Consider the following 44,613-nt stretch of genomic DNA (forward strand, 5'->3'; position numbering starts at 1 on the left):
CCCGCCGCCGGGCGGCCCGGCGACGGGGAGCCGGTCGCGCTCGCCGGACAGCCGGGACCGCGCCCCCTGGCCGGCCCGGCGGACGCCGACGCCAACGCCGACGCCAACGCCGACGCCGACGCCGACGCCCAGCTCCGCCTCGGCGTCACCCTCGCCCTGGCCTGCTGGGACGGCCTGCTCACCGGGATCGTCGCCCCCACCGGCGAGACGCACCTCGAAGGCGCGTTCGGTCGCTGGAACGTCGCCGCAGACCTGGCCGGGGCCGGCCCGGCCATCGCGATCAACTCGGCGGGCGTGACGGTCGCCGGCGGCGGCCCGGCGGTGAAGTTCTCCGCCGAGGTCGCCCGGATCGCGCCGAAGGACGAGCCCGGCTGGGTCATCGGCGCGCCCGACGGCACCCACCTGGCCATCGGGCAGCTCGTGCTGCGCGGCCGGGCGGCGCTGGGCACCGGCCGCGACGACATCGAGCTGATGCTCGCCGCCGGCCGCGCCGAACTGGTGGTCAAGGCCGGCGACGGCGACGGGCTGCTGGCCCGGCTCCTGCCGGCCGACGGCCTGCGGTTCGGCTTCGACCTCGGCCTCGGCTGGTCACTGCGGACCGGCCTGCACCTGTCCGGGGCCGCCGCGCTGACCGCCGAGTACCCGATGCACCTCTCGCTGAGCGGCGTACACCTGGAGGGGCTGCGGGTCGCGCTCGCGGCCAGCACGCACACCGCCAGCGTCGGCCTGACCGTCACCACCACGGTCCGGGCCGAGATCGGTCCGCTGCACGCGGTCGTGGAGAACATCGGCATCCGCGCCGACCTGACCTTCCCGCCCGCGTTGCCGGCCGGCACCGGCAACCTCGGCGGCGCCGACCTGGTGCCCCGCTTCAAGGCCCCGGACGGGGTGGGGCTGCGGATCGACAACGGCTTCGTCAACGGCGGCGGCTACCTGTTCATCGACGAGCCGCGCGGCATGTACGCCGGGGCGCTCCAGTTGGGCATCGCCGCCAAGGACGGGCTGTCGCCGATGCGGGGCTTCCTGCTCCAGGCCACCGCGATCCTCAACACCCGCAACCCGGACGGCAGCCGACTGGCCGAGGCCGACGGGGAGCACACCTTCTCGATGCTCGTCGTCGGGACCTTCCAGTGGTACCCGGGGCTGATGCTGTTCTGGGGCATCTCGATCACCGGCCTGGGCCTGGTGGTCGGGCACAACCGGCGCAGCAACCCCGAGGAGGTCCGCAACGCCGCCCGCGCCGGAACCCTGGACTCGCTGCTGTTCCCCGAGGACGCGGTGGGCCGCGCCCCGGCGGTGATCGCCACGCTCAGCCGGATCTTCCCGGTCGACCCCACCGGCACCGTGCTCGGCGCGATGGTCCGGCTGAACTTCCTCTCCGGGCAGATCGTCGCGGACCTGGCCGTGCTGGTCGAGTTCCCCGACCCGGTCCGGGTGCTGCTGCTCGGCAAGCTGGTCATCGACTTCCGGCCGGCCGGTCGGCTCCGGCTGGACTCGGCCGGCATCGTCGACGTCGCCCGCAAGGAGATCAGCCTCGACGCGGCCCTGATCGACTCCAACCTGTTCGGCCAGCCGGTCTCCGGCGAGATGGCCCTGCGGGCCCGGTGGGGCGGGGACAAGTCGTTCGCCCTGTCGATCGGCGGGTTCCATCCGAGGTTCTGCCCGCCGGCCGGTTTCCCGTCGCTCAAGCGGTTCGAGATCAAGCTGCTGAAGCTGGGCAAGGGGATCAAGCTCAACGCGTACCTGGCGGTCACCAGCAACACCGCCCAGTTCGGCGCCGAACTGCTGATGCGCTTCGAGGCGGCCGGGTTCGTCCTCGACGGCCGGGCCTGGCTGGACGTGCTGTTCCAGTTCAAGCCGTTCTGGTTCACCGCCGAGATCGGCGCGTACGTCGCCCTGACCTACGACGGCACCGAACTGCTGGTCATCCGGCTGTTCATCGGGGTGAGCGGCCCCGGCCCCTGGCGGGCCTGGGGCGAGGCGCGCATCAAGTTCCTGTGGTGGGAGGTGTCGGCCAAGCTCGACTGGACCGACGGGAAGAAGACCGACCAGCCCGAGCCCACCTACGTGGAGGCTGCAGACCTGCTCCGGCCGGCCCTGTCCACCCCGGACGCCTGGGAGATCCGGGCCGCCGCCGTCGGGGCGGAACCGGTGGCCCTGCGGGCGGTCGAGGACACCGGGGGAGCGCTGCTGCTCTCCCCGGGGGCCACCCTCGGCGTACGCCAGAACGTCCTTCCCCTCGACGTCGAGTTGCAGCGGATCGGCACCTCCCGACTCCGCGGACCGAACCGGTTCACCCTCACCGAGGTCAGCGCCGGCACCGGCGACGACACGGTGCGCGGCACCCTCGGCGCGCCTATCCTCGACGACTTCGCCCCCGGCCAGTTCCGCGACCTGACCCCCGAGCAGCGGGTGCTCACCCCCGGCTTCGAACGGCTGGAGGCCGGCCGCGAGGTGGCCCTGCCGGACGGTACCGCCCTGCCGGCGGACGGCAGCACCGTGTTCGCCGGGCTCGACGGCGACGGCGCCTACGACCGGGTGATCATCGACGACCCCGACGACGCCGGCCGGGAGATGCCGGCGGCGGCGCACACGCTGTCGGCCGCCGACGCCGTACCGGGCGGGCTGCTGGCCCTGTTCGCCGCCACCGGCCCGGCCGCCAACGCCCGCGCCCGCACCAGCGGGGCGGCCCGGTTCACCGGCGCGGGCCTCGGCCTGCGCGACGCCGGACCGTCCTGGCTGGCCGGCCGGGGCACCCCGCACCCCGCCGCCCGACGGGCCCGTCAGGCCCCCGCCCGGGTACGTCCACCGGTGACCGTCCTGCCCACCGCGACCCAGGCCGCCGAGGTGGCCCCCGGGGGCGACCGCGGCCGGCTGATCCGCCGGGCCGGCGTCCACGTGCCCGAACCGACCATCGTCCTGCCCGAACCCGAGAAGGTGTCCTGACATGGGTGGCCTCCGCTTCCTGCCCTGGGTACGCGACGGCGTCGCCCGGCTCGTCTCCGAACCCGACCCGCTCACCGGGCCGCTGCCGGCCACCCGGTCCGAGGTGACGCTCTCGGTGACCGCGCGCGGTACCGGCCCCGCCGGGGTCGACCCGGTGGACGTCGTCGGCACCACCGTCGCGCTGCTGCACGGACCCGGCGACGTGACCGGCCTCGACGGCCAGCAGATCATCCGCAGCCACCCGGCGGCGGGCGCGGACAACGTCGACGGGACGCTGTTCGCGGCCGTCGAGTTCGACCGGCCCGACCTGCCCTGGCTATACACCCCGGCGAAGCCCGACCCGCAGGGCCGGCTGCGGCCCTGGCTGGTGCTCGTCGTCGTCCCGGTGGGCCCGCAGGGCCGGCTGGAGACGTCGGCGGGGCAACCGCTGGCCCGGCTGGGCACCATCGTCGGGCAGCTGCCCGACCTCGTCGAGTCCTGGGCCTGGGCGCACGCCCAGGTGCTGGTCGTCACGGAGAACGAGGACGTCGCCGACGTCATCGCCGAAGCACCGGAGCGCACCCTGTCCCGGCTGGTCTGCCCCCGGCGGCTGGACCCGGACACCGACTACCTGGCCGCCGTCGTGCCGGCCTTCGACGCCGGCGTGCGCGCCGGGCTGGGCCTGCCGCTCGACGACGGCCCGCTGGTGCCGGCCTGGGGCCCCGGCTCCCCGGCGACCGATCCGCAGGCCCCGATCGTCCTGCCGGTCTACCACCACTGGACCTTCCGCACCGGCCCGGACGGCGACTTCGAGTCGCGGGGCCGGCGGCTGCGCGGCCGGGCCCTGCCGGCGGACGTCGGCCGGCAGCCGGTGGACGTCGGCGCCGCCGGCGGCGGGCTGCCGGACCTTGAGCCCGCCGGCGTGGAAGGCCGCTCCGTGCTGGCCTTCGAGGGCGCGCTCGCCTCGCCCGCGATGACCCCCACCGTCTGGCAGCCGGCCGCCGCCGGGCCCTGGCAGGCCCGGATGACCGAGCTGCTGGCGCACGTCGAGGACTGGTTCACCCCACCGCTGTACGGCGAGATCCACAGCAGGCAGGGGCAGGTGCCACCGCCGGGGAGCGAGCCGCGGTGGCTGGCCGGGCTGAACCTCGACCCGCGCTACCGGGCGGCGGCGGCGCTGGGCACCCGGGTGATCCAGAAACACCAGGAGGACCTGGCCGCCGCCGCCTGGCAGCGGGCCGCCGAGCTGCGCGAGGTCAACGAGCAACTGCTGCGCGGGCAGGCCGCCCGGGACAGCGCCGCCGCCCTGTTCGCGAAGCGGGTGGACCCGGCCGCGCCGGGGACCGCCCTCGGTGACGACCAGCTCGTCGCGCTGGCCCGGCCGGTGCACGACCTGGTCGCGGCCCCGGCCGCGACCGGGCTCACCGGTGCCGGCGCCGTGCCGGTCGAGTCGTTGGAGGAGCTGCTCGACGGCAACGCCGGCGCCCGGGCGGCCACCAGCGCGCCGTTCCGCCGGTTGGCCCGCCCGCGCGGCCCGCTGGCCCGCCGGTTGCGCCCCGCCGCGCCGTCGTCGTCGGCGCTGCTACGGCTGGCCGGCGGCGCGAGCCCGGTGCCGCCGGCCCGGATCCCGGCCGGCGGCGTCGTCTTCGACACCCTGGTCCCGCCCGGGCAGGGCATCGCCCGGCTGACCCGGGCCGCCATCGAGGCTGCCGGCCGGAACCCGTGGTGGCACACCGCTGCCACCTGGGCCCCGGCGGCCTGGGCTCCGGCCGCGGCGGACGATCCGGTCACCACGCTGGCCAGCAACGGCGGCGACCTGCTCGGCCCGGACCGGTTCTTCGTCGCCGCCGCCGACGGCCGGTTGTTCGAACGCCGCCGGCTCGACGGCGTCTGGACCTGGCGGGACCACGGCGCCCCGGCCGGTACCCAGGTCGTCACCTCCGGCGCCACCGTGGCCCCCGACCGGGTGTACGTGCGTACCCGCGACAGCCGGCTCTACGAGCGCCGCTACGACGGCGACCGCTGGGTGTGGACGGACTGCGGCAGCCCACCCGGCGGCACGGCGAGCCGGCCCACCGCCCGCGGCACCGACGTCTTCATGCTCGGCCCGAGCGGTGACCTGTACCGCTTCGGCACCGTGGCCCGGACCTGGGCGTCGCTGGGCCGCCCGCAGCTCGCCACCGGAGAGCGGTTGTGGGGCTCGCCGCGCCCGACCCCGGCCGGCGTGTTCGTGGCCACCACCGCCCAGCGGCTGTTCGTCCACAACGGGCAGTGGAGCCTGGTCGCCGACGGTCCCGGCCAGCCGCCGCCGATCTGGGGCTCCCCGGCGGCCTACCACACCTTCAGCCATCCCCGGGCCGACGGCTTCGGCTACCTCACCCCGACCGGCGAACTGGTCACCCGGGTGCCCGGCTGGGGCGGGTTCCTCAACCACGGCCGGGTCTCCTTCCGCGCGCCGCTGCCGCAGAACCTGCGGATCGTCTCGCTGGGCCAGCAGACCGTGGCCAGCGGCCACGACGAGGAGCCGGAGCTGCTCGTCCTGGCCCACCCCGACGCCGACCCGGCAGACCTGCGGCTGTACGGCCGCTACCAGTGGCGCAACGACGAGACCGGGGTCTACTCCTGGTACTGGGAGGAGATCGGCCGGCCGGCCAACGGGATCGCGGCGCACCGGCCCGGCCCGGTCACCGGTGACGACCGCGACGGCGAGGTCTTCGTCCGGACCGCCGACGGACGGCTGGCCGCGTACTCCTGGGGCAACCGGGGCGGCGGATGGGTCGACCACGGCACCCCGGCCGATCCCCGGGGCGCCGGCCCGGACACCGCCCCGGCCCCGGCCCACATCCGCTTCGCGCCCCGGGTCGGCCTGCTCTCCTCGCTGCTGGTGTCGTACACGGTCGACGAGGGGACCGGCAGCCGGATCCGCTCGCAGGCCGCCCACCACCTGGGCGAGGACGGCGTGCTGCGGGAGAACACCCTCACCGCGGCGGCGGCCGGCCCGTTCACCGGCGTGCCCGCGGTGGCCACCGCGGTCACCGCCGCGCCGCTCACCGGCGGCCGTCCGTCGCAGCTGTTCGCGGTGGCGGTCCTGGCCGGCAACGTGGCCGGCACCCGGCGACTGGCCTACTGGGTGGGCAGCGGGATCGACGCCGACGGCGCCGCTGCCGGCGGCTGGGCCGGCCCGTACGACCTGCCCGACCCGGTCAGCGGGTACGCCGGCGCGCTCGGCGTCACCGTCGCCGACCTGGACGGCGACGGGTCACCCGAACTCGTCGTCGCTTACGCCGTCGACGGCCCCGACGCCGCCGCGAACCGGGTGTACTACCGGGTTGGCTGGGGACTGGACGCAGCCGGCCGGGTCACCCGGGGCTGGACCGACTCGCTGCCCACCCCGTACACCTTCAAGGCGATCCGCTCAGTCAGCGTCGACGTGGTCGACATGACCGGCGACCAGGTGCCGGACCTGCTGGTCTTCGTGGCCGGCGAGAACACCGCCGGGCAGAAGGTGGCCCGGTACTTCACCGGCCGGGGCGTCAACCGGCGCGGCCGGATCGCCGACGCCGGGTGGACCAGCCCGCTGCCGGTCGGCGGCGAGGCGGAGGTGGCCGCGGGCGTCGCCGCGGGGGTCGCGGTCGTCGACGTCAGCGGCACCCGCCGGCCCGACCTGGTGGTGGCGCACCGCTCCCGGGTGGGTGTGCTCACCACCAGGGTCGGCTTCGACCTGGACCCGGCCGGCGTGCCGGTGATCTGGAGCCCGCCGCAGGACATCCCCGGGGCGGCGGACGCGGCGGCCGGGCGCGGGTGCGGCCTGCTCGTCGCCGACCTGCGTACCGACCTGGTGACCGCCCGCGCCACGATGGGCGACCGGTTCATGGCCGCCGCCGCGAACCACCAGGACCGGCTGGCCCCGGCCCAGGCGTTGGCCGTCGACCCGAAGCCGCCGACGGTGCCGCTCGGCCCGGCGGCCGGCGCGGTACGTGCCACGCTCCGCCCGGAGACCGCGGTCGCCGGCGAGGTGCTGGCCGGCCTGAGCGTCGGCGGTGAACTCCTGGTCGACGCGTTGCCGGACACCGGGGACCCGCTGCGCCGGCTGCTCGCCGGGATCACCTTCGACGTGCCCAGCTACGAACTGCTGCGCGGGCTGTCCCAGGAGCACGTGGTGCCGAACCTGCCGGCGGTGGCGCCGGAGACGATGACCGCGCTGGCCGCCAACCCCAGGTTCATCGAGGCGTTCCTGGTCGGGCTCAACCACGAGATGAGCCGGGAGATGCTGTGGCGGGGATTACCCGCCGACCCCCGGCAGACCTGGTTCCGGCAGTTCTGGGACGTACGCGGCGCGGTGTCGGCCGGCGCTCCGTTGACCGACATACCGCCGCTGACCGACGCGGCCTGGCTCACCGGCCCGCTCGGCGGCCACCTGACGGCGGTCGGCGCCCCCGGCGAGCAGTCCCTGGTCCTCGTCATCCGGGGCGAGGTGCTGCGCCGCTTCCCGTCCACCGTGGTCACCATGCGCCGCGCCCGCTGGACCGGGCCGCAGCGGCGGGAACCGACCGGGGTGGACCTGCCGCCGATCTTCAACGCCTGGCTCTCCCCGGACCTGCTGCTGTTCGGCTTCCCACACACCGCCGAGCAGGCCCGCGGCGCGGCCGAAGAGGCGCTCGGCGATCCCGGCTACTTCTTCGTCCTGCGGGAGCAGCCCACCGCGCCCCGGTTCGGCCTGGACGCCGAGCCGGACGACTGGCCGGAGTCGGCCCCGCCCGACACCCCCGCCTGGGCCGGCGAGCACTGGGACGACCTGCACTGGGGCCACCTGCCCGGTGGAGCGCGGTTCCTCTCCCCGTACGCGCCGGGATTCCCGGGCACGGCGGTGGACGGCGCGGTGTTCGGCCGCAACGCCGCCGACATGGCCCGGGTGGCGCTGCAACGGCCCGTCATGCTCGCCCGCCACGCCAGTGACCTGCTGCTCACGCCGGAGACCCAACCATGACCGTCACCCCCCGCCGCTCAGCCGGCACCACCTCCGCCGCCCCGGCCGGCCCAACGCCGCTGTCCGACGCGCTCACCGGTACCCCGTGGACGCTGTCCACCGGGTACCCGGTGGCGCTGCTGCCGGTCCGGCTGGAGACCCGGTTCGCCGGCGCCACCCTGCGGATCAGGGTCTACCCCGACCAGATTCACATCGACGGCCACGAGCCCCGGCTGACCGACGACGAGGTGGCGGCCGGCCGGGCGTACTGGCTCGGCCCGACCGCCGACGGCGACCCGGCGTCGACCGGCGTCGCCGGCCCGGCCGACGCCCCGCCCGGCGCGGAGGCCTGGACCGAGCTGGTCCGACGGTTCGGGGCGACCCGGGCCGGCTGGATCGCCCGGGTGATGGAGCCCGACCCGGCCACCGGCCTGTTGCCCGATCCGCTGCGCCGGCCGGCGCCGTGGTGCGAACCGGCCCGGGTCCGGCTGCTGCCGACCCGCTGGTACGCGGTGGGCCGCACGACCGGCAACACGCTGTTCACCGGCGTCTCCGGGCCGGTCACCCGCGACCTGGCCGCCGGGCCGACCCCGGTGCCGCCCGGCAGCCCGGCGACCGGGACACCGGTCGGTGCGGGCGCCGCCGAGTCGCCCCCGGTCGACGAGGGCATGCGCTGGATGGTCGACTACCCGGCCGCGGTGGCCGCCGGAATGGCCTTCGCCGTCGACGTACCCACCGACGGTGCCGGCCGGCCCCAACCGGTGGACCGCCTGCTGGTCTTCGGCGTCGACACCGACACTCCGCCGGACATCTCCGCGGCGCGGCTGGACCGGCTGCTTGAGGCCCACGCCGCCACCGGCGGGCTGGCCTTCCTGCCGCCGGGCACCCCGACCAACAACACCGAGACGGTCACCGTGGCCGAACGCCCCCCGGTCGCCCCCGTCACCGGCACGGACGCGGTACCCGGTGGCACCGGGCCGCAGGTCGAGAACGCCGCCGCCCTGGTCGGTCGGGCCCTGGCCGTGCCGCTCAGCGCCGAACCGCTCAGCGCCGAACCGCTCAGCGCCGAACCGCTCAGCGCCGTGCCGGCCGGGTCGACCCCGGCCGTGGGCGCACCGCCCCAGCCGGACGTCGAGGACCTGGCGACCGTCCGCCGCCGGGCGGTACGCCCCGACGCGCCGACCGCGCTGGCCCGCGCCGCCGCGGCCGACCGGGACGAACGCCGGCTGGCCCGACTGGTCCGCCGGGCCCTCTGGCCGGCCGGGCCGGGCAGCATGCTGCGGCACCTGCTGCCGGTGGCCACCCCGGCCGAGCAGCGCAAGCTGCGCGCCCACTTCGTCGAGCACCTGCACCCGGAGGGGCCGTTGCCCACCCTGCGGATCGGCGCGCAGCCCTACGGGCTGCTGCCGGTGGCGGCGCTGCGCGGCTGGCAGCCGGCCAGCCCCGCCGAGGCCCGCGCGGTCACCGTGCTGCGCAACCTCTGGCAGCAGGTCTGGCTGGCCGCCCCGGCGCCCCGGATCCGGCCCGGGCTGGCCGACCCCGAGCAGACCATGGTGGAGATCCTGGCCACCGACGCCCGGGTGCTGGAGGTCCGTGCCCGCAGCATGCTCGGCAACGAGTACGTGAGCTGGCTGTGGCGGTTCGCCCGGCTCGACCTCGGCCCGGGCTGGCGGCAGCAGGTCGTCGAACCCGGCCGGGCGCTGCTGGCCGCGCTCGGCCTGGGCGGGCCGGTCGACCCCCGGTTGTCCCTGGCGGTCTTCGCCAAGGGCGCCTTCGCGCTGGGCACCCCGCTGGTGGCCGCACCCGGTCAGGACCGCGCCGCCCGGATCCGCGCGTACCTCAACGGGCTCGCCGCCGTGGGCCTGCGCGGCGACCAGATCCCGGCGGCACCCGCCTCGGCGGGGCCGGTGCCGCTGTTCCACCGGCTGCTGCGGGCGGCGCTGATCGCCGAGCACTCCGCCGCCGCGGACCTGCTCGCCGAGGCCGCAGGGCTGCCGGCCGCCGCGGAGATCCCCGAGCCGGAGCTGATCGACATCCGGCCGGGCGAGATCACCCCGACGCTGCGCCGACGGCTGGCGGTCACCGTGCCTGGCACCGGCGGCAGGAGCGTGGGCGGGTACCTCGCCGCCGCGGCCGGGGACGACGACACCCGGCACCGACTGGCAACCGCCGACCTGCGTGAACTGCGCGACGCGCTGACCGACCTGGCGACCGGGCTGGCCCCCACCGGGGACGTCCCGGCCGCCCTCGACCCGGACGACCTGGACCGGTACGTCGCCGGGACGCTCGGGCTCACCGCACACCGACTGGACGCCTGGATCACCTCGCTGGCCAGCACCCGGCTGGACCGGCTGGCCGCCACCCGCCCGGCCGGGACGCCCGACGGGGTGCACGTGGGCGCGTACGGCTGGCTCACCGACCTGCACCCGGCGCCGCCGCCCACGCTGGTCGACCGGCCCGCCCACGTACCGGACACCGCCGCGCCCCCGCAGCTCGTGGCGGCCCCGGCCGGCGCCGGCCACGTACACGCCCCGTCGCCGGCGCAGGCGGTCACCGCCGCCGTGCTGCGCAGCGCGTGGCGCTCGCACGGCGGCGGCGACGACAACCCCGTCGCGGTCGACCTCTCCTCGCGCCGGGTCCGGCTGGCCGGGCAGCTCCTCGCCGGCATGCGCGACGGGCAGGCGCTGGGCGAACTGCTCGGCTACCGCTTCGAACGCGGCCTGCACGATCACCCGGGCGGCCCGCTCGACCAGTACATCCCGCTGTTCCGCCGGCTGGCCCCGGTCCGCGCGCACCGGGTCGACCCGAACGGGGACGGCCCGCCGGACATCGTCGGCACCGTCGCGTCCACCGCCGTCGCCGACGGGTTGGAGCTGCACCGGCTGCACCGGGCCGGCGCGCTCGCCACCGAGCTGGCGAAGCTGCCCGGCGGCGCCCGGATCGCCGTCGGTGAGGTGCTCGCCGAGCTGGCCGACAATGCCGACGCGGTGGCCGACGCCCTGCTCGCCGAGGGCGTGCACCAGCTCGCCGTGGGCGACATGGACCGCGCCGCCGCGGCGGTGGACGTCGCCTCCGGTGCGGCCACCACCCCGCCCGAGCTGCACTTCACCCGCACCCCGGCCAGCGGGGTGAGCGTCACCCACCGGGTCGCCGTGCTGTTCAACCTCGACGGCCGGTTCGCCGGCCGGCGCTCGGACTGGCCGGCCGGCCAGTCCGAGCAGCCCCGGATCATCGGTGCCGCGGTCGACGCGCTGACCGCCGCGCTGCTGCCGCCCGCCAACCGGGTGTGCTGGCGGGCGCGCTGGCACGCGCCGGACGGTGTCGTCGTCACCGACCACGTCGAGGGCAGCCTGGACCGCCTCCAGGCGGCGGCGGTGGACCACCTCGCCGGGCCGCCGCATCCGGGGACCCCGGCCGGCACCGACCTGGACCGACGGATCGAACTGGTCGCCTGGAGCCGCCTCGCGCCGTCCCAGGTGACCCCCGAGTGGCGGTTGGAACTCGACTACGACCGGGCGCCCGGCTGGCCGGCCTCCCGGGTCAGCCTGGCCGAGTTCCTCGCCGCGGTCGCGGCGCTGCGCGACCTGTTCGGCCGGGGCCGGCAACTGCTCGCCGCCGACCTGGGCACCGACTCCGACGCGCCGGCGCAGGTCGACGGCGTCACCCGGCACCAGGCCACCGAGCTGTGGCAGCTCGCCCTCGACACCGCCACCGGGCTGCACGCCGCCGGCAGCCCGGACGACCCGGGCTGGAACGAGACCACCGTGCACACCCTGCTGCGGACGGCCGCCGGCTTCGGGATCGTCGGGGTGTTCCCGCCGCTGCCGGGGACCGGCGCCGCCGCCGCGGCGGAGGCCGCCCGGTCCGCCGGGGACGAGCTGGCCCGCCGGGTCGCCGCGCACTGCCGGCTGGTGGCCGAGGCGCGCGGACGCACCCCGTGCCCGGTGGGCGGCTGCGTCTGCGACCCGGAGACCGACTTCGACACCCCGACCGCGCCGCCGGCGGACCGGCGCGAGCTGCACGTCGCCCGGATCCGGGCGCTGCTCGGCGCCGACATGCCGGTGCTGTCGGCCAGCCGGGCCCCCGACCCGGTCGCGCTGACGACCGCGCTCGCCGCCAGCGACGCCCTCCAGGGCGGCTCGCCCCACCCGGTACGGCGCTGGCTGGCCCGCTACGGCCGGGTCCGCCCTGCGGTGGGCCGGTTGCAGGAGGTGCTGACCTACGCCGACGCGCTCGGCGCGGGCGGGGTCGTGCGGGTGCCGGCGCGGGTCCGGGTCGCCCAGCTGCCGTATCAGGCCGGCGACCGGTGGGTGGGTGAGGCCGCGCCGCGGGCGGACAGCCAGCCGACCTCGCTGGTCCTGGTCAGCCTCGGCGACCTCGACCTCACCCAGCCGGTGCACGGCCTGCTCGTCGACGAGTGGACCGAGGTGGTGCCGGCGGCCACGACGCGGACCGGGCTGACCTTCGAGTACGACGCGCCGGCCGCCGCCGCCGGCCAGGCGGTGCTGCTGGCGGTCAGCGCCGACGGCGCCGCGACCTGGCAGCCGGCGGGGCTCGCCCAGGCCGTCGAGGAGACCCTCGACCTGGCCGTCGCCCGGGTCACCGACCTCGACTCGCTCGGTGCCGGCGGGCAGTACCTGCCCGCGTTCTACCTGCCGACCAACGTCGCCGAGGCGGCGACCACCACCGACTTCGTACCGGACGCGGCACCCGTCGCGCCGGGTGAGCAGGAGGGCCGATGAGCCACCTCGTGCACGACAACCAGGTGGCGCCGGCCGCCGGCCCGGACGCGCCGCAGGACCCGCCGGCGTCGGTGACCACCTGGACCCGGCTGGAGCCGCGTACCCGGCGCGGCGACCTGAGCCCGGCGCTGGAGGCGCGCATCGCCGACCCGCTGTGGCTGCTCGCCCGGCAGTGGCAGCTCGGCGAGTTCACCGGCGAGGACGCCGGCTCGCCGGTGGTCGCCCGGGTGCACGCCGAGGTGACCCCGTTCACCCGGTACCGCCCGGGGGCCGCCTCGGGCAGCACCATCGGGCTGCCGTCCGGCATCCCGCTGGAGGCACTCGTCGAGCGGGAGGGCGCGGCCACCGCCGACGACCTGCGCCTCTCGGCGGAGACCGGCCAGCAGTTCCTGCGGCTGCTGGCCGAGGCCGGCGCCGGCGAGCTGGGCCCGGCGGTCGCCGGCCGCTACCGGATCCCCGCGGTGCCCCCGGACGCCCCGTCGGCGGCCGACGCGGGCACGGTCGGCTACCTGCGGGTGGTCGCCGGCCGGGTGCCGCACGGCGACCTGCTGCTGCGCGCCTGCGCGGCCGGGACGGTCGAGGACGACCTGCCGGTGCCGCCGGCGCTGGCCGGCGCGCTGCGTACCGCGATCACCGGCTGGCTGGCCTGGCTCGGGGTGCCGCCCCGCCCGCCCGGCCCGCCCGGGGGGTACCTGTTGCAGCTACCGGCGGTCATCGCGCCGGGGGTCGACCCCCGGCCGGACACGCCACCGTGGCCACCGGACGACTTCCACCCGCTGATCAGCGCGGCCGGGCTGGAGGGCACCGCCTGGCAGCGGGAGCGGATGGAGTACGAGTTCGCCGTCGGCGCCGCCGGATCGGCCGGTGAGCTGGTGCTCACCGCCCGGGAGTACGACGGTGACCGGCTGGACTGGTACCACTTCGACCACGCGCCGCTCGACACCCTGCAGGCGCAACCGGCCAGCCAGGAACTGGTCCGGATCACCCTGCCCACCCCGGTGGGCTACGCCGGGATGCCGGCCACCCGGTTCTGGGAGATGGAGGACTCCCGGATCAACCTGGGCCAGGTCGGGGCGGGTGCCGGGGACCTGGCCCGGATGTTCCTGCTCGAGTACGGCCTGGTCTACGCCAACGACCACTTCATCGTCCCGCTGGAGCTGCCGGTCGGCTCGGCCACCCGGGTCCGGTCGCTGATCGTCACGGACACGTTCGGCACCCGGACCCTGGTGCCGGCCGCCCCCGGGGGGCGGGGCTGGGCCTTGTTCCGGCCGTCCGGCGCCGTCACCGACGGGCCCGCCGACGTGCTCGTCCTGCCCGCGACGGCGGCCGCCACCCTGGACTCCGAGCCGGTCGAGGAGGTCCGGTTCGGCCGGGACGAGATGGCCAACCTGGTCTGGGCGATCGAGCGTACGGTGACCGGCGCGACCGGCCGGGCGATCGACCGCAGCGCGCAGGTCGCCCGGTCCGCCGTACCGGCCCGCCCGCCGGTGCCCGACCCGCCGCCGGTCGACCCGGCGACCGGCCGTCCCGTGGTCGTGCCCGAGCTGTCCTACGCCTTCGCCACCACCGTGCCGGAGAACTGGGTGCCGCTCGTGCCCACCCCGCCGGCCGGCGACCCGACCGCGGTGCGGCTGCGGCGGGTGCCGATCCAGCAGCCGACCCGCGACGGGCCGCCGGTCCCCGTGCTCGGGCACAGCCGGGTGCTCGACTGGCGGCCCGGCCCCGGCGGCGCCGGGGTGGTCGAACTGGCCGTGCCCGAGGAGGAGATCGGCCGCGCCGGGGTCCGGGTGCTGCGCCGGTGGCAGTTGGCCCGTGGCGTGGACGGCTCGGTGCACCTGTGGCTCGGCCGCTCCCGGCACGCCACCGGCGGCGACATCTCCAGCGGCCTGCGCTACGACGCCGTGGAGCCCCGATGAGCCCTGCCGCCCCGCCCGTATCCACCGATTTCGAAACCGCGCGGAGAAACCGATGACGATCAACTGGAAGAACGACGTGCCGCTGCCGATGGCCCGGCCCCGGTACTACGACCACCAGTACCTGCGGGCCGCCGACCTGACCCAGGCGGTGGACTACCTGCTGTCCCGCCAGCACCTCACCGCCCGGCTGCGGCAGCCGGTCGGCGTGGTGAGCGGGCTGGAGCTCACCGCGACCGGGGGCGACGTCACGGTCGCCGAGGGCGCGGCGGTCGACGCCGACGGGCTGCTCATCGTGGTGCCCGCCGGCCGCCGGGTGAGCCCGCCCGGCGACGGCACGTTCCACGTCACCCTGCGCTACTCCGAGACGCTGACCGACCGGCGCGACGAGGGCGGGGTGGCCGCCGAGACCCGGTGGACCGAGGAGGGCCGGGTGGAGCTGACCACCGCCCCGCCGGCCGACCCGGGGCGCGCGATCGTGCTCGGCCGGGTGGTCCGCAGCCAGGGCGTGGTGACCGTGCAGGCCACCGGTCGGCTGGTCGCCGGCCTGCGGGTGCCGGCCGGGGCGATCGTGCCGTCCGTCGGCAACTCGCCGCAGGCCGGCATCCAGTTCCCCGCCAACGCCGGGGGCGGGGTCGGCGACGAGGCGTTCATCCGCTACTGGGCGGCGGTCGGCGAGAACACCGTCCTGCGGATCGGCAACAACAACGACCCCGACGACGCGATCACCTTCCACCAGGCCGGCGCGGACCGGCTGCGGATCAGCCAGAGCATGCTGCACCTGGGCAGCCTCGACGGCACCGCCGTGCAGGCCGACCAGGTGGTTGCCAGCCTCGGCTTCTGGGGGCCCGGCGTCCAGCACGGGCAGCTCTCCTTCCGGGCCGGCCGCGGCTTCGAACTGGTCGACTCCAGCACGGTCACCCCCTCGTTGGGCTACCCGCTGCACAGCCGCGAGTACGCGGACCTGGAGGTGCGCGAACTGCGGGCCGCCCGGGTGCGCGGACGCGGCGGGCTGAACCTGCTCAGCGACGGCCAGGTGGCGGTCCGGGCCGGCGCCGGGCTGTTCGTGGTCAAGGAGGCCGGTTCCAGCGGGAACCTGACCGTGCAGGGGGCGCTCGGGGTGGGCGGGAACGTCAACCTCCCCGCCTCGGGATATCTCGCCGGGGCCGGCCGGCTGCACCTGAGCGGCCCGGAGCGGCTGTTCCTGCTCAACACCCAGGGCGTGTACGTCGGGCACGGCGGCAGCTCTGAGCCGGACGCGGGCTGCCTGTGGGTGGAGAAGCGGGGCCTGTTCGGCGGTGACCTGCAGGTCAACGGCCGACTCGGGGTGAAGACGAGCCCGAACTCGATTCCCGACTGGAGCGGCGGGGGCGTCAGCACCTTCGACCTGTTCGTCTCCGGGGCGATGTATGCCGGGCCGGTCGGCGGCCCGTACCCGATCTCGCTGGAGGCCGCCAGCGGCAAGATCGTCGGCCGGACCAAGCAGTTCGTCATCGACCACCCGCTCGACGACCCGGCCGATCCGGACCGCCGGCTGCTGGTGCACGCCGCACTGGAGGGCCCCGAGAACGGCGTCTACTACCGGGGCGAGGGTCGGCTCGTCGACGGGGCCGCCACCGTCGACCTGCCCGAGTACTTCGAGGCGTTGACCCGGCTGGAGGGCCGCACCGTCCAGCTCACCCCGGTCTTCGACGACGACGAGCCGGTTTCGGCGCTGGCGGCGTCCCGGGTCACCGCCGGCGAGTTCCGGGTCCGCACCGTCGACGGGTCGAAGGCGTCGCACGCCTTCTTCTGGCAGGTCTCGGCGGTCCGCGCGGATCTCGACCCGTTGGTGGCCGAGGTTCCCGCCGCCGCGCCGCACACCGTCAGGCCCGCCCCGGCCGCCACCGATCCGACGCCCGATCCGGCGTCGGCGACCCCCACCGCCGCGTGACGACCCCACCGGCGATCAGCAGAGAGGAGCACGAGGTGGACGCGGTGATCGAACAGGTCGACGTCGACCGGACCCCGGAGGACGACGATCCGGGCAGCCGGATCGGGGAGGCGGTCGAGTACGACCTCTTCGCCGCCGAGGAGGAGCCGTCGCCGGAGGCACCCGGGCTCGTGGCGTACCACCTGGCGCCGACGCTGCGGCTGTTGCGCGACGAGATCGACCGGCGCTGGCCGCACCGGGACCGCGCCTCGGACGGTTGGATCGGCGACGCCGCCCACCAGGCCGGCACCTCCGACCACAACCCGGACGCGGACGACCGCTCGGTCAACGCGCTCGACGTCGACCGGGACGGCATCGACCCGGCGTTGGTGATCCGCAAGTGCATCGCGCACCCGTCCACCCAGTACGTGATCTTCAACCGGACGATCTGGAGCCGGACGCGGGGCTTCACCCCGGCCCGGTACACGGGCAGCAACCCGCACGACAAGCACCTGCACGTCAGCGTCAGCCACACCCCGTCGGCGGAGCGGAGCGACCGGAGCTGGGGGATCGTCACCGCGCCCGTGCCGAAGCTCGGTGACCGGGTGCTGCGGCGTGGCAGCCGGGGCAGCGACGTGCGCGAGTTGCAGACCGTCGCCGGCCGGCTGGGCGCCAGGCTGGCCGTCGACGGGGACTTCGGGGTCGCCACCGAGGCGTGGGTGCGTACCTTCCAGCAGGCCCGGAAGCTGGCGGTGGACGGCGTCGTCGGCCCGTGGACGGTCGCCGCGCTGCGCGAGGCCACCACGCCGGCCGCGCCGACGCCGACCGGGCGGGTGCCCGGCTCACGCACCCTGCGCCGGGGGACGAACGGCGACGACGTGGCCTTCGTCCAGCGGTTCGTGGGGGAGCGGCGGTGCGGCCGGGCGACCGGTGCCTTCGACGCGCGGACGGAGGCCGGCGTGCGGTGGTACCAGGGGATGCGCGGAATCACGGTCGACGGGGTCGTCGGCCCGCAGACCTGGCGGCAGATGCAGGTCAGGGTCGGCTACTGACCCTGGGAACGGGTACGGCGGTCACCCGGGACCGCCGTACCCGTTCCCGCCGGTCACGTCGCCGCGATTTCGTCGTTTGCCAGAACGGCAAATTTACTTGTCGGATCGGCGGGGCCCGCGGAACGGTTGGCCCAGACGAGCGGAGGGGACGCACATGGCGGACGAGACGTACGACGTGGTGGTGGTCGGTGGGGGCGCAGCCGGGTTGAGCGGGGCCCTGGCGCTGGTACGGGCGCGACGGTCGGTGCTGGTGGTGGACGCCGGACAGCCGCGCAACGCGCCCGCCGGGCACGTGCACAACTACCTGACCCGGGAGGGCACGCCGCCGGCCGATCTGGTGGCCGCCGGGCGTGCCGAGGTGACCCGGTACGGCGGCGAGGTCGTCGCCGGTCGGGCCGAGACCGCGTCGCGGGACGGTGACGGGTTCGTCGTGACGCTGGACGGCGGGCGCGGCGTGCGGGCGCGGCGGCTGCTGGTGACGACCGGGCTCGTGGACGAGCTGCCCGACGTGCCGGGGGTGGCCGAGCGGTGGGGGCGCGACGTGCTGCACTGCCCGTACTGCCACGGGTGGGAGGTCCGGGACCGGCGCCTCGGTGTCCTGGCCACCGGCCCGACGGCCGCACACCAGGCGGACCTGTGGCGGCAGTGGAGCCCGCACGTGATGCTGCTGCTGCACGGTACGACGCCCGGCGCCGAGGAGACCGAGCGGCTCGCGGCGCGTGGGATCACCGTCGTGGACGGCCCGGTCGCGGGGCTGGAGGTGGCCGGCGACACGCTGACCGGGGTGCGGCTGGCCTCGGGCGAGGTGGTCGAGCTGGACGCGCTGGTCGTCGCGCCCCGGTTCACCGCCCGCGCGGGCGTGCTGGAGTCGCTCGGCCTGAAGCCGGCCGACGTGGAGTTCGGTGGGCAGGTCATCGGCAGCCAGGTCCCCGCCGACCCGACCGGGGCCACCGCCGTGCCCGGCGTGTGGGTGGCGGGCAACGTGGCCGACGTACGCGCCCAGGTGATCACGGCCGCCGCGGCGGGTCTGGCCGCCGGCGCGGCGATCAACGCCGACCTCGTCGCCGAGGAGACCCGGGACGCGGTGGCCGCCTACCGGCACCAGGCGGACACGATGTTCGAGGAGGCCGCCTGGGAGGAGCGGTACCGGTCCCGAGCGGCGGTGTGGAGCGGACGCCCGAACCCGCAGCTCGTCGCGGACGCCGCCGAGCTGCCGCCGGGCCGGGCGCTCGACGTCGGCTGCGGCGAGGGAGCCGACGCCGTCTGGCTGGCCGAACGGGGCTGGCGGGTCACGGCGGTCGACATCTCCGCCACCGCCCTGGAGCGGGCCGCCGCCCATGCCGCGACCGCTGGTCCGCAGGTCGCCGGCCGCATCGGGTGGACGCGCGCGGACCTGCGCGACCAGCCGCCCGCCGAGGGCGCGTACGACCTGGTGTCGTCGCAGTTCATGCACCTGCCGGGCGAGGCGCGGCGGGAGCTGTTCGCCCGGCTGGCCGCCGCGGTGGCCCCCGGGGGAACCCTGCTGATCGTCGGGCACCACCCGTTCGACCTGCGCACCACCGCCCGCAGGATGCACTTCCCCGAGATGATGTTCACCGGCGAGGAGGTCGCGTCCTCGCTCGACCCGACTAGGTGGCAGGTGCTGGCCGCCGAGGCCCGGCCACGCGTCGCGGTCGACCCCGAGGGACGCGACATCACCGTCCACGACGCCGTCCTGGTGGCGCGCCGCCGAGCCTGACCGGCCCCGGCGGTCGCTGTTCGAGCCGGTGAGCCGGCGTGCCGGTCGGTGCCCGCAGCAGCCGCCCGGCCTCGACGGTCTCCCGCCGTGGGCGCGGGGAGGAGAATCGGTCTCGGCCCATCGGAGAGGGCTTCCAGGCGTGGGGGTGGGCTGTGCCCCTCGCGTCGTGGAGCCGGGGAGAGGTGATCGGTGTGTCGGGTGGAACGGTCGCGGCGGTGGCAGTCGGCATACCCGTGCTCTTCGCCGCGGTGCTGCTGTCGATCATCACGGTGCTGGGGCGTCGCGCGAGGGCGGGGCGGCGGGCGGGCCGGTACACGTCACGGCGGGGCAACTCGTCGGACAACAGCTCGTCGACCATGGGCGGTGGCTGAGGCAGGGGGCTGCCGGCCCCGGCGGGTGCTCAGCGGGCGAGGCGCGGGTACAGGTCGCGCAGCAGGGCCACCTCCGAGAGGTGGTGGATCGCCTCCCGGTTGATGTGCAGCACGAGCGTGGCCATCGGATAGTCGGCGAACGGCCCTTCGGCCGGGCCGCACAGCCGGTCCAGCCCGTCGCGGCCCAGGCCGCGTACGCCGTCGCTCCAGTGGGCGTACGCCTCGTCGAGCTGCCGCAGCGCCTCGGCGGCCGTGCCGGCGTACCCGAAGGTGTGGTAGTCGACCGGCGGGCCGGCGAAGTGGGCGGCGTTGCGTCGGCCGAACACCCCGACGATGATGTGACCGAGCCGCCAGGCGATCGTGGTGACCGGCGGCGGCTCGGGCTCGGGGAAGGCGTAGTCCATCAGGTGTTCGCCCTGCCCGACCGCCATCGGCGCCGGGCTCTGCCCGCGCCGCCGCACGCCCCAGCCGCCCGGTGCCGGTTCCCAGTGGTATTCGGCGTCGGTCAGCCCGTCGAGGCGAGCCCGTGCCTGCTGACGCCAGTGCCAGTCGAGTTGGTCGAGCAACTCGTGATTCCAGTCGACGCCCATGTCCGGCACGCTACCCGCAGGAACCGACAGCCGTGTTGACCGGCCGAAATAGGATCGAAGCTCGTCATCTCGCGAGGAGGGCTGTCGATGGGCCGGACGCTGCGGGTGGGCATCCCGATTCTTCTGCTGGCCGCCGTCGGCTGGTGTGCCTCGTACGCCACCACCGTCCTCGTGTGGGAGGTGCGCAAACTGGTGCCCTGGCTGGTGGCGCCGGCCCTGGTGGCCCTGCTCGCCGGGGCGCCGTTCCTGGTGCGACTGCTCACCACCGGCTCCGCCGCCGCGGGACCACGCCCGCGGCGGCCGGCGGGATCGTGGTCCTCGGCTGGCTGGGCGCCGCCGTCGGGCTGGCGCTGGGGGCGTTCTGGCTGGCCTACGGCGAGTACCTCCAGGACCGGGCGTACGTGAGCACCATGCGGGTCGTGACCGATCCGGTCCCGGAGCTGACCGCGCGTGCGCCGTACGTGGTCGGCCAGGCACAGGCGGCGCCCAACCTGGGCGACGTCACCGGCGAGATCACCGACGTCAGCTACCTGCCCGACTCCGACCGGTTCGCCGTCCTGGTCGAGCGGCGCGGCTGGTTGACCGGTTACGAGGTCGGCCTGGTGCAGGAGGTGCCGCTCGGCGGCAACAGCCGGGCGCAGCAGCGGTGCCAGTTCGACGTGTCGACCGCCGACGCGCGGATCGGCGGCTGGTTCACCCACAACCTGGGCCGGAAGATCTCCGCCGAGCGGCGCTGGGCCCGGTTCTCCGCCGACGACGCGTACGTGCACTGCCGGGGCGACACCCCGGTCGTGGTGGTGCCGCTGAAGCGCCAGACCGGAGTCCTGGTGGTGACCGAGCGGCCGGCCGGCGTGGCGCTGTACGACGGCCGGACCGGGAAGGTCACGATCACCGACGACACGACGAAGGTGCCCGGACCGTCCTACCCGATCAGCCTGGCCGCGGAGCAGCGGGAGGGCACCGCCGCCGTCGGCGGCTTCGCCGACTGGTGGTTCGAGCGCAGCGGCTGGGACGCCTCCGAGGACGGCGCGAACGAGGGCAACGAGTCGGAGTTCACCCTGCGCCACCGCGACGGCAGCGGAGGCAGCGCGTACGTCACCCCGCTCACCCCGCAGGGCGAGGCCAGTTCGGTGGTGGCGGTGTCGACGGTGCCGACCCGGCACTCCGGCGGCGGGCTCGCCCCGCTGACCGTGCACCGGCTCAGCCCGACCTGGTCGTCGCCCCAGGCGATCGTCGCCCTGATCAAGGCGGAGTACCGGGACGTCTGCTGCTGGAACGACGACCAGGTGTTCGAGGTGGTGCCGACCGGCGGCAGCACCTGGACCGCCACGCTCGGCAGTGCGCAGAGCATCCGGTACCGGGTGGAGGGGCGGGGCCAGGTCAACGGGCGGGAGGCGACCTGCCTGAAGAGCGCCGACGGTGCCCTGGTCCGGTGCGCGTACGCCGCCCCCGGCTCGCCCGAGGAGCAGGAACTGCAACGTCGGGAGCGGCAGAAGCAGCAGGACGAGGCGGCGAACGGTGGCCCCGACCTGAAGGACCTGGCCACGTACACCGACGAGCGGTTGGCCGAGCTGAACCGACGGATCTCCGAGGAGGTCAACCGCCGCCTCAAGGAGCGGTAGCGGTGGTTCCCGGCCCGGCGGCAAGGTCGGGGCATTGATATTTCCATGCGTGTACATATAGGAATGCCTCTGCCGTGGTTGATCAGCCACGCTCGGGAGAGGAAAGCACATGGGAGTCGCGAGAAGAAGTCTCATCCGTGGCGCGGTGGCCCTGACCGGCCTGTCCGCCGGGGGGCTCCTGTTGCCAGGTCGGGCCTACGCCGGCCCGGCGATCCACAACCCCTTCGGGGGGTACCCGATCACCAACGGGTGGCAGGATCACCTCAACCGGGGCTCCCGGGGCGGCATCGACTTCGGGATGCGCGTGGGCACACCGCTGCCCGCGTGCGGGGCGGGCACGGTCACCAACACGCCCTTCAACGGCGGCGGCGGACACACGGTCACCATCAGCCATTCCGAGGGCTACCGCAGTCAGTATCTCCACCTGTCCCAGTTCGCACTGGCCAACGGGACGTACGTTCCGGCCGGCGCGGTCGTCGGGTTGTCCGGCGGCGCCGCGGGCGCGCCCGGATCGGGCAGCTCGACCGGGCCGCACCTGCACTGGCACATGATCAACCCTGCCGGGGCCTATCTCAATCCGCTGGCCTACATCGCGCAGAACCCGCCGGTGGACGCCGGCGGCCCGATGTTCCACCAGATCCGCGTCGCCAGCGGGGCCTGGACCGGATTCCAGCCGCTCAACGGTTACCAGACCCCCGCGCACGGCAGCGCCAAGGACATGGCGGTGGCCGGCCTTTCCAACGGCACGGCGCAGATGCTGATCGTCGGCCTGGACGACGGCGTCTACCACCGCGTCCGCAACGCCAACGGCACCTGGAGCGAGTTCCAGCCGCTCAACGGCGTCGGCACCACCGGCACCGCGCGGGGGAAGCGGGTGGCCATCGCCGGCCTGCCCGACGGCTCGGCCCAGGTCGTGATCGTCGGCGCCGACGACACGGTCTACCACCGCATCCGCCACGCCGACGGGAACTGGACCGCATTCGGCAGGCTCAACGGTTTCGGCACCCCGAGCCCGGCCGGTGCCAGGGACGTCGCCATCTCGGGGCAGCCCGACGGCACCGCGCAGGTGGTCATCGTCGGCCTGGACAACGGCATCTACCACCGCGTCCGCAACGCCAACGGCACCTGGAGCGAGTTCCAGCCGCTCGACGGCAACGGCACCGGCACGACGGCGCTCGGCAGCGCCGTGGCCGTCGCGGGCCTGCCCGACGGGTCGTCGCAGGTCGTCATCGCGGGCTCCAACGGCTACCTGCACCACCGCATCCGGTCCGCCAACGGCACCTGGAGCCCGTTCCAGCCGCTCAACGGCGTCGGCACCAGCAGCCCGGCGGTGGCCAAGGACGTCACCGTCGCCGGGCTGCCGGACGGCACCTCGCAGGTGGTCATCGTCGGCGCGGACGACGCCATCTACCACCGGGTGCGTGGCACCGGCGGTTCCTGGACAGCGTTCAACAGCCTGCCGGGCGTCGGAACCCCGACGCCGGCCAGGGGCAGCCGGGTCTCGCTCGCCGGCCTCCCCGACAACTCCACCCAGTTGGGGCTCGTGGGCCGATGACCAGGGTCCGAAGCCGGACGCGTTCGCGCCGAGCCTAGGGCTTCGGGCCGGTCGAACGGCCGCCGTCCATCGCCGGCTCCCCGACGGCCGGGGCGGGGCCTCCCGTCGCCGCCCGGCCGCCACCGGCGTTGTCCGGCCGCCCCGGTGGGGGACGCCGACGCGTCCGGGCCAGCGCCAGCACGACCGGCGCGGCGGCCAGGGCCAGCAGGCCCCAGGGTTGGCGGGCCGCCTCGACGGTGAAGGCGAGCGGCCGGCCGGGCGGTTCGATCCGGCCGTGCAGCTCGTGCCGGCCGACGGTGGCGACGTCCATCGGGACCCGGAGCCGGTACTGCCGGGTCTGCCCGGCCGCGATCGTGCCGAGCGCCGGGGCGTCGACCACCCCATGGACCCGCCCGGGGCGGCCGAACAGCAACGTGAACGGGGGGTCGACCACGTCGACGGGGCCGGCGTTGCGCAGGGTGAGGTCCACGGTCAGGTCCCCGGGGAGGCCGAACCAGCCGGCCATCCCGGAGCGGTCGGCGGCGCGCAGGCCGACGACGACCAGCTCCGGCGTGCCGGCCGGGGCCGGGGCGGGGCGCGCGGTCACGCCGGTCAGCGGCAGGGCGACGGTGGCGCGGGCGGAGCCGGTGGGTGTGCGGGCCCTCAGCACGCAGGGGCAGGCGACCGGCGGGGCGGCGAGCACCACCGGCAGGGTCGCCGCCCCCGAGGGCGGCACGTGCCCGTCGCTGGCGTGGCTGGCCGCGCAGTCGAGCGCGCCGCGCCGGCCGGCGTTGCCGCAGACCTCGATCTGCACGGTGCCGGCCGGCCAACCGCGCAGGGCCACCAGGACCTGCTGACCGGCCCGGAGCGTGCCGGCCGGAACGGCGAGCCCCGGCACCGCCGACGGCGTGCCGGCCGGTGCGGGCGCGGGGGTGGGCACCGGGGCGGCCAGCGCCAGCAGCGCGACGCCGATCAGCGGTAGCGGGGTCACGGCGTGTCGGTCGCGGGGCCGGTGGCGGGCCGGGCCGCCGGTAACCGACCGCCGGCCGGCTGACCCGGGTCCGCCACCGTGGCCACGGCCGGTCCGCCGGCGGAGACTGCCCGCGCGGCGGCGGCGACGCGGCGGCGCCAACGGGCGGCGAGCCAGCCGGCCAGCACGGCCAGCCCGGCGAGCAGCAGCCACGGCGGGGCCCAGGTGGTCGCGGTGCGCAGCACCGGCGGCAGCGCGGTGTCCACGGTGGTCGGTGCGAGGTCCACCTCGGCGGTCAGCCGCAGCGCCGGCGGCACGCCGGTGACCCGCTCGGTGACGGTGAAGACCGCGCCGGGCAGCAGTTCGGGCAGGTCGACGGGGGCGGTACGGGCCAGCCGCCAGCCGAGCGGACCGTCGAGGGTAACCGTGCCGGTCCCGCCGAGGCGTACGTTGCCGGTGTTGCGCAGCCGGTAGCTGACGACGGCATCGCCCCCGCCGGCCGGGTTGACCGGGTTGTCGTAGCTGACGCGTACCGACTCGATCGTGGCGGCGGGGCGCACCTCGCCGGCGACCCGGAGGTAGACCCGCGCGGCCAACCGCTGGTCCACCCGGACCTGCTGCCCGTCGGCGGTGGTGCGGGCCTGCGCGATGGCGGCGATCACCCCGCCCGCATGGTCGCCGGGGGTGGCGTTGGCGGGCACGCTCAGCCGGAACGGCAGGTCGGCCCGCTTGCCGGGCGGCACCGTCCAGCTCCGCCGCTCGAAGCTGATCCAGGAGCCGACGTCGGTGGCCGCCCGGTCCGCCGGCAGCAGGGCGAACGCGCCGTCGGCGGTGGTGTACGCGTCGGTGCCGTACACCTGGAAGGTCAGCGGCCGGTTGCTGAGGTTGCTGACGCCGACATGGTCGGTGAGGGTGCTGCCGGGGGCCAGGTCGTAGACGAAGTAGTTACGTCCGGTAGGGCCCTTCGGCCCGGACGGCTGGACCGCCCATCGGGTGGCGGCGGGTCCGGGAGCCGGCGACGCCGGCCCGGCGCGGCCCGGCGCGGGCGCGGTGCCGGCCGGCGACGGCGTGGACGCGGCGGCCGGCGTGGGGGCGGCGGCCGGCGGCGGCGTGGCGGCGGCCGGCGGCGCGAGCGCCGCCGTGAGCAGCACGGCGGCGAGTGCGGCGCCGGTCCGGGACAGGAGGGTGACGAGGGACATGCCGGGCTCCGGAGGGGGTGGACGCGGTGGGCCGGACGGCCGGTGGGGCGGGACGGGGAACGTCCCGCCCCACCGGTGACCCGGTCCCGACCTAGGAGAGGGTCAGGGTGAGGGTCGTCGTGTAGTCGCCCGCCGCGGCGGACGCCGGCACGCCCAGGTTGAGCTGGGCGCCGCAGGCGAAGGTGCCGCCGCTGGCCCCGGTGGGCGAGGTGCACAGTGCCCGGGCCGCCCCGAGGCCGGCGCCCGGGGCCGCGACCGCGCCCGGCGTGACGGTGCCGACGGTGCCCCCGAGCGGGTCGTCGACCGCGACCGCGCTCGGCGTCCAGCCGAGGTTGTCCGCGGCGATGACTCCGCCGGTGGCGGAGGTGAAGTCGGACACCTCACCGACCAGGCTCCAGCCGGCGTTGGTGCCCCGCAGGTCCGCCACGGTGGCGTCGTGCAGGTCACCGCTGGCCACCTGACCGTTGGTCACGGCCGGCAGCGCGACGGCGGAACCGGCCACGCTCAGGGTCAGCGGGCCGCCCGTCACGGTGGCGGTGATCCGCTGCTGGGCGTCGCCGCCGGTGCCGGCCCGGGTGAAGGTGACCGGGGCGAAGGTGTCCTGGCTGCGGTCGGTCGAGCCGTGCGCGGCGAAGGTGACCACGTAGCACTGCACCGCCAGGCAGTCGACCTGCTTGCCGGTGCTGTCGGTGTAGGCCGCGCTGATCGGCAGCGTGGTGCGGAAGGTGCCGTCGGCGTTGAGCTTGTCCCGCGACGCCGTCGGCTCGTTCGCCGCGCTCACCCACTTGGTCACCTGGAACACGCCGGCGTTCAGCCAGTGCTGGTCGACCTTCGGGCCGAACGAGACGTAGAAGCCGGCCCCCCGGTTGGCCGCCGGGTCGAAGCCGGAGCCCTCGACCGTGATCGTCGCCCCGGCCGGGTCGAGCCCGCTGGACGGGGTGACCGACACGGCCGGACCCGCCGGCCCGGTGCCACCGGTGGTGGCGGTGAACGACACCGGGTCGAGCGCGTCGCCGGCGGCGTAGAAGCCGTTGAACGCCGATGCGCCCGCGCTGGTCAGCGTCGCCGCGAGGCCGGTGCCGGTCACCGCGCCCGCGCCGCCGCCGGGGTTGCCGCCGTTCACGGCGAGGGTGGCGATGGTCGCCTGCCGCACCGAGACCGGTTCGGCCGCCGTCGTGACCAGGTCCACGTCCGCCTTCAGGGCGGCGGTGCCGCCGGAGACGTCGACGGTCGGGTTGGCCAGGGTGATTTTGAAGAAGTGCCCGGGGTACGAGAAGACCACGGTGCCGCCGTACCGGGCGCTGGTGGCGCCGGTGGCGGAGTCGTGGGTGCCCCCCGTCGACGGGAAGGTGAACGTCCCGTCGGCGTTGACGGTGGCCCCGTTGCTCACCGCGATCGGCGGGCTGCCGTTGCCGCCCGAGACGTAGGTGCGGAACGTCTGCTTGAAGCCCCAGGTCAGGCTGCCGCCGGTGATGTCGGCCTCGGCTGCCGAGGCGGGGCCGGCGCCCGCGAGTGCGGCCGACAGGCCCAGGGTGGCGACCGCCGCCCAACGTATCGACCGCCGCCAGGCGTGACCGGCTGTGGATCGGACCATGCTGATTTCCTCTCTCGATCCGTTACGGACGGTGATTAAGGTTAGGCAAACCTAATTCTGCCGCCATCCGCGATCGAGTCAAGATCCGAAACCGAACAACCCCTTGTGAGCAGCGGGTTCGTGACTTAGGTTAGGCAAACCTAATTCCGGTCGGCTGGTCGATGCCGTCCCCTGTCGCGTGAGGAGTCCGATGCGAGCACGGCGCCACGCCATCCTGGCCACCGCCCTGATCACTCTGGGTGTCGCCGCCGCTCCGGCTCCCGCGCGGGCGGGCACCGGCCGCGGCGCGGGCGGTCAGACGCTCACCGTCACCCCGAGCACCGGGCTGGGCAGCTCGGGCGCGACCGTGACCGTCTCCGGCCGTGGGTACGACGTCACCAAGGGCATCTACGTGGCGTTCTGTGTGGACAACGGGGCCGGCGCGGTGCCCAGCCCGTGCGGCGGGGGCGCCGACACCACCGGCGAGCTCGGGGCGTCCCACTGGATCTCGTCGAACCCGCCCTCCTACGGCGAAGGGCTGGCCGTACCCTACGGCGCGGGCGGAACGTTCCGGGCCACCCTCCGGGTCACCCCCACCATCGGCACCGTCGACTGCGCCACCCGCCGGTGCGCGGTCATCACCCGCGCCGATCACACCCGCGCCGCCGACCGGTCCCAGGACGTCCGGGTGCCGGTGACCTTCGCCCGCGCCGCCGCCTCCAAGCCGGCCACCCCGCGCCCGGTGCCGACCGGCGCCGCAGCCCCGGGCCGGACCGCGTCGGGCACCACCGGTGCTCCCACCGCCCCGCCGGCCACCGCGGCCGGTCGGACCGGTCCCACCACCCCTGCCGGTGCCCCGGTTGCCGGAACCCCCGCCGCCGACGGTGCCCCCGGGGCCGGGGCCGGCGCGACCGAGCTGGCGGTCAGCCGGGTCAGCGCGGCCTCGGGTGTCGGCCGGGGGTGGGTCCCCGGGCTGCTGATCCTCGTGTCGGCGGCCACGGCGTTGCTGGTCCTGCGCCGGTGGCGCCGCCGGAAAGCGGCCCGGTGACCACCCCCGCCGGGCGGCGCCGGACCGCCCCGCCAGCCGCCCGCCGTCCCTGCCTGCCCGCGGTGCTGGCGCTGCTCGTCGGGGCCGTCGCCGCCTGCTCCACGCCCAGCACCAACGCCGCCCCGGCGGACCCGGCGGCCTGCGGGCCGGTCACCGCCACCATCGACAGCACCGACGTCACCGCGCTGCGGCCCGCGCCGACGCCTGCCCTCCCGGCCACCGTCACCTCCGCCGACGGCGTCGCCGTCACCGTCACCGATGCCGGCCGGATCCTGCCGGTGAACCTCTCCGGGTCGATCGCCGAGACCGTGTTCGCCCTCGGCCTCGGCGGCAACGTCATCGGGCGTGACACCTCGAGCACCTTCCCGTCCGCCGCGCATCTGCCGGTGGTGACCCCGGCCGGGCACGACCTGTCCGCCGAGGCGGTGCTCGCCCTCAACCCGAGCGTGATCCTCGCCGACGACACCATCGGGCCGCCGGAGGCGCTTCGTCAGCTCCGCGCCTCCGGCATCCCCGTCGTCATGGTCGAGGCCGAGCAGACCCTCGCCGCCGTACCGGGGCACATCCGCGCGGTGGCGGCGGCCCTCGGCGTCGCGGCGGCCGGCGAACAGCTCGTGGCCCGTGTCGAGGGCGAGATCGCCGCCGCCCGCCGCGCCGCGCCGCGGGGCAGTGCCCCCCGGATCGCCTTCCTCTACCTGCGCGGCACCGCCGGTGTCTACCTGATCGGCGGCCGGGGAGCCGGCTCGGACGCGATGATCGAGGCGATCGGCGGGGTGGACGCCGGCAGCGCCGCCGGCCTGACCAAGTTCCGCCCGCTGACCAGCGAGGGCCTGATCAACGCGGCACCGGACGTGATCCTGGTGATGAGCGCCGGCCTCGCCTCCGTCGGTGGCGTCGAGGGCCTGCTGAAGCTCCCCGGGGTCGCGCAGACCCCGGCCGGCGCGGCCCGCCGGATCGTCGACATGGACGACGGCGTCCTGCTCACCTTCGGCACCCGATCCGGGCCGGCCGTGCAGGCCCTGGCCTCGGCCGTGTACTCCTGCGGGAAGCCGTCGTGACCGGCGTCGACGCCACTGCCCGACGCCCGGCGGGCCCCGTCTCGGGCCGCCGGGGCGGGCGCGGGCCGGCGCTCCTCGCCGGGCTCGGTGCCGCCCTGGTGCTGGTCGTCCTCGTCGCGGCGGGCCGGGGGCAGGTCCAGGTCTCCCCGGCCGAGGTGCTCGGCTCCGTCCTGCACCGGCTCGGCCTGGACGTCGGCACCCCGCCGGCCAACCCCCAGGGCGAGAACGCACTGTGGATCGTCCGCTTCCCCCGGGTGGTGCTGGCCGCCGTGGTCGGTGCCGCGCTCGGCTGCGCGGGCGCCGTCATGCAGGGCGTGTTCGGAAACCCGCTGGCCGAACCCGGCGTGATCGGGGTGTCCGCCGGGGCGGCGGTCGGGGCGGCCCTGGCCATCGTCACCGGCGTCACCGTCCTGGGTGGCTGGACGGTGCCCGCCGCCGCCTTCGCCGGCGGGCTGGCCACCACGTACGCCGTCTACCTGCTGGCCCGCTCCGGCGGCCGGACCGAGGTGGTGACCCTGGTGCTGACCGGCGTGGCGGTCAACGCGGTGGCCGGGGCGGTGATCGGCCTGCTCATGTTCGTCGGCGACGAGGCCGGGGTGCAGGCCATCGCCTTCTGGAACCTGGGCAGCCTCGCCCCGGCGAACTGGTCGGCGGTCGCCCTGGCCACGCCCTGCCTGGTGGTCGGGCTCAGCGTCGCGTACGCCGACGCCGGCCGGCTCGACCTGCTCGCCCTCGGCGAGTCCGCCGCCCGACACCTCGGGGTCGACGTCGAGCGGCTGCGGATCCGGATGATCGTGGTGACCGCGCTGCTCGGCGCGGCGGCCGTGGCCTTCACCGGCATCATCAGCTTCATCGGCCTGGTGGTGCCGCACCTGGTCCGCATGGTCGCCGGCCCGGGACACCGGGTGCTGCTGCCGGCCAGCGCGCTCGGCGGGGCGATCGTGGTGATCGTGGCCGACCTCGCCGCCCGCACCCTGGTCGACCACCAGGAACTCCCGCTCGGGGTGCTCACCGCGGTAGTCGGCGGGCCGGCGTTCTTCTGGCTGCTGCGCCGCACCCGGGGCCGGGCCGGAGGTTGGGGATGAGCCCGTTCGCAGGCGGGGCGGCGCGCGGCAGGCCGCGCCGCTGGTCGGCGCCCCGCGTGCCGGTACCGGTGCCGGCCGGTGCCACCCGCGTCCGGGTCACCGGCCTGCGCGTGGCCCGCGCCGGGCGGCCGGTGCTCGACGGGGTCGACCTGCGGGTCCGTGCCGGCGAGGTGCACGCCCTGGTCGGGCCGAACGGCGCGGGCAAGTCCACTCTGCTGGCCGCCGTCAGTGGCGATCTGCCGGCCGCAGCGGGCACCATCGAGATCGACAGGCTGCCGCTGGCCGGCTGGTCCCCGGTGGAGCTGGCGATGCGCCGGGCCGTGCTGCCCCAGCGCAGCACGCTGAGCTTTCCGTTCACGGTCGACGAGGTGGTGAGGATGGGACGGGCGCCCTGGGCGGGCAGGCCCGAACAGCGGCGGGACGACGAAATCGTCGCCGAAGCCCTGCGGCGGTGCGACGTGGCCGGGTTCGCCGCCCGGCCGTACCCGTCGCTGTCCGGCGGCGAGCAGGCGCGCGTCGCGCTGGCCCGGGCGCTGGTGCAGCAGGCCGTCGTGCTGCTGCTCGACGAGCCGACCGCCGCCCTCGACCTGCGCCACCAGGAGCTGGTCCTGCGGATCGCCCGTGACCGGGCGCGAGCCGGCGACGCCGTGGTGGCCGTGCTGCACGACCTGGCCCTGGCCGGCGCGTACGCGGACACCGTTACCCTGCTCGCCGACGGCCGGGTGCGGGCCGTGGGCCCGCCGGCCGAGGTGTTCACCGCCCCGCTGCTCAGCGAGGTCTACCGGCACGACATCGAGGTCGTGCCGCACCCGCGTACCCGACTGCCGCTGATCGTCCCCCGACGCCGGCCACCGGCGCGACCCCCCGTCACCCTGGAGGAGAGATGAGTACGACCAGCATCCCGTTCTCGGCGCAACTGCGTGCCACCGGCCGGGAGGCCCACCAGGCCGCCGAGTCCCAGCGGTACGTCACCGCCCTGGTGGCCGGCGACCTGGACCGGTCCGGATACACCGCGATGGTGGTCCAGCACCACGTGATCTACGAGGCGCTGGAGCACGCCGCCGAGGCGATGCGCCACCACCCGTTCGCCGGCCCGTTCGTCGACGACGCGCTGACCCGGCTGCCCGCCCTCGCCGCGGACCTTGAGTTCCTGCTCGGGCCCGACTGGCGCGGACGGGTCGACCCGGACCCGGCGACCGTCTCCTACGCCGAGCGCATCGGCGAGGTCTGCGCCGCCTCGCCGGAACGGTTCGTGGCCCACCACTACACCCGCTACCTCGGCGACCTCTCCGGCGGTCTGCACATCGGTCGGTCGCTCGCCCGGAACCACGGCCTGACGGGGGAGGCCGGCGCGGCGTTCTACCGGTTCGACCGGATTCCCGATCCCCGGGCGTACAAGGACGCCTACCGGGCCAGGCTGGACGCCCTCCCGCTCGACGAGGCGGGGCGGGCCACCCTGCTGACGGAGGTGCTCGTGGCGTACCGGCACAACACCGAGGTCCTCGCCGGCCTGTCCCGGTTCGTGCCGGGCGGCGACACGGCGGCGGCGGCGTGAGCGCCCCGTTCCCCCCGGAGGTGGTCGCCGCCGTCAGCCGGCACATGAACGACGACCACGCCGGGGACTCGCTGCTCATCTGTCGGGCGCTCGGCGGGCAGCCGGCCGCCACCCGGGCCCGGGTGACCGGGCTGGACGTCGACGGGATGGAGTTCGCCGTCACCGTGCACGACATCGAGGTTCCGGTGCGCGTCCCGTTCGCCCACCGGCTGACCGAGCGCGTCCAGATCCGGCAGGAGGTGGTACGGATGTACCAGGAGGCGTGCCAGCGGCTCGGGCTCCCGCCGCGTCCGGCCGGCTGACCCCGCCGTGGCGGGCCACCTGGTCCGCCCGGTGTCCCGCTGCCCGCGACGACGCTGAGTGTGCCGCCATCGGTGTCGGTGGCGGGGCACCACGTCGGCGTTATCATCGCCCTTCCACATGGAGGGCTGATGTTTGCTCCGCTGCGGTACGCCGCGTTCCGTCACCTGGCTGCCGGTCGGCTGGTCAACATGCTGGGCAACGCGATCGCTCCCGTCGCGCTGGCCTTCGCCGTGCTCGATCTGACCGGCTCGGTGCGCGACCTGGGCCTGGTGGTCGGCGCACGGTCGCTGATGAACGTGCTGTTCGTGCTCTTCGGCGGGGTGCTGGCCGACCGGATCCCGCGTCGGCTGGTGCTGGTCGGATCCAATGTGCTCGGTGCGCTCACCCAGGCGGTGGTGGCCGCCCTGGTGCTGACCGGCACGGCGACGATCCCGTTGCTGCTGGTGCTCGGTGCGGCCAACGGCGTCGTGAGCGCGCTGGCTCAGCCGGCGTCGGCCGCCGCGACGCCGCAGACCGTGCCGCCGGAGCTGATCCAGCCGGCGAACGCGCTCATCCGGCTTGGCATGAACGCCGGCATGATCGGCGGGGCGGCCCTGGGTGGCCTGCTGGTCGCCGCCGCCGGGCCCGGCTGGGGCCTCGCCGTCGACGCGCTCACCTTCGCCCTCGCGGCGGTCGCCTTCGCCGGTGTCCGGGTGGCCGCCACCCGGTCGACGAGCACCGGCACGAGCATCCTGGCCGACCTGCGGGAGGGCTGGAGCGAGTTCACCGCGCGGACCTGGGTCTGGGTGGTGGTGCTCGGCTTCATGGTCCTCAACGCGGCGCTGGCCGGCGGGGTGAACGTGCTCGGCCCGGCCGTCGCCGACGAGACGATCGGGCGCGGTGCCTGGGGCGTGGTGCTGGCGGCGCAGACCGTCGGGATGGTCGTGGGTGGGCTGATCGCCCTGCGGATCCGGGCGCGCCGGCTGCTGCTGCTCGGGGTGGCCTGCATGTTCGCCGAGTCGTTCCTGCTGTTGGGGCTGGCCCTGGCGCCGACCGTCGCCGTGCTGGTGGTGGCCGGGGTGGCGGTCGGGATCGCCGTCGAGCAGTTCGCGGTGGCCTGGGAGACCTCGATCGCGCAGCACATTCCCGCCGAGCGGCTGGCCCGGGTCTACTCGTACGACATGTTGGGGTCCTTCGTCGCCATTCCACTGGGTCAGGTGGCGGTGGGGCCGGTCGCCGGGGCGATCGGCACCCGCGAGACGCTGCTGATCCTCGCGGCGCTGGTGGTGCTTTCCGTCGTCGGCATGTTGGCCAGCCGGGACGTCCGCCGGCTGCGGACGGTGGCCTCCGCGCCCGCGCCCGATGCAATGCCGGCCGGGCGATCCGACGGCGGACCGGGGGACCCCCCTGTCACCGTGCCCGCCGAACCGGCCGGCCGAGCCTGACCCGGCTCCGGTGGCGTGGGCGACGATGCCGGGAGAGGTGCCTGCCCCGCGTCCGGCGGGCGTCAGCCGCCGACCGTTGCCCCGGAAGCCGGCTCACGGCAGGCGGCGGGGGGACTGGCCGGGTGCACGACGGTCCTCCGCCACGAGTGACTGCACCCGGCGGATGGTCGCGCCTGGTGCCATGATCACTTCCCGCCACCGCTCCAGCGTCATGGTCAGGTCCCACACCGTGCTCCGAAGTTCCTGGAGTTCACGCTGGGATGCGGTCAGCTGCTCCCGGACGGTCAGCGCCTCGGCCTCCAGCTCGGCGACCCGCGCCCGCAGCGGCTGCACCAGGGCCAGCGCCGCATCGGTCAGTGCTCCGGCCGTCTCGGCCTTCAGCTTCCGCCGCTGCACGGTCACCGTGGCCAGCACGGCAAGCCCGCCGGCGCCCCCGAGCATCCCGAGCATGGAGATCATCAACTGGGCCCAGTACGGGGTGTCCGGGTTCGATGCGGCGATCATGTCTGCACCTTCGAGCACGGATCAGATTGCGGGTGGTGCATCCGGATCAGCCAGCGCAGCGATCCCACGATCTCGGCCGAACGCAGCCACGATCCGAGCGCCACCGCCCCGACGAACGACGCCGCCACCACCGCCTGGTCTCCGGCGACCACCAGGACGGCGATCACGTACATCGCGGCGATCGCGCCCAGCGCCAGCACCGCGGAGAGCTCGATGCCGAGCCCGGTGCTGAGCTGCCCCGGCCAGAACATGCCGAGCAGGCCCGCGGCGCCGACCACGATCAGGCCGAACTCCCACAGGACCCGGACCGGGTCGGGCATGGCCACCTCCAGCGAATGCGGCCGGATGCCACCAACGGCCATCAGGAGGCCACACACGGGCGTGGTGGCGAGGACCGCGAACTCGTACACCCGGTTGCTCGTCCGATCCCGCAAGCTCCCCATTGCACACTCCCTTCCCAGGTGCGGCCCCGTCGACGCACGGACAACCGATGATCTTCGAAGGTGGCACCGCGCGACGACGCTGCCGCCGCGGTGTCGGGACATGACGCCGGGGAAAAGCCCCGGGTGCGCCTGCTCGCATCACCCTCCGTGCCGCGGGTCATGTCGCGCGGCCTGGCTGCGGTCCCGAACCACATGAATCAACCATATGCGCAGGTCAGAAGCCCGTTGGCGGCCTGGACAGGGGACTGGATCACCGCAGCGCTCAGGGGGCCGCGTGTCAGAATGTCGACAGTTGTTTGCGTAGTCCGCAGTGCCCGCTTTTGCCCGCGTTTCCGCTGGTGGGGTCGTCGGCGGCGCCGGCTGCCTCCGGGGCCGTCGTCCGCCGGGATCCGGCCGCAGCGGGGGCCCATGTCAGGGTTCCCGTCGGCCTACCATCACCGGATGCGGATGCGGATGCGGATGCGGATGCGGATGCGGATCGCGTTGGGTCTGGCCGTGGGCGTCCTCGCCGGCCCGGTCGCCGTGCTCGGCGTCCACGTCCTCCATCCCCGGGACGAGGACGGGTACCTGGCCTACCTCAAGCAGTACGGCGACCTGAGCAGCGACGCCCCGGTGCCGGTGCTGCCGCCCGCGGGCGACCTGATCGCTGAGGGCGACGCCGCCTGCTCCTGGATGCGTGAGCAACCGCACGCGCTCTGGCGGGCCGATCCGCAGTACCACTTCCAGGCCGTCCTCGAACGCTATCTGCGGCACGTCGCCGACCACCCGCTGAACTGGGGCGACGCCGTCCCCAATCACTTTTCGGTGACGGCCGCCGCGTGGGCGTACCTCTGTCCGGCCGATTGGGAGCTGCGTCAGCCCCGCCGCCGCCCTTTCGCGCCACCGTCGGACTGACCGGTCCGGCCGGACGAGCGTCGTCCCCGTACGGATGGATGCGGGGCCGGCCACGTGGGGCGGGCCCCGCATCCATCTGCTCTTCCGACGCTGGTCCGGGTGCCGGCGTAGGCTCTCCGGCCCGGTCAGCCCTCGATGTCCCGCGGGTCGCGGCTACGCGGGTACGTGTTCTTCTCCCCGATCGTGCCGTCCTGCTTCTTGATCACGTGCTCGACGCCGCGGTCCGCCGCCATCTCGCGCCCCCGGGCCTGCGCGTCGTCCTTGGTGTCATGGGTGCTGCTGGCCTGCTGGTTGCCCTCGGCGCGGGTCTTCCACTGCCCGTCCTCTTGGTACGTGTCGATGTCGCCCTTGACCATTGCCGACTCCCGTCTGTCCGTCGCGTGCACTCGTGCTGCCACCACCTACTTGCCGGAAACACCCCTGGCCAAACAACCGGCCAGGCATCTCCCCGTGGTGCCGGCGGTGCCCACCCGGCGTCGGCGGGAACGCCGACCGTCCGGACCGGACAGAGCGCAGGAGAGAGAATGACCGTATTTAAATACGGCGATGTTATGGTTTCGGGGGCCGCTGAGTGGCAATGTCTGAACCGGAGCCACGCCGACATTTGGCGCACCGGCGCACCTTGACAGACGGATGGGACGTGTTCATGACCGAAGACGAGTGCGGCAGAGCGGTGCTGGTATTCACGTACAACAGCGCCGGTCTGTTCAACCCGTTGCTCAGTATCGTGGGCGAGCTGAAGGCCCGAGGTATCGAAAAGGTCTGGTTCGCGTCGACCGAGGATCGCCGGGCGGACGTCGAGGCGCTTGCCGGCCCGGGTGAGGTCACTTTCGTCTCGCTCGGCGAGGCCCTCCCGCAGTCGTCACCGGAAACCTGGGACGACGCGACATATCAGGCCCTGACCAGCGGCGACCGGGCGGTCAGGTTCGTCCGATACATCGACGTCTGCACCGATTACGACCACATACAGCAGCTCTACCTGCGCTGCCTGGAGGTCATCGACGACGTCGGGCCGGCGGTGGCCGTGGTGGACAGCCAGGCAAGTTGGGCGATGGACGCGGCGCAGACCCGGCAGGTGCCCTTCATGGTGAGCATCTCGACGCCGCCGTCCAATTTCCTCCAGGAGCTGTTGCCACCCCGTTATCCCGCCCCGTTCTCCGGGCTGCCGCAGCGGATGACGCCCCAGCAGCAGGCGGCCAACGCCAACTTCCGGAGCAGGATGGTGCGGGCGTTCGTGGAGCCGGACCGGCTACGGCGGAACATCGTCGCCATGGCCCGTCGCAAGGAAGCCGGTCTTCGTAATCCGGAGATGCGACCGGCGCTCTACCTCGGGGATGCCGTGGCGCTCATGTCGTACACGGTCTTCGGCTTCGAGTACCCGTTCGAGACCGCTCCGGCGACCCTGCGGATGCTCGGTCCGGTGGTGCCCAGGGAATTGCCGCCGGTCGAGCAGGACGACGAGCTGAACCGCTGGCTGGACGACCATCCGTCAGTGGTCTACGTCGGGTTCGGCACCATCATGCGACCGTCCGAGGCGCAGGTGAGGGCGGTCGTCGAGGTCGCGGAGCGGCTCGGGCCGGAGCACGCCGTGCTCTGGAAGCTGTCCGCCGAACACCAGCGCCTCCTTCCGTCGGCGGCACGGTTGCCGGGCAACCTTCGGGTGGAGGAGTGGCTGCCCTCCCAGCTCCGGGTGCTGGCCCACCCGCACGTGCGGGTCTTCTTCAACCACGGTGCCGCCAACGCCATCCACGAGGCCATCTACTTCGCGACACCGCAGCTGATGATGCCGTTCTGGCTGGACTGTCCCGATGGCGCGGTGCGCGCGGTCGACAGCGGGTTCGCGCTGGCCGTCGAGCTGACCGACCCCCTGGACGTCGAGGACATCCTTGCCAAGCTCAAGAGACTGCTGAGCGAGGACTCGTTCCGGGAACGGGCGGAGCTGTTCAGCCAGCGGATGCGGCAGGCCGGTGGGGTCACCGTCGCCGCCGACCTCGTGCTGCGACACCGCGACGAGGCGGCGGCCCACCGTACCGCCCCGGCGGCGGTCGGCTGAGGTGTCCCCGCCGCCGCCGTGCGGCAGCACCACGGCGGCGGGCGTGACGCCGTCGCGCAGCCGGCGGACGAACTCGTCGGTGCCCGGCGGCTCCCATCCGCCGACGGCCGGCCGCGGAGGGTGGCACCGGGATGTCCCTTCCACGGTCGGCTGCCCGTGTCGGTCGCCGGTCAGTCCTCCCGGTAGGTGGCCAGGTCGAAGTCGGCGTAGCCGCCGTCGCCGCCGAGATCCTGCACCCACAGGCCGAGGAACGCCCCGGTGAAACCCCAGGCCGCCGGCTCCCCGTCGATGATCAGCGCGGCGTGTTCGTCGGACAGGATCGTGGCGTCGAGGTCCACCGGAAGCTGCCGCCAGCCGGTGCCCAGGTCGTAGCAGAAGCGCACGACGGGCCCGTCGAACACCGCCCGCAGCCCGACCCGGTCGACGCCGGTGGCGTCGACCGTCAGCCCGGGGTACGGGGTGCGCCGCCCGCTGTCGGAGCTGAGCAGCTCCAGCACGGTCCGGCCGTCGTCGGCGCGGGTCAGGTAGAGGTGGTGCCAGTTGAGGGTGTTGTAGTAGGCGGTGATCCCGGCCAACTGGCGATGGTCGAGCGGATCGAACTCGACCACGGTCTCCAGGGAGCACCGCGCCGCGCCGACGCGCCGCGCGACCAGGCTGGGGGTCTGCCGGCCCACCGGCGACTGCCCGCCGTGGATCCGCAGGTGGGACGGGCGGGTCCGCAGGTCCACCCAGTCGGCGGCGGCGGGCCTGCGCAACGTCGACCACCCCGGGCGGAGCTGCGCGGCGTCGAAGTGGTCGGTGGCGGTGTCGGTCGGCCACGGGTGCGTGGGCAGGTCGGGCGCCGGGACCTCGTCCGCCGGCATGCCCCCGGGGACGCGGGGCCAGCCCCCCGGGGCCCACTCGACCCGCTGGATCGCGGTCTCCCGGCCCAGCACGCAGTTGCCCAGCGGGGTGTAGGGGCGACCGACCAGGTGCGCCAGGTACCAGTCGCCGTTCGGGGTGCGGACCAGGCTGCCGTGGCCGGCCTTCTGCAACCGCAGGTCGGGCCGGCCCACGGAGGTCAGCAGCGGCCCGGCCGGGTCCACCTCGTACGGCCCGAACAGCTCACGGGACCGGGCCACCGTGACCTGGTGCTCCCAGCTCGTGCCCCCCTCGGCGGTGACCAGCCAGTACCAGCCGTCGTGGCGGTACAGGTGCGGGCCCTCGGTGAGCCCGACCGAGGTGCCGGTGAACAGCAGGCGGGGACGGCCGACGAGGCGTCGCGCCGCCCGGTCGTAGCGCTGGATCTCGATGCCGGCGAAGCGGTCGCGCCCGGGTCGCCAGTCCGCGCTCATGCTCAGCAGCCAGCTGGAGCCGTCGTCGTCGTGGAACAGCGAGGCGTCGAAACCGCGCCCGTGCAGTGCCACCGGATCCGACCAGGGGCCCGCGATGTCGGGCGCGGTGACCAGGTAGTTCTGCGGGTCCCAGTAGCCGCTGGCGAAGCTGGCCACGTCGCTGTAGACGAGGTGGAACTCGCCGTCGTGGTGGGACAGGTCGGGCGCCCACACCCCGTTGGAGTCGCCGCAGCCGCGCAGGTCGAGCAGGCGGCGCTCGGTGATGATCCCACCCAGTGCCCGCCAGTGCACGAGGTCGCGGGAGTGGTGCACGCGGACCCCCGGATACCACTCGAACGTCGAGGTGGCCAGGTAGTAGTCGTCGTCGACCCGCAGGATCGACGGGTCCGGGTGGAACCCGGCGAGGACGGGGTTGCGGATCGACCGGGCAGCGGTCGCCACGTCAGCGGTCTCGGTCGACACGTCGGCTCCTCTGGTGCGGCTCTCGGTTAACTTCCGGATGCTCGACCCGGAATCTCGGTGCATGCCGACCACGGTAGCCGTTTCTGTCGAGAGAGGACATACCCCTTGACCCTGGTGGATGCTACGTCGTAGCGTGCCGGCCATCGATCGGTATTACCGGTCGAGGCACCGAAAGTTCCGGAGATCCACGTTCGACACCTGCCGGCTGGATCGGCATCCGAGCACCTCGTGAGTCCCCGAAGGGATGGACCATGACCGCGCACCTCTCCCGCAGAACGCTGCTCGGCCTCGTCGGCGCCGGCGCCGGCGCCTACCTGCTCACCGGCTGCGGCGACGGGGAGTCCGGCGACCCGGACGCTCCGCAGGCCGTCAACTGGTGGCACATCCAGAACACCGAGCCGATGCTGCCGGTGTGGGCGGCGATGGCCCAGGAGTACCAGGGCGCACACCCCAACGTCACCGTCGAGGTCCAGCCGCTGGAGAACGAGGCGTTCAAGGCCAAGCTGACCACCGCCACCCAGGCCGGGTCCCCGCCCGACCTGTTCCAGTCCTGGGGCGGGGGCGTACTCAAGCAGCAGGTGGACGCGGGCCTGGTCAAGGACCTAACCGACGACGTGCGGCCCTGGATCGGCGGCCTGCTGCCCGCCGCTGTGCAGCCGTTCACCGTGGACGGCAAGATCTACGGCGTCCCGTTCGACGTCGGCATGGTCGGCTTCTGGTACAACAAGGACCTCTTCGCCGCCGCCGGCGTCACCGCCGCACCCACCACCTGGGCCGGGGTGCTCGACGCGGTGCGCAGGCTCAAGGCCGCCGGGACCGTCCCGATCGCGCTGGCCGGCAAGGAGAAGTGGCCGGCCCACTACTACTGGGCGTACCTGGCGATGCGCATCGGCGGGCTCGGCGCCCTGCAACAGGCCGCCAAGGACAACAACTTCGACACCCCCGACTTCGTCGCTGCCGGCGACCGGCTCAAGGAACTGGTCGACCTGCAACCGTTCCAGAAGGGCTTCCTCGGCGCGGACTACAGCTCACCGGACGGGCAGGCCGCCACCATGGGCAACGGTCGCGCGGCCATGGAACTGATGGGCCAGTGGGCCCCGTCGGTGCAGGCCTCGGCCTCCACCGGCAAGAAGGGCCTCGGCGACAAGCTCGGCTTCTTCCCGTTCCCCGCCGTCGACGGCGGCAAGGGCTCCGCCTCGGAGGCGTTCGGCGGCGGCAACGGCTTCGCCGTCGGCAAGGACGCCCCCGCCGCGACCGTCGACTTCCTCAAGACCCTGCTCACCGCCGACAACCAGCGCAGGGCCGCCAGGACCGGCGCGGTGCTGCCGACGTTGAGGGACGCCACCGACGCCATCTCCGACCCCAACAACAAGGTCGTCGCGGCGAGCCTGGCCGGCGCCACCGGCTTCCAGCTCTACCTCGACCAGGCGTACCCGCCCGCAGTCGGCCAGCAGGTCAACGACAGCGTCGCCGAGCTGATCGCCGGCTCCAAGACGCCCGCGCAGATCGTCAAGGACATCACCACGGTGGCGAAGAGCCAGTAGCCATGGCCACCACCCGCCCACCTGTTGCCGGTCGCCAGAACGGAGTGGAGCACCCATGACCAGGCCGACGACCGTGCCGCACACGTGGCACGGCGACAAGGCGACCGACCCGTCACCGGGGCCGGGCGCCACGCGGCGGCGCGGTCGCCGGCACCGGCCGGGCCGCCGTGGCGTCCTCGCCGCCTTCCTGAGCCCGTCCCTGGCGCTCTTCCTGCTGCTGGTCATCGCCCCGATCGTGGTGGCCGGCTACGCCAGCCTCTACAAGTGGAACGGCTTCGGGCTGCCGGAGAACTACGTCGGGCTGGACAACTACACCCGCGCCTTCGGTGACCCGACCTTCCGCGGTGACCTGTGGCGCGGGCTCGCGCTGATCGTGCTGTCGCTGGTGGCCCAGCTGCCCGCCGCGCTGGGCCTGGCCATGCTCCTCAACCAGCCGTTGCGGGGTCGCAGCGTCTACCGGCTGGTCTTCTTCGCCCCGTACGTGCTCTCCGAGGTCACCACCGCGGTCCTGTTCACCCTCGTCTTCTCGCCCAACCGGGGGCTGGGCGAGGCGATCTCGCGGTGGCTGGGCGCCGACGCCGGAGCGATCTTCGCCGACCCGGACACCGTGCTGGTCGCCGTCTTCATGGTCGTCTCCTGGAAGTACTTCGGCCTGTACATGATGCTCTTCCTGGCCGCCCGGCAGGGCATCCCCAAGGAACTGTCCGAGGCGGCCATTACCGACGGCGCCAGCTCCTGGCAGGCCTTCCGGCACGTCACCCTGCCCCTGCTCGGACCGACGATCCGGATCAGTGTGTTCCTGTCGGTCATCGGCACCATCCAGCTGTTCGACATGGTCTGGGTGCTCACCGGCGGCGGCCCGATCCATTCCTCGGAGACCATGGCGGTGACGATGTACCAGTACGGCTTCCGCCGTTTCGAGGTCGGCTACGCCAGCGCGATCAGCATCGTCATGTTCGTCCTGAGCCTCGTCTTCGCCCTCTTCTACCAGCGCGTCGTCATGCGCCGCGACACCGAGGGCGCGATCACCACGCAAGGAGTCCAGCGATGACCGGCCCGGCGAACCCGGCCCTGCGGGCCCGCCGCCTCGCACTGCACCTCGTCTGCGTCGCCGTCGGCGCGCTCATCGTCGTACCGGTCTGGTTCGGGGTGCTCGGCGGGTTCAAGGACAACGGGCAGCTCTCCACCAACCCGCTCGGCTGGCCCGACCCTTGGGTGACCGGGAACTACACCGGCATCCTCGCGTCCGGCGTGTTCTGGCGACAGCTCGGCAACAGTGTCCTCATCGCCGTGACCAGCGCCGTCGTCGTCGTCGGCGCGGCGGCGCTGGCCTCGTTCGTCTTCGCGCGCTTCGCCTTCCGGGGCCGGGAACTGCTGTTCACCCTGTTCGCGGTCGGGCTGATGTTCCCCTTCGCGGTGGCGATCCTGCCGCTGTTCGTCCTGCTGCGCGGCCTGGGCCTGCTGGACAACCCGCTCGGGGTGATCCTGCCCCAGGCCGCGTTCGGGCTGCCGGTCACCATCATCATCCTGCGCCAGTTCTTCCGCACCATCCCCGGTGAGGTCGAGGAGGCCGCGATCCTCGACGGGTGCACCCCCTTCGGGTTCTTCTGGCGGATCCTGCTGCCGATGGCCCGGCCCGCCCTGGCCACCGTGTCGGTGCTGGCCATCGTGACCAGTTGGAACAACTTCATGCTTCCGCTGGTCGTGTTCACCGACCAGAGCTGGTGGACCCTTCCCGTCGGGGTCCAGGCCTTCCAGGGCCAGTACGCCGACGACACCGCCCGGGTGCTCGCGTACGTGGTGCTGTCGATGCTGCCGGCGCTGGGTTTCTACGCCGTGGCCGAACGCCAGCTCATCGGCGGCCTGGCCGGCAGCGTGAAGGGGTGAGGCACACCCGCTGCGGTAGCCTTCTGCGACCGTAGGCTCCCCGAGGCGAAAGGGTGGACCGTGGGCCCCGACAACAGCCGGAACGTCACCATCGCGATGATCGCGCGCCTGGCCGGCGTCTCCGTGCCCACCGTCTCCCGGGTCATCAACGGCCGCTCCGACGTGGCCCCCCAGACCCGGGAACGCGTCGAGGAACTGCTCACCCGGCACGGCTACCGCCGCCGCTCGCCGAGCAGGCGGCCCAGTGCCGCCCTGATCGACCTGGTCTTCAACGACCTCGACAGCCCGTGGGCGGTGGAAATCATCCGAGGGGTGGAGGACGTCGCGCACAGCAGCGGAGCCGGCACCGTCGTCTCGGCCATCCACCGGCGCACCTCCTCGGCCAAGCAGTGGCTCGACAACATGCGTGCCCGTTCCACCGAAGGGGTCATCTTCGTGACCTCGATGGTCGCGCCGCCGTTGCAGGCCGAGCTGCGCCGGCTCAACGTTCCGGTGGTCATCGTCGACCCCGCGGGGGTGGCCCCGCAGGAGGCACCCACCATCGGCGCCACCAACTGGGCGGGCAGCCTCGGCGCGAACCAGTACCTGCTCGGCCTCGGTCACCGCCGCATCGGCTTCATCACCGGCCCGCCGCAGCTGATGTGCAGCCGCGCGCGGACGGACGGCTACCGGGCGGCGCTCGACGGGGCCGGCGTCGCCGTCGACGACGTGCTGATCCGTGCCGGCAACTTCTACCACGAGTCCGGCTACGCCGCCGGCACGCAACTGCTGGCGCTGCCCGACCCGCCGACCGCCATCTTCGCCTCCAGCGACCAGATGGCGCTCGGCGTCTACGAGGCGGTCCGCAAACGCGGCCTACGGGTGCCCGACGACATCAGCGTGGTCGGCTTCGACGACCTGCCCGAGGTCCGGTGGTGCTCCCCGCCGCTGACCACGGTCCGCCAACCGCTGGCCGAGATGGGCATGCTGGCCGCGCGCACCGTGCTGCGGCTGGCCCAGGGCGAGAAGATCGAGAGCCCCCGGCTCGAACTCGCCACCGAACTCGTCGTCCGCGACAGCACCGCACCACCCCGTCAGCGATGACGCCCGGCCACCCGACCAGCCCCCGCGCCCGCCGCAACCGACTCCTCCGCGTCGGCCTCGTGCTCGGCGCGGTCGGAGCCGTCGTCGCCGTCGCCGCGGTCGTCGTCCCGCTGCTGCTGCCGCCGGGCCCGCGCCCGTCCTTCCAGCTCCCCGTCGCGTGCGGCGAGACCTGGCAGCTCGGCACCTACCCGGGCCACGACGACTACGACGTCGACCTGTTCCCCACCGAGGGCGAGGCGTGGGGCCGGCCGGTGCTCGCGTCCGACGCCGGCACGGTCACCGAGGCGGGGATCAACGGGTCCCTCGGCGGGCGCACCCCTGACGACCCGGACGGCCCGCGCGGCCGGGGCGGCGGCTACTGGGTGAAGATCGACCACGGCGGCAAGTGGGAGACGCAGTACCTCCACCTGCTCGAACCGCCGCTGGTCCGGGTCGGTCAGCGGGTGGCCCGGGGCGAGCAGATCGGGCGGGTCGGCAGCACCGGCAACTCCGGGGCGCCGCATCTGCACTACGAGCAGCACCGGGGCTGGCAGAAGGTGGAGGCCCACTTCGACGGCTCACCGTCCGGCATCACCCACGACGACACCGAGTACACGGTCACGCGTACCAGCAACAACTGCGGCCCCGGGGCCCCGTAGCCGCTGACCGCCGGGCGGCCGGCGGTGTCGGTCGTTGGACCGCGCCCGCCCGCGCCTTCCGGCCGCGCCGCCCGCGCGGTGCGGGTGGGCGCGGCGTGGGTCAGCCGGGCCGGGGCAGGGGGGCCGGTGGGCCGAACGCGACCGGGACGCCGGGGGAGTGGAGCACGCTCACCGGCGGACCGGCCGGCGCC

Annotated in this window: 33 protein-coding genes; 25 read left to right on the forward strand and 8 right to left on the reverse strand. The window is 74.8% G+C overall.

Going from position 1 to position 44,613, the window contains the following annotated elements; genetic code table 11:
- From ABT023_RS24140 to ABT023_RS24175, 8 genes are all read left to right on the forward strand, one after another.
- Positions 1-2,946 (forward strand): DUF6603 domain-containing protein (locus ABT023_RS24140; protein ID WP_350888672.1); only part of this gene is annotated, 2,946 nt, incomplete at its 5' end.
- Between the two features lies 1 nt (position 2,947).
- Positions 2,948-7,912 carry a VCBS repeat-containing protein gene (locus ABT023_RS24145; RefSeq protein WP_350888673.1) on the forward strand — a complete coding sequence of 1,655 codons (4,965 nt, stop codon included), beginning with the start codon at positions 2,948-2,950 and terminating at the stop codon, positions 7,910-7,912.
- Complete coding sequence (locus ABT023_RS24150; RefSeq protein WP_350888674.1) at positions 7,909-12,633, forward strand: hypothetical protein; 4,725 nt, start codon at positions 7,909-7,911, stop codon at positions 12,631-12,633. Before ABT023_RS24145 ends, ABT023_RS24150 begins: the two co-directional genes overlap by 4 nt.
- Positions 12,630-14,549, forward strand: a complete 1,920-nt coding sequence (locus ABT023_RS24155) for a hypothetical protein (RefSeq protein WP_350888675.1) — start codon at positions 12,630-12,632, stop codon at positions 14,547-14,549. The genes ABT023_RS24150 and ABT023_RS24155 overlap by 4 nt, the downstream gene beginning before the upstream one ends.
- A gap of 52 nt (positions 14,550-14,601) precedes the next feature.
- A complete protein-coding gene (locus ABT023_RS24160; RefSeq protein WP_350888676.1) occupies positions 14,602-16,479 on the forward strand; it encodes a hypothetical protein in 1,878 nt (625 codons plus the stop codon).
- A gap of 35 nt (positions 16,480-16,514) precedes the next feature.
- On the forward strand, positions 16,515-17,510 hold the full coding sequence (locus tag ABT023_RS24165; protein WP_350888677.1) for a peptidoglycan-binding domain-containing protein: 996 nt from the start codon (positions 16,515-16,517) through the stop codon (positions 17,508-17,510).
- Between the two features lie 154 nt (positions 17,511-17,664).
- On the forward strand, positions 17,665-19,248 hold the full coding sequence (locus ABT023_RS24170; RefSeq protein ID WP_350888678.1) for a methyltransferase domain-containing protein: 1,584 nt from the start codon (positions 17,665-17,667) through the stop codon (positions 19,246-19,248).
- A gap of 191 nt (positions 19,249-19,439) precedes the next feature.
- On the forward strand, positions 19,440-19,619 hold the full coding sequence (locus tag ABT023_RS24175; RefSeq protein WP_350888679.1) for a hypothetical protein: 180 nt from the start codon (positions 19,440-19,442) through the stop codon (positions 19,617-19,619).
- A gap of 29 nt (positions 19,620-19,648) precedes the next feature.
- On the opposite strand, the gene ABT023_RS24180 is transcribed toward ABT023_RS24175, so the two are convergent.
- Complete coding sequence (locus tag ABT023_RS24180; protein ID WP_350888680.1) at positions 19,649-20,209, reverse strand: DinB family protein; 561 nt, start codon at positions 20,207-20,209, stop codon at positions 19,649-19,651.
- Positions 20,210-20,296: 87 nt separating this feature from the next.
- Here ABT023_RS24180 and ABT023_RS24185 point away from each other — a divergent pair, with 87 nt between their 5' ends.
- The 3 genes from ABT023_RS24185 (at position 20,297) to ABT023_RS24195 (ending at position 23,386) form a co-directional block, all read left to right on the forward strand.
- The gene (locus tag ABT023_RS24185; RefSeq protein WP_350888681.1) at positions 20,297-20,614 is read left to right on the forward strand and encodes a hypothetical protein; all 318 of its coding nucleotides are present in this window, start codon (positions 20,297-20,299) and stop codon (positions 20,612-20,614) included.
- Positions 20,521-21,831 (forward strand): hypothetical protein, encoded by a 1,311-nt coding sequence (locus ABT023_RS24190; RefSeq protein ID WP_350888682.1) that lies wholly within the window; start codon positions 20,521-20,523, stop codon positions 21,829-21,831. The genes ABT023_RS24185 and ABT023_RS24190 overlap by 94 nt, the downstream gene beginning before the upstream one ends.
- Positions 21,832-21,940: 109 nt before the next feature.
- Positions 21,941-23,386 carry a DUF8189 domain-containing protein gene (locus ABT023_RS24195; RefSeq protein ID WP_350888683.1) on the forward strand — a complete coding sequence of 482 codons (1,446 nt, stop codon included), beginning with the start codon at positions 21,941-21,943 and terminating at the stop codon, positions 23,384-23,386.
- Between the two features lie 34 nt (positions 23,387-23,420).
- On the opposite strand, the gene ABT023_RS24200 is transcribed toward ABT023_RS24195, so the two are convergent.
- The 3 genes from ABT023_RS24200 to ABT023_RS24210 form a co-directional block, all read right to left on the reverse strand.
- Positions 23,421-24,356, reverse strand: coding sequence for a hypothetical protein (locus tag ABT023_RS24200; RefSeq protein ID WP_350888684.1), 936 nt, complete (start codon positions 24,354-24,356; stop codon positions 23,421-23,423).
- Entirely contained in the window at positions 24,353-25,534 is a 1,182-nt protein-coding gene (locus ABT023_RS24205) for a WxL protein peptidoglycan domain-containing protein (protein ID WP_350888685.1), read from the reverse strand. The genes ABT023_RS24200 and ABT023_RS24205 overlap by 4 nt, the downstream gene beginning before the upstream one ends.
- Positions 25,535-25,625: 91 nt before the next feature.
- The gene (locus tag ABT023_RS24210) at positions 25,626-27,128 is read right to left on the reverse strand and encodes an HtaA domain-containing protein (protein ID WP_350888686.1); all 1,503 of its coding nucleotides are present in this window, start codon (positions 27,126-27,128) and stop codon (positions 25,626-25,628) included.
- A 190-nt stretch (positions 27,129-27,318) separates the two neighbouring features.
- On the opposite strand from ABT023_RS24210, the gene ABT023_RS24215 reads away from it, so the two are divergent.
- The 7 genes from ABT023_RS24215 to ABT023_RS24245 all read left to right on the forward strand — a co-directional run bounded on the left by ABT023_RS24215 (position 27,319) and on the right by ABT023_RS24245 (position 33,580).
- The gene (locus ABT023_RS24215; protein ID WP_350888687.1) at positions 27,319-28,155 is read left to right on the forward strand and encodes a neocarzinostatin apoprotein domain-containing protein; all 837 of its coding nucleotides are present in this window, start codon (positions 27,319-27,321) and stop codon (positions 28,153-28,155) included.
- Positions 28,152-29,213 (forward strand): heme/hemin ABC transporter substrate-binding protein, encoded by a 1,062-nt coding sequence (locus tag ABT023_RS24220; protein WP_350888688.1) that lies wholly within the window; start codon positions 28,152-28,154, stop codon positions 29,211-29,213. The genes ABT023_RS24215 and ABT023_RS24220 overlap by 4 nt, the downstream gene beginning before the upstream one ends.
- Positions 29,210-30,298, forward strand: a complete 1,089-nt coding sequence (locus tag ABT023_RS24225; RefSeq protein WP_350888689.1) for a FecCD family ABC transporter permease — start codon at positions 29,210-29,212, stop codon at positions 30,296-30,298. Before ABT023_RS24220 ends, ABT023_RS24225 begins: the two co-directional genes overlap by 4 nt.
- Positions 30,295-31,185, forward strand: a complete 891-nt coding sequence (locus ABT023_RS24230; protein ID WP_350888690.1) for a heme ABC transporter ATP-binding protein — start codon at positions 30,295-30,297, stop codon at positions 31,183-31,185. The genes ABT023_RS24225 and ABT023_RS24230 overlap by 4 nt, the downstream gene beginning before the upstream one ends.
- The gene (locus tag ABT023_RS24235) at positions 31,182-31,853 is read left to right on the forward strand and encodes a biliverdin-producing heme oxygenase (protein WP_350888691.1); all 672 of its coding nucleotides are present in this window, start codon (positions 31,182-31,184) and stop codon (positions 31,851-31,853) included. Before ABT023_RS24230 ends, ABT023_RS24235 begins: the two co-directional genes overlap by 4 nt.
- Positions 31,850-32,155, forward strand: coding sequence for a DUF2470 domain-containing protein (locus ABT023_RS24240; RefSeq protein ID WP_350888692.1), 306 nt, complete (start codon positions 31,850-31,852; stop codon positions 32,153-32,155). Before ABT023_RS24235 ends, ABT023_RS24240 begins: the two co-directional genes overlap by 4 nt.
- A 129-nt stretch (positions 32,156-32,284) precedes the next feature.
- Positions 32,285-33,580: an MFS transporter gene (locus tag ABT023_RS24245; protein WP_350888693.1), complete on the forward strand. Its 1,296-nt coding sequence runs from the start codon at positions 32,285-32,287 to the stop codon at positions 33,578-33,580.
- A gap of 93 nt (positions 33,581-33,673) precedes the next feature.
- On the opposite strand, the gene ABT023_RS24250 is transcribed toward ABT023_RS24245, so the two are convergent.
- Together ABT023_RS24250 and ABT023_RS24255 are read right to left on the reverse strand one after the other, a co-directional pair.
- Positions 33,674-34,039: a hypothetical protein gene (locus ABT023_RS24250; RefSeq protein WP_502890746.1), complete on the reverse strand. Its 366-nt coding sequence runs from the start codon at positions 34,037-34,039 to the stop codon at positions 33,674-33,676.
- Positions 34,040-34,080: 41 nt separating this feature from the next.
- Complete coding sequence (locus tag ABT023_RS24255; RefSeq protein ID WP_350888695.1) at positions 34,081-34,527, reverse strand: hypothetical protein; 447 nt, start codon at positions 34,525-34,527, stop codon at positions 34,081-34,083.
- Between the two features lie 441 nt (positions 34,528-34,968).
- Here ABT023_RS24255 and ABT023_RS24260 point away from each other — a divergent pair, with 441 nt between their 5' ends.
- Positions 34,969-35,421: a hypothetical protein gene (locus ABT023_RS24260; RefSeq protein ID WP_350888696.1), complete on the forward strand. Its 453-nt coding sequence runs from the start codon at positions 34,969-34,971 to the stop codon at positions 35,419-35,421.
- A gap of 125 nt (positions 35,422-35,546) precedes the next feature.
- Here ABT023_RS24260 and ABT023_RS24265 read toward each other — a convergent pair whose 3' ends face one another.
- On the reverse strand, positions 35,547-35,777 hold the full coding sequence (locus tag ABT023_RS24265; protein ID WP_350888697.1) for a DUF2188 domain-containing protein: 231 nt from the start codon (positions 35,775-35,777) through the stop codon (positions 35,547-35,549).
- 290 nt (positions 35,778-36,067) lie between these two features.
- On the opposite strand from ABT023_RS24265, the gene ABT023_RS24270 reads away from it, so the two are divergent.
- Complete coding sequence (locus tag ABT023_RS24270) at positions 36,068-37,474, forward strand: glycosyltransferase (protein WP_350888698.1); 1,407 nt, start codon at positions 36,068-36,070, stop codon at positions 37,472-37,474.
- A 170-nt stretch (positions 37,475-37,644) separates the two neighbouring features.
- Here the strand turns inward: ABT023_RS24270 and ABT023_RS24275 are convergent, their stop codons facing one another.
- A complete protein-coding gene (locus tag ABT023_RS24275; protein ID WP_350888699.1) occupies positions 37,645-39,270 on the reverse strand; it encodes a glycoside hydrolase family 43 protein in 1,626 nt (541 codons plus the stop codon).
- 251 nt (positions 39,271-39,521) lie between these two features.
- Here ABT023_RS24275 and ABT023_RS24280 point away from each other — a divergent pair, with 251 nt between their 5' ends.
- The 5 genes from ABT023_RS24280 (at position 39,522) to ABT023_RS24300 (ending at position 44,422) form a co-directional block, all read left to right on the forward strand.
- Positions 39,522-40,814, forward strand: a complete 1,293-nt coding sequence (locus ABT023_RS24280) for an extracellular solute-binding protein (RefSeq protein ID WP_350888700.1) — start codon at positions 39,522-39,524, stop codon at positions 40,812-40,814.
- 55 nt (positions 40,815-40,869) lie between these two features.
- Complete coding sequence (locus ABT023_RS24285) at positions 40,870-41,865, forward strand: carbohydrate ABC transporter permease (RefSeq protein ID WP_350888701.1); 996 nt, start codon at positions 40,870-40,872, stop codon at positions 41,863-41,865.
- A complete protein-coding gene (locus tag ABT023_RS24290; protein ID WP_350888702.1) occupies positions 41,862-42,701 on the forward strand; it encodes a carbohydrate ABC transporter permease in 840 nt (279 codons plus the stop codon). The genes ABT023_RS24285 and ABT023_RS24290 overlap by 4 nt, the downstream gene beginning before the upstream one ends.
- Before the next feature lie 96 nt (positions 42,702-42,797).
- Positions 42,798-43,784 carry a LacI family DNA-binding transcriptional regulator gene (locus tag ABT023_RS24295; protein WP_502890747.1) on the forward strand — a complete coding sequence of 329 codons (987 nt, stop codon included), beginning with the start codon at positions 42,798-42,800 and terminating at the stop codon, positions 43,782-43,784.
- Positions 43,781-44,422, forward strand: a complete 642-nt coding sequence (locus ABT023_RS24300) for a M23 family metallopeptidase (RefSeq protein ID WP_350888704.1) — start codon at positions 43,781-43,783, stop codon at positions 44,420-44,422. The genes ABT023_RS24295 and ABT023_RS24300 overlap by 4 nt, the downstream gene beginning before the upstream one ends.
- Positions 44,423-44,613: the final 191 nt, after the last annotated feature.

This window comes from Micromonospora sp. NPDC002296, assembly GCF_040296145.1.
Lineage (GTDB): Bacteria > Actinomycetota > Actinomycetes > Mycobacteriales > Micromonosporaceae > Micromonospora.

Bases quoted from the DNA above. Each gene is read 5' to 3' on its own strand.
- ABT023_RS24145 (WP_350888673.1), top strand. From the start codon at position 2,948: ATGGGTGGCCTCCGCTTCCTGCCCTGGGTACGCGACGGCGTCGCCCGG.
- ABT023_RS24150 (WP_350888674.1), top strand. From the start codon at position 7,909: ATGACCGTCACCCCCCGCCGCTCAGCCGGCACCACCTCCGCCGCCCCG.
- ABT023_RS24155 (WP_350888675.1), top strand. From the start codon at position 12,630: ATGAGCCACCTCGTGCACGACAACCAGGTGGCGCCGGCCGCCGGCCCG.
- ABT023_RS24160 (WP_350888676.1), top strand. From the start codon at position 14,602: ATGACGATCAACTGGAAGAACGACGTGCCGCTGCCGATGGCCCGGCCC.
- ABT023_RS24170 (WP_350888678.1), top strand. From the start codon at position 17,665: ATGGCGGACGAGACGTACGACGTGGTGGTGGTCGGTGGGGGCGCAGCC.
- ABT023_RS24180 (WP_350888680.1), bottom strand. From the start codon at position 20,209: ATGGGCGTCGACTGGAATCACGAGTTGCTCGACCAACTCGACTGGCAC.
- ABT023_RS24185 (WP_350888681.1), top strand. From the start codon at position 20,297: ATGGGCCGGACGCTGCGGGTGGGCATCCCGATTCTTCTGCTGGCCGCC.
- ABT023_RS24195 (WP_350888683.1), top strand. From the start codon at position 21,941: ATGGGAGTCGCGAGAAGAAGTCTCATCCGTGGCGCGGTGGCCCTGACC.
- ABT023_RS24205 (WP_350888685.1), bottom strand. From the start codon at position 25,534: ATGTCCCTCGTCACCCTCCTGTCCCGGACCGGCGCCGCACTCGCCGCC.
- ABT023_RS24210 (WP_350888686.1), bottom strand. From the start codon at position 27,128: ATGGTCCGATCCACAGCCGGTCACGCCTGGCGGCGGTCGATACGTTGG.
- ABT023_RS24215 (WP_350888687.1), top strand. From the start codon at position 27,319: ATGCGAGCACGGCGCCACGCCATCCTGGCCACCGCCCTGATCACTCTG.
- ABT023_RS24230 (WP_350888690.1), top strand. From the start codon at position 30,295: ATGAGCCCGTTCGCAGGCGGGGCGGCGCGCGGCAGGCCGCGCCGCTGG.
- ABT023_RS24235 (WP_350888691.1), top strand. From the start codon at position 31,182: ATGAGTACGACCAGCATCCCGTTCTCGGCGCAACTGCGTGCCACCGGC.
- ABT023_RS24245 (WP_350888693.1), top strand. From the start codon at position 32,285: ATGTTTGCTCCGCTGCGGTACGCCGCGTTCCGTCACCTGGCTGCCGGT.
- ABT023_RS24250 (WP_502890746.1), bottom strand. From the start codon at position 34,039: ATGATCTCCATGCTCGGGATGCTCGGGGGCGCCGGCGGGCTTGCCGTG.
- ABT023_RS24255 (WP_350888695.1), bottom strand. From the start codon at position 34,527: ATGGGGAGCTTGCGGGATCGGACGAGCAACCGGGTGTACGAGTTCGCG.
- ABT023_RS24260 (WP_350888696.1), top strand. From the start codon at position 34,969: ATGCGGATGCGGATGCGGATGCGGATGCGGATGCGGATCGCGTTGGGT.
- ABT023_RS24265 (WP_350888697.1), bottom strand. From the start codon at position 35,777: ATGGTCAAGGGCGACATCGACACGTACCAAGAGGACGGGCAGTGGAAG.
- ABT023_RS24270 (WP_350888698.1), top strand. From the start codon at position 36,068: ATGACCGAAGACGAGTGCGGCAGAGCGGTGCTGGTATTCACGTACAAC.
- ABT023_RS24280 (WP_350888700.1), top strand. From the start codon at position 39,522: ATGACCGCGCACCTCTCCCGCAGAACGCTGCTCGGCCTCGTCGGCGCC.
- ABT023_RS24285 (WP_350888701.1), top strand. From the start codon at position 40,870: ATGACCAGGCCGACGACCGTGCCGCACACGTGGCACGGCGACAAGGCG.
- ABT023_RS24290 (WP_350888702.1), top strand. From the start codon at position 41,862: ATGACCGGCCCGGCGAACCCGGCCCTGCGGGCCCGCCGCCTCGCACTG.
- ABT023_RS24295 (WP_502890747.1), top strand. From the start codon at position 42,798: ATGATCGCGCGCCTGGCCGGCGTCTCCGTGCCCACCGTCTCCCGGGTC.
- ABT023_RS24300 (WP_350888704.1), top strand. From the start codon at position 43,781: ATGACGCCCGGCCACCCGACCAGCCCCCGCGCCCGCCGCAACCGACTC.